This is a genomic window from Hymenobacter glacialis (assembly GCF_001816165.1).
GTDB lineage: Bacteria > Bacteroidota > Bacteroidia > Cytophagales > Hymenobacteraceae > Hymenobacter > Hymenobacter glacialis.
This window is the reverse complement of sequence record NZ_MDZC01000054.1, coordinates 1-48,237: the sequence shown is the minus strand read 5'-3', so window position 1 is coordinate 48,237 and position 48,237 is coordinate 1. Positions and strand designations below refer to the sequence as shown.

The following is a 48,237-nucleotide window of genomic DNA, read 5'->3' as shown; positions in this document are numbered from 1 at the left end:
TAAAAGGGCCCAAACAAGGCCCGACCGCAGCCGTGCGCGCGCGTTGGGCCTTTTTATTTTGAAGAACCTAACGGCCCTGCCGGCGGCGAATTTCTTTTTGAATCAGCAGGAATTCGCGGCTGCTCTGGCCGGCGATGGCCGTATTCTCATCGGCCCGGCGCAACAGATAAGGCATCACGGCGGCCACGGGGCCGTAGGGCAGGTACTTGGCGGTGTTGTAGCCGGCGTTGGCCAAGTTGTAGGTCAGGTTGTCGCTCATGCCGTAGAGCTGGGCAAACCAAACGCGGGGGGCGCCGGGGGCCAGGCCGGCCTGCTGCATAAGCTGCGTGAGGAGCAGGGAGCTGGCTTCGTTGTGGGTACCGGCGCAAATGCTAATGCGGTCTACGTGCTCCATGCAGTAGCGCAGCGACTCGTCGTAGAGGTCGTCGGTGGCCTGCTTGGTGGGGTTGATGGGGTTTTCGTAACCGCGCTGCTTGGCCACGCGGGCTTCTTTTTCCATGTAGGCACCGCGCACCAGCTTCATGCCAATGTAGTAGCCGGCTTCGGCGGCGGTGTCATGAGCTGCTTTCAGGGCATCCAGCCGGTCGTGGCGGTAGAGCTGGTAAGTGTTCCAGACAATGGCCTTCTCGCGGTTGTACTTGGCCATCATGTCGTAGGCCAGCTGGTCGATGGTGTGCTGAAACCAGCTTTCCTCGGCATCCACGAACAGGCGCACGCCGTGTTGGTGGGCACGGGCGCACAGGGCCTCCACGCGGGCCACGGCGCGGGCGTGGGAGGCTTCCTCGGCGGGGGTGAGGAGCGTGCCGGCCTGAATTTTTTCGAGAATGGCCACGTTGGCCACGCCCGTTACCTTGAACACCGAAAACGGAATGTGCTTGGAGCGGTGGGCTTCGTCGATGGTGGCCAGGATTTCGTCGCGGGTGTGGTCGTAGCTGCGGTCGCTGCCCTCACCCTCCACCGAATAGTCGAGGATGGTGCCGATGTTGTACTTGCCCAGCTCGGCGGTGACGGGGCGGCACTCGGCAATGGTTTCACCGCCGCAAAACTGCTCGAAGATGGAGTGCTTGATGAGGAATTTCGTGCCGGGCAGGTTCCACTTCAGGGCGGCTTTCATCAGCCCGCTGCCGGTTTTCACGAGGGTGCCGTTGTTCATAGCCGCAAACAGCGCATACACTTTGCGCAACTCGGCGTCGGACTTGGAGGCGAAGGCGACGCGGGTATCCTCGAAGGAAATTGGCGGGGCCTGAGTAGATGAAACGGGCGACATACGGGGCAGCTGAGAGGTGGAAATCGGGCCTGAAGCAAACAGGGGGCGAAGGTAATCGGTAAACAACGTTTCGAGGAAACGAGTTACGTTTGCCCAACTTTTCGGCGCTGCCGGAAAGGCATTTACCTACTGTCCGCTATTGCCATGGCTCCTGTTACCGATACGTTTTTTACCCGGCTGCTGGCCAAAAAGAGCCAGCCCCTGCTCATTGCCGGCCCGTGTTCGGCCGAAACCGAGGAGCAGGTACTGGCCACGGCTCACGGCCTGAAGGCGCTGGGTAAAATTGACTTGTTCCGGGCGGGCATCTGGAAGCCCCGCACCCGGCCGGGCTCGTTTGAGGGCATGGGTGCCGTGGCGCTGCCCTGGCTGCAGCGCGTGAAAGCCGAAACCGGCCTGCCCACCGCCATTGAGGTGGCCACGCCGCGCCACGTAGAAGAAGCCCTGCGCCACGGCATCGACGTGCTGTGGGTGGGGGCCCGCACCACCGTAAACCCCTTTGCGGTGCAGGAGCTGGCCGATGCCCTGGCCGGCACCGGCGTGCCCGTGATGGTGAAAAACCCCGTGAACCCCGACGTGGCCCTGTGGGCCGGGGCGCTGGAGCGCATGGAGCGGGCCGGGATTACGGATTTGGCGGCCATTCACCGCGGGTTCAGCACGTTTGCGCCCAGCCGCTACCGCAACGCGCCCACCTGGATTTTGCCCATTGAGCTGAAAACCCGCTTCCCGCACATCCCGCTCATCTGCGACCCCAGCCACATTGGCGGCCGGCGCGACCTGCTGCTGCCCATTGCCCAGAAAGCCCTCGACCTGGACTACGACGGTCTTATCATTGAAACTCACCCCGACCCGGACCGCGCCCTGAGCGATGCCGAACAGCAGGTGACGCCCGCGCGCCTCGGCGAAATTCTTGACCAGCTGCAGTACCGGTACCGCTCCTCCAGCAACGCCGAGTACCTCAACAAAGCCGAAGAGCTGCGCCAGAAGATGGATGAGGCCGACCGCGAAATTGTGGAAGCCCTGGCCCGCCGCATGGCCTTGGTAGAAGAGCTGGCCGAATATAAAAAAGAGAACAACGTGAAAATCCTGCAAATTGACCGCTGGCAGGAGATTTTTAATACCCGCACCGAGTGGGCGGGCAAGCTCAACGTGGACCAGAAATTTGTGGCCGAGCTTTACAAGCTCATTCACCTGGAAAGCATCCGCAAGCAAACCGAAGTGCTGAACGGCCGGCCCCAAGTAGACGGCGTCACGCACATGGGCCCGGGGTTGTAAGGCCCTACTTGCTGCGCCAGCGGTACCGCTCGGCCGCGCCGGTGTCGGTGCACAGGCCCACCCCGTCCACGTACAGCGTAGTATCGGCGGCCGCGAGGGCAATGCCGTACCTGCGCAGGTCGCTGTTCGGGAATTGGGCTTCGGCTGTGTACCGGACCATGGGCACTGCCACGGGCTGCGGCTGTGGCGGCTGACAGGCGTCTACCTCCTGGCTTAGCCGGTACACGGCCTGCAACTCGGGCTGGCGGTTGTGGTAGATGTGCACCTTGCCGTCGCTTTTAAACACCAGCTGCCGGCTAAAACCCACGCTGGCGGGCGTGAGCCGGGCTCCCCTGGTGGTGCTGCTTTCCCATTCCCAGTAGCCGGTGGCCTTCATCAGCACATCGGCATCGGAGATGGTGGCTGGCTTGGGGTCGCGGGTAGCATTGCAGCCAGCCAGCGCACTGACAACTGTTGCTGCAACAAGTAGATAGAGGCGCACGAGGGGAGGTATAAGTGGTGATGCAGTGGCGTTGCGTGGGCCGAATATAACGGCGGTTGCGCCTCTGGTTCCCCGGTACGGGCAAGGGAAGGCGCCCTTACTGCAGCCGTTTGTAGGTATCGCGGGGCGCATCGAAGGCAATGCCAAAATCCAGCACCAGGCTGCTGCCAGTTAGGGTAGTGATTTCGGCTTTCTGTAGGGTTGAAGAACCAGTCGCGTAGGTGAGCTGCAGCACCGGCCCGCCGGGCGCCACGCCGGCAGGGGTGACGCTGTATGTACCGTAGGCGCTTGGCTGCCCATCGGTAAGGAAGATGAAGCCGGTGTCGGTGAATTTTACCAGTTCATTGGGCACGGTTCTGGGGCACAGGCACTCACGCTGCGTGAGTTGCCAGGTGCCCACTAGCCTGGCAGTTTCACCGTTTTCATTGAGAACGGCGCCCGTATCCTTTTTGCAGCTGCTGAAAACGCAGGCAAATACTACTAACAGAAAGATGCTGCGAAGAAAATTGCTCATGCCAAGGTGGGGAGGGAAAACGCTGAAGGAAAGCAGGCGCAGGAAAGCCAGCAACTGGCGTAGCGTTGCCGAAAGAACGGTTTTTGCGGCCAGGTATTTTGTTGACCGCCTCCACCTCCGGAAGGTTGCACCAGCGCGGAGCAGGTAGCCGAAAAATTTATCCTGACTTTTGCGCCATGGATAGTTCTGTTCTGATTGGGCCCGAAGCCCTGCCGGCCCTGGCCGAATTGCTGTACCGCCCGGCCGTGACGCGGGTGTTTGTGCTGGCCGACAGCAATACGTCGCGCCTGTGTTTGCCGCTGCTCGAAAAGCACCTGCCTGTCAATTATTGCCTCATCGAGATTCCGGCCGGAGAGGAATACAAAACCCTGGAAAGCTGCACCACCGTGTGGAACACTCTCACCGAGCAGCGGGCCGACCGCCACGCCGTGCTGGTGAACCTGGGCGGCGGCGTGGTCACGGACTTGGGCGGGTTTGCGGCGGCGCTCTACAAGCGGGGTATTCGCTTTATGCAAGTGCCCACCACGCTGCTGGCGCAGGTAGACGCCAGTGTGGGCGGCAAAACCGGCGTCGATTTTCAGGGCTATAAGAACCAGCTGGGTGTTTTTCAGGCGCCGGCCGCCGTGTTCATCGAGCCGCTATTCCTGCAAACCCTCGACCCGCGCCAGGTGAAATCCGGCTATGCCGAAGTGCTTAAGCACTGGCTCATTGCCGATGCCGCCGCCTTTGACGAACACCGCCGCCTGGGCTGGCTCACCGACGACTGGACGGGCATCATCCGCGAATCGGTGGCGCTCAAGCAGCGCATCGTGGCCCAGGACCCGCTGGAAAGCGGCCCGCGCAAGCTGCTCAACTTCGGCCATACCGTGGGCCACGCCCTGGAGAGCTTCCTGCTCATTCAGCCCGGCCGCGAGGCCCTGCACGGCGAGGCCATTGCGGCCGGGCTGGTGTGCGAGAGCTGGCTTTCCGTGCAGCGCGGCCTGCTGAGCGAGGACGAGCTGGATAAGATTGAGACGTTCGTGTTTTCGGTGTTTGACAAGCTGAATTTCCTGAGTCTGGAAGCCGCCGCCATCGCCGAGCTGGCCCTGCAGGACAAGAAAAACTCCGGCGCTACCATCAACTGCACGCTGCTGCAGGGCATTGGCAACGGGGTATTCGACCAGCCGGTGACGGTGGCCGAAATCGCCGAGTCGCTGACTTATTACCACCGGTTGTAGTTGTCGGTTGCTGGTTGTCCGTTGTTAGGTAATTCAACTAGCAACGGACAACGGGCAACGAACAACTACCAACTGACAACTACTCGTTAATGCACCTATCCTGGCCAGGCGGTCCGCTTCGTGGCACTGCCCAACTCCCGGCTTCCAAAAGCGAAGCAACCGCGCCCTCATCCTGCAAGCCCTGGCCGGTGGCGGCACCCTGCGCAACCTCTCCGACGCCCACGACACCCAACTCATGCGGCGCCTGCTGGCCGCCGCGCCCGGCACCAGCGTGCTCGACGCCGAGGACGCCGGCACCGTCATGCGCTTTCTCACGGCCTACCTCACCGTCACCGACTGGCGCGGGCAGCTCACGGGCACGCCCCGCATGCAGGAGCGCCCCATTGCCGTGCTCGTGGAGGCCTTGCGCCAGGCCGGGGCCCGCATCAGCTACCTGAACAACGACGGCTACCCGCCGCTGGAGCTGGCGGGTTTCACGGCCGCCCCCGCCACGGTGGAGCCCACGGCGCTGGCCGTGCGGGGCGACATCAGCAGCCAGTACATTTCGGCGCTGCTCATGGTGGGGCCGCGCCTGCCCGGCGGCCTGCGCCTACAGCTCACGGGCCACGTGGGTTCGCGGCCCTACATCAACATGACCGTGGCCCTCATGCAGCTATTCGGCGCCGCCTGCACCACCCAGGGCAACACGCTGCTGGTGCAGCCCGGCGCGTACCAGCCCACCGACTACACGGTGGAGTCGGATTGGTCGGCGGCCAGCTACTGGTACTCGTTGGTAGCGCTAGCGCCGGCCGGCTCGGAAATTACCCTGCCGGGCCTGCGCCAAACCTCGCTGCAGGGCGACCAGGCCATTGTGGCCATGATGGCGCATTTCGGAGTAGAAACCACTTTCCTGCCGGATGCCGTGCATCTGCGGCAGCACGCCGCGGCTTCCCAATCGCAGCCTCTCGCGTTTGATTTCACCGATTGCCCGGACCTGGCGCAGACCGTGGCCGTAGTGGCCGCCGCGCGCGGTATTCCGGTAGACATGACGGGCCTTGAAAGCCTGCGCATCAAGGAAACCGACCGCATTGCCGCGCTGCAAATGGAGTTGGCCAAATTCGGCGGCGGCTTACAGGAGGTTGCCGAAGGACGTTTCCGGGCCGAATCGAATGGGTTTGCCGTCAACGGCCAGTCGGTAGCAACTTACCACGACCACCGCATGGCCATGGCGTTTGCGCCGCTTGCCATGTGCGGGCCACTCAGCATAGAGTCGTCCACGGTGGTGAAAAAGTCCTACCCGCAGTTCTGGAAGGAGCTCGCAAGAAGCGGCTTCACCGCTACCGCAGCCGACTGAAGTAAGCCGCGGATTGACGCAGCCGGCTACCATACCAACTGAATAGCTCGCCATCGACAATCTCAACCGTGGCGCCGGGGCACATTTCCTGGAACTCGGCCACGTGCTTGTCGCCAAATGGGTAGGGCTCAGAAGATAGAAAGATGCGCTGGGGAGCGGCGGCGGCCAACTGCTCGGCCGTTACTTCCGGGTAGCGCTGCAAGGCGGAAAATGAGTTGCTGAGCCCAGCCCGGTGCAGCATGTCATCAATAAAAGTGCCGCTGGCAGCTACCATGTACGGCTTTTTCCAGATGAAATATGCCACCGGCACGACCTCGACAGCCGGGGCAGCCAGCGCGGCAAACGAAGCGTTAATCTCTGCTGCCAGTGCTTCGCCGCCCTCCTTGGCACCGGCAATGAAGCCCACGCGGCGTATCATGTCCAGCGCCTCGGGCAAGGTGCTGATGTCGCTCAGCCACACCGGATACGTGGCCGCCAGCTGCTCAATGCCGGCCTGGTAGTTTTCCTCTTTGTTGCCAATTATCAGGTCGGGCTTGAGCTCGGCAATTTTCTCGAAATCAAAGTTCTTGGTGCCGCCAATTACCACGGCGCTGGTGCGGGCCTCGGCCGGATGAATGCAGAATTTAGTTACGCCCACCACCCGCGCGCCCAGGCCCAAATCAAACAGCAATTCCGTTTGGGAAGGCACCAGCGACACGATGCGTTGCGGTGGGAACGGCACCGCTACCCGCCGGCCCATCTGGTCGGTCACGGTGAGCGGGAGAGCAGGGAGCGACGGTAATTCCATATACAAAAACTGTCATCCCGAGCTTGCGAAGGACTTTATCACGTTGAGGTACTTACTCTGGCGTGATAAGGTCCTTCGCAAGCTCAGGATGACAGTTGGTTGAAAGACGGCTTATTTAAAATACCGGAAATCGTGGCCGTCCTCAATGCGCAGCAGGGTTTCGTAAATCAGGCGGGTCACGTTGTCCACGTCATCTTTATGCACCGTTTCTACCGTGGTGTGCATGTACTTGAGGGGTAGCGAAATAAGGGCCGAGGCCACGCCCGAGCCGGAGTAGGCAAAGGCGTCGGTGTCGGTGCCGGTTGCGCGGGTGGCCGAGGCGCGCTGAAAGGCAATGTCCGATATCTTGGCCGTGTCGATGATGAGGTCGCGCAGGTTGTTCTGCACGGCCGGACCGTAGGTTATCACCGGGCCTTTGCCGCAGCTGATGTCGCCGGCCGTTTTTTTCTCGTACATCGGCGACTGGCTGTCGTGCGTCACGTCCGTCACGATGGCCACGTCGGGGTTGATGCGGTGGGCCACCATTTCGGCGCCGCGCAGGCCAATTTCCTCCTGCACCGCGTTCACGATGTAGAGGCCGAAGGGCAGCTTCTTGTTGTTCTCCTTCAGCATGCGGGCCACTTCCGCAATCATGAAGCCGCCCACGCGGTTGTCAAGGGCGCGGCCCACGTAATACTTCTCGTTCAGCACCGTAAACTCGTCCTCGAACGTCACCACGGAACCTACGTGCACGCCCATTTCGGCTACTTCATCGGCGCTGCTGGCGCCACAGTCCAGAAACACGGTTTCGATGGTGGGCGCCTTGTCCTGCTCCACCTTGCGCACGTGAATGGCCGGCCACCCAAACACGGCTTTCACAATGCCTTTCTCACCGAAAATATTCACCCGCTTGCTGGGCGCCACCAGCGGGTCGGAGCCGCCGTTGCGGCGCAGGTAGAGGTAGCCTTCTTTGGTGATGTAATTCACAAAATAAGAAATCTCATCGGCGTGCGCCTCAATGACCACCTTGTATTTCGCTTTGGGATTAATCACGCCCACCACCGTGCCGTAAGTATCCACGAAATACTCGTCGATATACGGCTTGATGTATTCCAGCCAAAGCTTCTGGCCTTCTTTTTCGAAGCCGGTAGGGGAGGGATTGTTGAGGTAGGTCTGGAGGAATTCGAAGGATTCGGGACGCATATTATCTGTCATTCTGAGCGCAGCGAAGAATCTTGTCACGTCTAAGCCGCCTGAAAACTGAATCTAACAAAGGCAGCCGTGATAAGATGCTTCCTTCGTCAGCATGACAGGTGATTACAGCGGAATATTTCCGTGCTTCTTACGAGGCATGGTTTCCACTTTGTTCTCCAGCATTTTGAAGGCGCGAATGAGCTTCTGGCGCGTCTGCGAGGGCAAAATTACCTCGTCCACAAAGCCGCGGTGGGCGGCGCGGTAGGGCGTGGCAAACTTCTCCTGGTACTCGTCTACTTTTTCCTGGAGCTTGGCGGCCGGGTCTTCGGCGGCCGCTATTTCGCGCTTGAAAATGATTTCGGCCGCGCCCTTGGCGCCCATCACGGCGATTTCGGCGGTGGGCCAGGCGTAGTTCATATCGGCGCCGATGTGCTTGGAGTTCATCACGTCATAGGCACCGCCGTAGGCCTTGCGGGTAATCACGGTGATGCGCGGCACGGTGGCTTCGCAGAAAGCGTAGAGCAGCTTAGCACCGTTGGTGATAATGCCGCGCCATTCCTGGTCGGTGCCCGGCAGAAAACCAGGCACGTCTTCCAGCACCAGCAGCGGAATATTGAAGGCGTCGCAGAAACGCACGAAACGCGCGGCTTTGGTGCTGGCGTTGATGTCGAGCACGCCGGCCAGCACGGCCGGCTGGTTGCCCACAATGCCAATGCTGCGGCCCGCCAGCCGGGCGAAACCGACCACGATGTTCTCCGCGAAATTCTGATGCACTTCGAGGAAAGAATCCGTGTCGATGATGCCCTCAATCACCTCGCGCATGTCGTAGGGCTGGTTGGCGTTTTCGGGAATGAGCTGGTCCAGCACGGCGCGGCTTTCGTCGCCGCTGGCCTCGTAGGGCTGCGCGGGGGCGGTTTCCTCGCAGTTCTGCGGCATGTAGCTCAGCAGCTGCTTCACGCGGGTGATGGCCATCACCTCATTGGCGCAACTGAAGTGCGTCACGCCGCTTTTGGCCGAGTGGGTGCTGGCGCCGCCCAGCTCTTCGCTGGTCACTTCCTCGTGGGTCACGGTCTTCACCACGTTGGGGCCGGTCACGAACATGTAGCTCGTGTTTTCCACCATCAGAATAAAGTCGGTGATGGCCGGCGAATACACCGCGCCGCCCGCGCACGGCCCCATAATGGCCGAAAGCTGCGGTACCACGCCCGAGGCCATGGTGTTTTTATAAAAAATGTCGGCGTAGCCGCCCAGGCTCACCACGCCTTCCTGAATGCGGGCGCCGCCCGAGTCGTTGAGGCCGATAACGGGCGCGCCGTTCTTCATGGCGAGGTCCATGATTTTCACAATCTTCTCGGCATGCGTTTCGCTGAGCGAGCCGCCGAAAACCGTGAAATCCTGCGAGAAAACGTACACCAGCCGGCCGTTCACGGTGCCGTAGCCCGTCACCACGCCATCACCGAGGTAGTGTTCTTTGTCGAGGCCAAAGTCCTTGGCCCGGTGCATCACAAACTTGCCAATTTCCTCGAACGAGCCTTCGTCCATCAGCAAATCGACCCGTTCGCGGGCGGTGAGCTTGCCTTTTTTGTGTTGGGAATCGATGCGGGCCTGGCCGCCGCCGAGAAGGGCTTCTTCGTTTTTGCGAGCGAGCAGTTCGGTTTTGGAAAGGTGGGCGTGAGCGTGCGGGTCGGGCATGGGTGGGCTTGGGAGATGGCGAAAGAAGCTGGGTAAAATCAGCAACCCAAAGGTAACGCGCCCGCTTAAAGAAGCCGCACCCAGATTTGGGGCGGCTGGCGGTTTCGGAGCCAGCGCATCGGGACAGGATAAAATTACCCGAATAAAGGACCGGGAGGGGATGAGTACTTTGCGAAAAAAATACGCTCAGTGAACAAGATGACCGCCCCCAAAACACTTTCCCTGTTGCTGGCCGCTGCTGCTGCGCTCGGGTGCACCAGCTGCGGGAGCGACACCCCGGCCCCGCCGGATGCGGAGGTGTTGCTAACCAAATCCTGGAAACGGGGAATGCAGGATAAAAATCCTTCCGCGAACCCTGCCAACGTTCTCTTCTACCCGGTGCAGACTTGTGAGCAGGACGACACGTTCACGTTTGCTGCCGATGGCACGGTGCTCATTGACCAGGGAGCCACCAAATGCAGCCAGAACGAGCCCCGGACCGTTAGCCAGTCCTACAGCATCGACCGCACAACCAAAGAGCTGCGGATAAACGGCCAGAAATTTAAGCTGCTGGAAGAAACCAGGGAGCAGATAAAATACTCCGCAGAGCTGCCGCCTGTTAACGGGGCCGGGTTCAGCAGTTTGATTTTCCTGCTGCAGTAACGGATACAGCAAGCCCAAGACGCTACCCTTACTCCCCTTGCCGTAAGCAAGAAGGTGCTAACATAGAAAAGGTCGAGTGGCAGGCAGAAAAACGGCCGGCTTCCACAATGGAAGCGGCCGTTCTCAATTTCAGCGCAAGCCAATTATGCGTCCGCTATGATGGCTGGAGGGATGATGGGCGTAGCAATTCTACAGGTTCTTGCCCAACAGCTGCAGCATAAACGCGTACTGCCGGGCCGTGTCGTCAATGGATTTGAAACGACCCGATGCGCCGCCGTGGCCGGCGCTCATGTCGGTGTGCATGATGAGCTGGTTTTTGTCGGTTTTCATGGCGCGCAGCTTGGCTACCCACTTGGCAGGCTCAAAGTACTGCACCTGCGAGTCGTGCAGGCCGGTGGTGACCAGGGTGTTGGGGTAGGCCTGCTTTTTCACGTTATCATAGGGCGAATACGAGAGCATGTACTTGAAGTAGTCCTCATCGGCGGGGTTGCCCCACTGGTCGTACTCGCTGGTGGTGAGCGGAATGCTGGGGTCAGACATGGTAGTGACCACGTCCACGAACGGCACGGCCGCAATCACGCCTTTGTAGAGGTCGGGGCGCATGTTCATCACGGCGCCCATGAGCAGGCCGCCGGCGCTGCCGCCCATGGCAAACAGCTTGTCGGTAGCAGTGTACTGCTGGTTGACTTTGGCCGTGCCTACCTGCGCCTCGTGTGGCTTGGTGAGGTAAAGGGAGCAGTCGATGAAGTCGTTGAAACTGTTGATTTTTTTCAGCATCCGGCCGTCTTCGAACCATTGCCGGCCCATTTCCTGGCCGCCGCGGATGTTGCACAGCGCGTACACAAAGCCCCGGTTCAGCAAGCTAAGGCGGGCTGCGCTGAAGGTGGGGTCCTGCGAGAAACCGTAGGAGCCGTACGCGTATTGCAGGAGCGGCGCGGTTCCGTCCAGCTTCGTGCCCTTCTTGTACACAATGGACATGGGGATGAACTGGTTGTCCCGCGATTTCACAAACACCCGCTCCGTCACGTAGTCCTTTTTGCTGAAGCCGCCCAGCACGTCCTGCTCCTTGAGCAGGGTGCTGGTGCGCGTGCTCATGTCGTACTCGTAAGTCGACATCGGCGTGGTGAGCGAGGTGTAGTTGTAGCGCAGCAGGGGCGTGTCCTGCTCGGCATTGATGCCGATGGTGGCGGTGTAGGCCGGCTCATCAAACTGCAGGTAATGCTCCTGCTTGTCTTTCCACCGCACCACGCGCAGCTGGCGCAGGCCGCCCTTGCGCTCGTTCAGTACCAGGTAGTCGCGAAACAGGTCGAAGTTGTCGAGGAAAATTTCGGGGTGCCGGGTGAGGGCATCGGTCCAGGCGGTTTTGGCCGTGTTGGTTACCGGCGTCATCATCAGGCGGTAGTTGGGCGCCTGCCAGTTGGTGCGCACGTAGAATTTATCGCCCAGGTGCTCCACGTTGTAGAGGTGGTCTTTCTCGCGGCGAATAAAGGTTTTGAACTGGGCGGTGGGCGTAGCCGCGTCCAAGTAGCGGTACTCCGATGACATGGAACTCACCAGCTCGATGCCAATGAACTTCCGGGACTTGGAGCGCGTGACGTGCAGGTTAAAGGTGTTGTCGTGCTCCTCGTATATCAAGGCGTCGCTCTTGGGGTTGGTGCCCAGCGTGTGCCGGTACACCTGGTAGGGCAGCAGGGTTGTTACGTTTTTCTTGGTGTAGAACACCGTCTTGTTATCGGCGGCCCACACTACTTCGCCGCCGGTGTTGGCAATGCGCTCCGGATAGAGCTTGCCCGTGGCCAGGTTCTTGAACCGCAGCGTGTAGAGGCGGCGGCTCACGGTGTCGGCTGTGTAGGCCAGCAGCTGGTTGTTGTCGCTCACAGACCAGTCACCGATTTGGAAATAGGTGCGCCCTGCCCCCATCTCATTCGCGTCGAGCAGCACTTCTTCGTTTTCGTCGATGGTGCCTTTTTTGCGGCAGTAGACCGGGTATTCGCCGCCCAGGTCAAACCGCGAGTAGTATAGGTACCCGTTGTCGCGGTACGGAACCGACATGTCTTCCTGCTTGATACGACCTTTTATTTCTGCCACCAGCTTCTTCTGCGAGTTCTGTGCTGCCGCCATCTGCTTCTCGTAGTAGGCGTTTTCAGCGTTGAGGTAGCTCAGTACTTCCGGGCTGGTGGGCTGGTTAAGCCAGTAGTAATTATCGGTGCGCGTGACGCCGAAATTGGTAAATACTTTGGGCTTGATGGGAGCTACCGGGGCCGACTGGGCCAGCGCGCTGCCGGTAATGGCCGCGCCAGCTCCGGCCAGCGCTGCTCTTTGCAGAAAATTCATGCGGAGTGAGATTTAATGTACTACTAATGCTTTCGAAGCAGTCAAAACCAGGGCTCAAGATAACAGATTGACAACAAGAAAGCCGGCCCCATTGCTGGAACCGGCTTTCTTAGTAATGCAATGTGCACGAGCTACAGCAGGTGCTGCACGCTACTTTTTGGCATCCGTGTCGGGGGCTTCCGGCGTTTCGGCCGGCCGCTCATCGCTGGCCAGGTTCTGGACCTCGCCGCTCTTGCTCACCGCAAAAGTCAGCTCCTCGGCACCTTCGGTGTAATCGGCCGTTATCGTGTCGCCGTGCACCACCTGCGCCTTAAGGATTTCCTCCGCAATCGGGTCTTCAATGTACTTCTGGATGGCACGGTTCAGGGGCCGGGCGCCGTACTTGGGGTCATAGCCCTTCTCCGACACAAAGTCCTTGGCTGCTTCCGTCAACTCAATGCGGTAGCCCAGAGCCTGCACCCGCGAGAGGAGCTTGGCCAGGCTGATGTCGATGATTTTGTGAATGTCCTTTTTGTCCAACGAGTTGAAGACGATAACGTCATCCAAACGGTTGAGGAATTCCGGCGAGAACGTCTTCTTCAGGGCGTTGGTAATGGTGCCCTTGGTCAGCTCGTCCATGTTGTCCTGCCGGGCCTTGGTGCCAAAGCCAATGCCGGCGCCGAAGTCCTGCAGGTCACGCGCCCCAATGTTGGAGGTCATGATGATGATGGTGTTCCGGAAGTCCACCTTGCGGCCCAGGCCGTCGGTCAGGATACCGTCGTCCAGCACCTGCAGGAGCAGGTTGTACACATCCGGGTGCGCCTTCTCAATTTCGTCGAGCAGGATAACCGAATACGGCTTGCGGCGGATTTTCTCCGTCAGCTGGCCGCCCTCTTCGTAGCCCACGTAGCCGGGAGGCGCGCCCACCAGGCGCGATACGCTGAATTTCTCCATGTACTCCGACATGTCCACGCGCACCAGCGCGTCTTCCTTGTCGAAGAGGTAAGAGGCCAGTACCTTGGCCAGCTCCGTCTTGCCCACGCCCGTCGGGCCCAGGAACACAAACGAGCCAATGGGCTTCTTGGGGTCTTTCAGGCCCACGCGGGTGCGCTGAATGGCCTTCACCAACTGCTTGATGGCTTTGTCCTGGCCAATTACCCGGCCCTGGAGCTCCTCGTTCATGTTGAGGAGTTTCTGGCTTTCGTTCTGGGCCACGCGCGAAACGGGGATGCCGGTCATCATGGCGATTACCTCGGCCACGTTCTCCTCTTTCACCGTGTAGCGCTTCTTCTTGGTTTCCTCTTCCCAGCTCTTTTTAGCCGTTTCGAGTTGGTCCAGCAGCTTCTTCTCGGTGTCGCGGAGCTTGGCGGCTTCCTCGTATTTCTGCGACTTCACCACGCGGTTCTTCTCGCCTTTGATGTTCTCAATTTGCTCTTCGAGCGTGAGAATATCTTCGGGCACCACAATGTTGTTGATGTGCACACGGGCACCGGCTTCGTCGAGAATGTCGATGGCCTTGTCCGGCAGGAACCGGTCGCTCATGTACCGGTCGCTCAGCATCACGCACTGCTCAATGGCTTTATCAGTGTACACCACGTGGTGGTGGTCCTGGTACTTGTCCTTGATGTTGTGCAGGATTTCAATGGTCTCCTCGGGCGTGGTGGGGTCCACCATCACCATCTGGAAACGACGGGCCAGGGCGCCGTCTTTCTCAATGTACTGGCGGTATTCGTCCAGCGTGGTGGCGCCGATGCATTGAATCTCGCCCCGCGCCAGGGCCGGCTTGAACATGTTGGAAGCGTCGAGCGAGCCCGAAGCCCCGCCGGCGCCCACAATGGTGTGCAGCTCGTCGATGAACAAAATCACATCGGGCGACTTCTCCAGCTCGTTCATCACGGCCTTCATGCGCTCCTCAAACTGGCCGCGGTACTTGGTACCCGCTACCAGCGACGCCAAATCAAGGGTCACTACACGCTTGTTGAAGAGCACGCGGCTTACCTTTTTCTGAATAATGCGCAGAGCGAGGCCTTCGGCGATGGCCGTTTTGCCCACGCCGGGCTCACCAATGAGGATGGGGTTGTTCTTTTTGCGGCGGCTTAGGATTTGGGCCACGCGCTCAATCTCCTTTTCGCGGCCCACAATGGGGTCAAGCTTGTCGTCCTCAGCCATTTTGGTGAGGTCGCGGCCGAAATTGTCGAGCACCGGAGTGCGCGACTTTTCGCCGGGCTTCTTGGTGGCACCGGCGCTGCCGGAACCGCCACGTCCGCCGGGGCCAGAGGAGCCAAACAGCTTGTCGTTGTCGTCGTCGTCGGTATCGGGGCCGGCTTTGGGGCTCGGCGAAGCGTTGCCGTGGTAGTCCAGTGAGTCGCGCACAGTTTCGTAGTTCACGTTAAACTTGGAGAGAATTTGAGAAGAGATGTTGTCCTCATCCCGCAGAATGGACAACAGCAGGTGTTCGGTGCCGATGATTTCGGACTTGAAGATTTTAGCCTCCAAATAAGTTATTTTCAACACCTTCTCGGTCTGCTTGGTGAGCGGAATCGAGCCGGTGATGCTGGTACCCTGGGTAGCGGTGTTGCGCGTGGCCTGCTCCAACGAGAACTTTAGCTCGTCGATGCTCACGCCCAGCTTGCGCAGCAGGCCGAGGGCGGTGCCCTCTGCCTCGCGAATCATGCCGAGCAATAGGTGCTCGGTACCGATGTAGTCGTGGCCGAGACGGATGGCCTCTTCCCGACTGAGGGAAATAACCTCTTTGACGCGGTTTGAGAATTTAGCTTCCATGCCAATAAACGTAGTGAAAAATCAAATGGGCCCCGCGTCGGGAAAATACACGATGTACGGGTTGGGCCGATGTAGCTTGAAAACAAGCAGTCTCGGGCGAAGGTTCGGGCAATGTCGCGCACGCCTCAGCTTGCGCATAAAATAAAGCGGTGTAGAAACAAGCTAACGCATGGTCTACAATAAATACTGCCCGGCCGCCGGGCCCTGCGAGAAAAGCAGGTCCAGCACACTCAGCCCCGGCTCAAAACCTGGGCCAAACACCTGGGGGTAGGGCCGCACCAGGGGAAGAACTGCCGGACTGTCAGTTTCTACCGTTTTGGCGTTGGCCTTGGGTGTCAACCAGTCGCGCCGGTCGGCGATGATGGATTGACTGCTGCTAAGACTAAGTTTCTCGGAATAAGGTTGCGCGGGGTAGGAGGGAAGGTATTCGTGGGTGAGGCGAAGGGGCAGACTGAGGCGAAAGCACCGCAGCATGAGCTGCAAAAACTGCAGATTCAGCTCGAAGAGCAGGGCTGGTTTACCTACGTAAATATCGTGCAAATAGTCGGCGTAATATTCGAAATACGGACTATTTCCGTAGGCCGTTTGCAAGGTGCGCCAGTGCCGGTGAATCCAGTTCTGGCGGTAGTCAATTTCGATGGCGGAAATGCTCACTTTTTCGGCCCGGTTGCCGTTGATAACCGGAACGGTGAGCGGCTGCACGCCCTGCGCCGTGCGAATAAGGCAGCGGTTGCGGTAGGTTTGCTTGCGGTAGTGCTCGTGGGCTTCCAGCAGGATGCCATCGGCCCGCAGCAGCTCGGCGAAGAGGGCGGCGGGCGGGTGGTACTGAATTTCGGTGAGTAGAATCACGGAAGGCGTCGGGGGTTAGCAGGTGGCACGGAATTTAGGTAAAGAACGGGCCCGGTTAAGGCCCGGCCTCCCATCGTTACTTTTGTGCCATGCGTTTTCTCCTGCTAGTTACTGCTTCTCTGCTCTCATTGGCCTGGTCCCCGGCTGCCCAGGCCGGCCCGCCCCAGATTATGCTGGACGTGGCTCGTTTCCGCAACCTCAACAAGGTGGAGAATGGCGCCGAGGTCGAAATCTACGTCACCGTCCCCACCCAGTCGCTCACCTACCGGCAGCGGGCGCCGCGGGCGTTTCAGTCGGCGGCCACCGTCACGCTGGAAGTGCTCAAAGCCGACGGCAAGCCCGCCTACCGCGAGGTGATTACCCTGAAGCCGCCGGTGCTCAACGATACCACCATTGCCATCAAAAACCCTCAGAGTTTCCTGAAGCGGATACTGTTGCCCGATGGCAAGTACACCCTGCGCGGCACCGTGAAAGACCAGTACCGCAGCGCCGGGGGCGTAACCACCGTGGAGGAACCGCTGGTCCTGGAGGCTCCCACGGGGCCGTTCTTCTCCGATATTGTGCTCCTGACCAAGCCCGCGGCCAAGAACGGGGGCACCGATAACTTCTCTCGGGGCGGCTACCGCCTCACCCGCGCACCCGGCTACGTCTACTCCCGGGGCGCCGAAAACATATTCTTCTACACCGAACTGCACAACGCGCCCACTACGCAGACCTTGCGGGTGCATTACCACCTCACCACCCCCGATGGCTCGGCCGCCGATGCCGACGGCGAGCTCACGCCCCAAAGTGGCCGCCCCACCACGGTGGTGGGCCAGCTGCCCATGGGGCCCTTGCCGGAGGGGCCGTTCACGCTGTTTATTGAAGTGTACGGCGGCCCCGGCAATAAAAAACTGCTGGCCGGGCACCGCGTGGTGGGCGAGCGCACTACCGCAGAGTACGCACCAGCCGGTGCCGCCGTCCCCCGATGAGAAGCCGCACGATTTCGCCCAACCCCGCCCAGCGCGCGGCGCCGCGGCTACCGTACCCGTGGTACTACCAGCCCCTGCGGTGGCTGCTGCTGGGCCTGGCGTGGCTGCCCTTTGGGGTACTCTACGTCATTGCGGAGGGATTATACTTCCTGCTGGCCTACGTGGTGCGCTACCGCTGGCGCGTGGTGCTGCAAAACCTGCGCAATTCTTTTCCCGAAAAATCGGAGGCCGAAATTGAGCGCATCGGCAAGGAATTTTATCGGCATTTTGCGCAAGTGATGGTCGAGACCATCAAGCTGGCGCACCTGTCGGACGCGGAGTTGAAGAAGCGGGTGCGCTTTCGCAACCCGGAGGTGCTGGAGCGCTATTTCCGGGCCGGGCGCATGGCGCTGGGCCTGTCGTCGCACGCGGGCAACTGGGAATGGGTGCTCACTTCGGGGGCGGTGTGGCTGTCGGCCGAGGCCGACGGGGTGTACAAGCCGCTGAGCAACCCGTTTTTCGAAAGCTTTATGCACGAGCTGCGCACCCGCACCGGTGCCGGCCTCATTCCCATGCGCGACACCCTGCGCGACATGGTGCAGCGGCGTGGCGAGCCGCGCGTGGTAAGCTTGCTGTCGGACCAGGCGGCCGGGCCCGAAGACCGGCCCTACTGGACCACCTTCATGAACCAGGACTCCGGCTTTTACACCAGTGCCGACCGCCTGGCCGCGCGGTTCAAGGCGCCGGTGGTGTACGTAAGCATCAAGCGGGTGCGCCGTGGCCATTACGAAATTGTGCTGACCGAGCTCTACGATGGTGACGCGCCACTCCCCGCTGATGAATTCCCCATTACCGACGCCTTTGTGCGGCACCTGGAGCGCGACATCCGAGCGGCGCCCGAGCAATACCTGTGGACGCACCGCCGCTGGAAACACAAGCGGGGTTAGTGGTAAATGATTAGTGGTTAGTGGTTAATGCCGTTCCTGTTCGTTGGAACGGCATTAACCACTAACCACTAATCATTTACCGCTACAAATACTGTTCGATGTCGCCCGCGCCCTGGCGTACCAGCTCGAAGTCGTCTTCGGTGCAGTCGATGATGGTACTGGGGACGTTGCCGCCAAAGCCGCCGTCGATGACGAGGTCTACCAGCATGCGGTATTTCTCGAAAATCAGGTCCGGGTCGGTCACGTACTCGTCGATGGTGTTCTCGTCTTCCCGCACCGAGGTACTCACGATGGGGTTGCCGAGCTCCTTCACCAGCTGCAGAATAATCTGGTTGTCGGGCACCCGAATGCCGACCGTTTTGCGCTTGGTGCCGCCGAAGCGGGGTGCGTTAGAGCTGGCTTCGAAAATGAAGGTGAAAGGACCGGGCAGCGCTTTCTTGATGACTTTGTAGGTGGAGGTGGTGATGCCGTGGGCGTAGTCGGAAATGTGCGACAGGTCGTGGCAGATAAAGCTCAGGTTGGCCTTTTCAGGGATGAGCTTTTTGATGCGGCACACCTTTTCCACTGCCTTGGCATTGGTCACGTCGCAGCCGATGCCATACACGGTATCGGTGGGATAAATAATGACTCCCCCTTTGCGCAACACCTCTACGGCTTGCTGAATACGGCTGTGAGGCGGATTTTCGGGGTGGATGCGGAGCAGGGTGGCGGGCATAGAACGAGGGGAGGAATAAAACATGAAGGCAGGCAAGTGCCGGCCAGTGAGCGGCTTTGGGCGGCACCAGAGTGCCCGCTAAGCCAAAGGCGCGGGCAAGGTACTACGGCTGGCTGAAACGAAACAACTCTGGTACGGCTTAGGCGCTTGGGTAGCCGGCTTTCGTACTTTTGGTGTCGCTCCCTTGATTCTCTAATTCCAGCCCATGTCCCAGCCTGCCAAAAAGTCGGCCATTGAACTCCGCGACCAATCCCTGAAGCGCCGCCGGCGCTGGGCCACCGTGAGCGTCATTTTCACGCTCACCCTGGTGTGTTTTTCCTACTATTTCTACCAGGTGTTCTTCACCGCCAACATCGAAACCAAGGGCAAGCCCACCTACGTGGTGGTGCACCGCGACGACGACTGGCAGGCTGCCCTGCGCGCCATTGATGCCAGCGGCGTGGTGGTCGACAAGCTCTCGTTGCACTTTGTGGCCAAGCTGATGAGGTACCCCGACCACGTGAAGCCCGGCCGCTACGAGCTCAAGGAAGGGTACACCAACCGCCAGCTCATCAACGTGCTCAAGGCCGGTCTGCAGTCGCCGCTCAAGCTCACGTTTACCAACGTGCGGCTGCGGCGCGAACTGGCCGATAAGCTGGCCAGCCAGATTGATGCCCAGCCCCGACAGATTGACTCGCTCCTGAGCAGCCCCGCCTACACCCGAAGCCTGGGTTTTGATACTACCACCGTGCTCAGCATGTTCATTCCGAACACCTACGAGCTTTACTGGAACACTTCGGCCGAAAACCTCATGAAGCGCATGAAGAAGGAGTACGAGAAGTTCTGGACTCCCGCCCGCGACGCCCAGCGCGAAAAGCTTAACCTGACCCGGGCCGAAGTGAGCACCCTGGCCAGCATTGTGGAAGCTGAGCAGCAGCAGCACGCCAGCGAGCGGCCCCGCATTGCGGGCGTGTACCTCAACCGCCTCCGCCGCGGCATGAAGCTGCAGGCCGACCCCACCGTGGTGTACGCCAACCGCGACTTCACCATTAAGCGCGTGCTCAATGTGCACCTGGCCAAGGACTCGCCCTACAACACTTACAAGTACGCCGGCCTGCCGCCCGGCCCCATCAACCTGCCCAGCATTGCCAGCATCGACGCTGTACTGCAGCCGGAGAGCAACAACTATTTGTACTTCTGCGCCAAAGAAGACTTCAGCGGCTACCACGCCTTTGCCACCAACGAAACCGGCCACCTGCTCAACGCCCGCCGCTACCAGGCCGCACTCAACCGGGCGGGAATACGATGACCCTTATTTAGAACGTCATGCTGAGCGCAGCCGAAGCATCTCTACCGTGTAAGTAATCCTAATGATTGGATTTACTATTGCAGTAGAGATGCTTCGGCTGCGCTCAGCATGACGGTTACTTAAATCACCCAAAGCCACTATATGTACCAGTCAGATATCCAAATCCGCGTGCGCTACGCCGAAACCGACCAGATGGGCTACGTCTATCATGGCAACTACGCGGCGTACTTTGAGGTGGCGCGCACCGAATCGTTCCGGCAGCTCGGTATTCGCTACAAAGACCTGGAAACCGAGGGCGTGGGCATGCCGGTAGGGGAGCTGCGCACCCGCTTCCGCCGCCCCGCCCGCTACGACGACCTGCTCACGGTTCGGCTCCTGCTGAAGCAGCCCGCCGAGGGTTCGCGGGTGCTGTTTGAGTACGAAATTTACAACGAGGCCCAGGAGCTGCTCACCGAAGGCCACACTCTCATGGTGTTTGTGAACACCAGCACCGGCCGCCCGTGCCCGTGCCCAATAGCATTCAGGAGCGCCTGGCACCCTACTTCACCGAAGACGAGGTGGACAGCCCGGTGCTGCCCACGCCCGGCGCCATTTCGCCCAATGCGCCGGCACCGGCCGCGTTCCGCAAGTAGCGCCCGGCGGCCGGGTGGGGGCGGGCAATGCACTTTTACCGCCACTCCCGCTGTTTGCTGGTAACTTCCCTCACCGCTCACTGCCCATAACCTCCACCTTGAAAGCCCCCGCCGCCATCAGCCGAGTCCGCTTCCCCGACGTGCGCAAGCAACGGTCGTACCGGCGGCTGATTGTGGGCCTCAAGCGGCTGCGGCTGCCCGGCGGCCAGGCCTCCCTCTACGATGTGCTCGACCGCATCCTGCACGAGCTGCGCCTCGACAGCCTGGAAAAGCGGGCGGCCTACATGGCTTTCAACCTCACGGTAGCCCTCTTTCCCACCATTATCTTCCTGTTTACGCTCATTCCGTACATTCCCGTGCCGAACCTGAATGTAGACATTCTGCTGTTCCTCAGCGACTTTATGCCCCGCGAGCTGTACGCGGCCACCGCGTCCACCATCGAAGACATCGTGAACATCCCGCACGGTGGCCTGCTCTCGTTTGGTTTTGGTGCGGCCCTGGTGCTCAGCTCCAACGGAATCATGGCCCTGCTCGATGCCTTTGAGAAGAAGTACCCGTGGTTTAAGCACCGCAGCTACCTGCGCAAGCGCATGATTGCCACGGGCCTCACCTTCATGCTCTCGCTGATTCTGGTGCTGGCCATCGCCGGTATCTTCTTCGGCACTTACCTCATCGATTGGTTGGTGTTCTATGAAATCGTGCCCGAGCGGTTCACCGAACTGGTGCTGACGCTTGTGCGCTACGGCTCCCTGGTGGGCTTGTTTTTGAGCACTACCTGCGTTATTTATTATTTCGTGCCGCCCGTGCAAGACAAGTGGCCGCTGGTGTCGGTGGGGGCCATAGTGGCCACGCTGCTCATCTTCGTGGTGTCGTTTCTGTTCACGCTCTACGTCCGTATTTTCGACTCCTACAACACGTTTTACGGCTCCATTGGAGCGCTGGTGGGCTTCATGGTGTGGCTCGAATTCGTTTGCATGACGTTGATTATCGGTTTCGAGGTCAATGTGAGCATGGATGCTGTGACGGGGCGCCGGCGGGAGATGCTACGAGAACAGCTGCGCCTGAAGGAACTAAAGGAAGAATAATGACGGGCTGATAGTGAAGCGACTACGGATTTTTTTAAAGAAAATTGAACATTCTTCCTTTGCCATTCCTGATTCCTTTCTACTTTTGCACTCCCCAATCACTCGGGGAGCCTGTTAGAGAGGTGGCAGAGTGGTCGAATGCGACGGTTTCGAAAACCGTTATACCGGCAACGGTATCGGGGGTTCGAATCCCCCCTTCTCTACAAAAGGCTTTTTCTATGTTGGAAAGAGCCTTTTTTGTTGCCAAAATTACCTCAGCGCAAGTGGCGTTGACTCAGAGAGCTGGCAGAGTGGTCGATTGCGGCGGTCTTGAAAACCGCTGACTGTAACAGGTCCGGGGGTTCGAATCCCTCGCTCTCTACGCAAAAAGCCCCGTTTCCATAAAGGAAACGGGGCTTTTCTCATTTTAGACAGTTAAGCTTTCGCCTGTGGCAAGCAACTGCCGGCCTTATTGGGCCGCTGGGTACCAGTTGCGCAGCCGAACGTCAATTTTCTTGTTGCCCGTATTCACGGTTTTCTTGAAGCTGCCTACGTCGCTCATGCCGTTCTGGCCGCGGTAGTGGTAGGGGTACACAATGCGCGGCTTGAAGGCCAATACGCCCTGCGCGGCCTGGTTCACGTCCATGGTGTAGGGCAGGTTCATGCACACGAAAGCCACGTCGATGCTTTTGAGGGCGCGCATTTCGGGAATGTCTTCGGTATCGCCGGACAGGTACACGTTTTTGCCGCCCAGGTTGAGCACGTAGCCATTGCCCCGGCCTTTGGTGTGCGGCGCGTCGGCTGCTTCGGGCAGGTTGTACATAGGAATGGCCGAAACCGTCATGCCCAGGGTGTCGAGCCGCTGGCCGTTGCGCAGGATGCGGACCTGCGCCTTGTACTCGGCGGGCAGCTTATCGGCCACCGCTTGGGGCACTAGCATCAGGGCCTTGCTCACGGGGAGCTCTGCCAGCGTCTTGGTGTCCATGTGGTCGCCGTGGATGTCGGTGATGAGAATTACATCGGGTGCAGCCAGCCCGGCATAGGCCGCTGCGCCGCCGTAGGGGTCTACGTAAATGGTCTTACCGTTCCAGGTAAACACCACGCTGCCGTGTGTGATGGGCTGCACCGTGAGAGGCCCTTTTTTGGTGGCAATCTGGTCGGCGGCGGTGCGCGGCACGGCGGCGGTTTGGGCCTGGGCTGTAACTGCAAAAGCAGCCAGTGCGGCCGTGAGGAGGAGGGATTTCATCGGTTTGGGGTCTGTTGAATAAGAAATAGTATCGGACGGTTGTCGTAGTAAGTTCCTGTTACGAGAAGTCGCTGCTGAAAACCGGGACCATAACATAACCGCCCCGCACAAGTTCAGGCCCGCGCCATGCCTGACCCGGATGGGCACCGCTTCGCGCTGCTTCCCGGCGGGGCTTCCTCTCATTGCCCGATTTATCCCAATAGGTTTTTGCTTCCGAAATGGGTACACCCGCTGCCACTGGGTTGGCCACGGTGTCGGCCGCGCCAGTACCTTTGGCCCATTCCATATTGTAGCTTCCCCATGAGCGAGACCGACGCGCCCGTCCCCAGCACCTTCGACAAAGCCCGCGCGGGGCTATGGGCCAGTCTGCAAAAACACCTGGCCACGGTGTATGCCACGGAGGCGGCCTTCGCACAAGCCGTGGCCTTTGCGGATATTTTCCCTTTTGCCGCTTCCTCCGCCACCGCCGACCAGCTTTATGGCTACGAGGAGCGGCGGTGGGAATTGCGCGACTTGTTTACCGACGAAACGGCGCAGCTCGAAACCCTCACCAAAGCCATTCGGGTGAAGGGATACGCCGAAACCGAGAAGAAGCAGCTGTACCTGTTGCTGCTCGGCTACATGGACATTGCCGCGTCGGTTTTTGCGCGCCTGCACACCCAGGTGCCGGCCTCGCTGCCCAAAGACGAGGAGCTGGACGAAACCACGGCCCGTTTCGGCCGGGTGCAGAAATTTGCCCGGCTAAACATAAAAGGCATTGCCGGAATATTATAAGCAGCTATCCGAGTAGGCTGCGGTTGGCTGCAAAGTACTTTTTTGGGGGCCGCTGGGCTGGCCATTGGCTGCGTTGTTGGCGTAAAGGCTGGGTACTGGCCGGATGACAGGCCAAAAGGGCGCCGCCGTATTCCTGCTCAGCGGGGCGTTTCACTTTGCTGCACAGCGTTGCTTGCCCATGCTCACTCCCTCCAACGCTGCGCCACCGGCCCGCACCTACACCAACCCCGTGTACGCCGCCCAGTTTCCCGACCCGTTTGTGCTGCGCCACCAGGGCACGTACTACGCTTTCGGCACCACGGGACAGGGCCGAGCGGCCGATGGCCGCATCTTTACCCTGCTCACCTCCAACAACCTCGTAGACTGGACGCCCGCCGGTGGGGCCCTTATGCCGCCTGAGGATGCTGATGAGGCCGACTTCTGGGCGCCCGAAGTGGTGTACCACGAGGGCACGTTCTACATGTACTACTCCATGGGTGGCGGGGCCCTTGCCGATACCGTGGGCCACCGCCTGCACGTGGCCACCAGCCGGACGCCCGAAGGCCCCTATACCCAAGTAGCGCTGCTCGACGTGCCTGGCAGCAAGTTTTGCATTGATGCCCATCCGTACCAGGACACCGATGGCCGGTGGTACCTGCTCTACGCCCGCGACTTTACGGACACCGACAACGGCTACCGCCCCGGCACCGGTCTGGCAATTGACCGCCTGCTGGGCATGACCCGCCTGGCTGGTGAAAGCCGCACCGTGATGCGTGCCCGCCACGACTGGACGGTATTCGAGAAAAACCGCACCATGCCGCTCTACGGCAACCAGACCTTTGCCGAGTGGCACACCCTGGAGGGGCCGTTTGTGCGGCAGCACGCCGGCAGGTACTACTGCTTCTATAGCGGCGCCAACTTTCTCACGCCCCGCTATGGCGTGGACTATTGCGTGGCCGATGCCGTCACGGGCCCTTACTCGGACGCGGGCGCTGAGAAGGGCCCGCGGGTGCTGGCCGCAGTGGCCGGGCACGTGCGCGGTCCCGGCCACCACTCGCACGTGCTGAGCCCCAATGGCCAGACCGAATACCTGGTGTACCACGCCTGGAACCCAGCCATGACGGAGCGGCAGCTTTGCATCGACCAACTGGCCTGGACGGCGCAGGGACCGCGCTGCGTGGGCCCCACCTACACCGCCCAGCCCCTGCCCACGTAGGAGAAAGCGGCGGCGGCGGCCAGCTGAGTAGTCAGTGAAGATTACTGATTGAGCCACTGCGAGACATGGGCGACAACGGTGGAGCCCGGTTTGCCGTTGCAAAGCCTGCACATAGTATTAGTTTTGTTCATGTTCCGTTTCTTTCCCGTACTGCTCGCCGCGCTTCTGGCCTTTGCCGCCCGCCCGGCAGCGGCGTATTCTGTGCTCACCCACCAGGCCAACATCGACTCGACGTGGGAGCGGAGCCTAGTGCCCGCCTTGCAGCGTCGCTATCCCGGCGGCACCGACGAGGAAATAGCCGCCGCCAAAGCCTACGCCTACGGGGGCGCCATAATCCAGGACATGGGGTATTATCCCTTCGGCAACGTGCTGTTTACCAATCTGACGCATTATGTACGCTCCGGCGATTTCGTGCGCAACCTGATTAGCCAGTCCCGCAACCGCAACGACTACGCTTTTGCCCTGGGGGCGCTGGGGCATTACGCTGCCGACGTGAGCGGGCACGCCGAAGGCACCAACCGCGCCATGGCCAGCGTGTACCCCGAGCTGGCCGAAGAATTCGGTTCGGCCATTACCTACAACCAGGCCCCCAAGCAGCACACCCAGCTAGAATTTGCCTTTGATGTGGTGCAGCTTGCCAGCGGCAAGTACCACTCCCAGGAATACCACAAAAACTTTGGCTTCAAAGTAAGTAAATCAACACTCGAGCGGGCCTTTTTGCAAACCTACGGGCTGGAGTTGGGGCAGGTAATTGTCAACGTGGACCTGACCATTGCCAGCTTTCGCTTTGCGGTGAGCCAGCTGATTCCCACCGCCGCCCGGGCCGCCTGGCACTACAAGCGCAAGGATATTCTGGAGCTGAGCCCCGGCGCCCGGCGCCGCGACTACCTCAAGCGCACGAGTCAGCGCCAGTTCAAAAAAGAATACGGCGATGAGTACGAGCGGCCCGGCTTTGGTGCCCGTATTATTTCTTATTTTATTCGGGTGCTGCCCAAAATCGGACCCCTGAAGCCCTTTGCTTTTAAGCTGCCCACCCCCGAAGCCCAGAAATTATTCCGGTCCAGTTTCCAGAAGGTATTGACGAACTACCGGGCTCACGTAGCCCGGATGCCGGCCGATAGTGCCGCCGCCACGCCCGCGCTATCCAATACCGACTTCGACACCGGCCACCCCACGCATGCCGGCGAGTACCCCCTGGCCGATGAAACTTATGGCGAATGGGTGCGCAAGCTGGCAGACAAGAAGTTTGAAAACCTGAACCCGGTAGCCCGTCAAAACATCTTGGAGTTCTATGGCGACTCCCCCAAATCGCCCAAGTCGAAGGAGGAGCAGGAAGACAGCAAACAGCGCAAAACGAAAGAAGCCCTGGCCGAGCTCAAAGCCATGAAGTAAGCCTGTGGCCCCGCCGTGGGGGCCGTAGGAGCGCTGCTACTGGCCCTGCACCATGCCGCCGCTCAGGCGCCGGAGTACCGTTTCGGCCTGCTTGGCCTGGAAGCGGATGTCGAGTAGCCGGACTTCGGCATTAAGCTGCGTGCGCTGGGCTTCGCGCAGGGCAATGGGCGTGAGCAGGCCCAGGCGGTAGCGTTCCAGGGCAATGGCCACGTTCTCACGGGCCAGTAAAATATTGCTTTCTTCAAGTTCCAGCAGTTGCAGGCGGTTTTGGTAGCGCGCGAAAGACTGCTCGGCATCGGCCCCAATCTGCAGCTGGGTCTGGCCGAGCTGCAGCTGGCTTCGCTCTTCCACCACGCGGGCATTCTGCTCCATTCGAGTGCGGTTGAACCCATCAAAAATGGGCACTGAGGCCACCACGCCGTAGTTGAGGCCGTAGGTGCGGCCGGTGTTGGTCACGAGCTGGTTGCCGAAGAAGGCCGCGCCGTTCACGTTGCGATTCAGACCGTAGCCCGAGGTGAGGCCCACCTCCGGGAAGCGCGAAGCGCGCACCAGCTTGCGGTCGTAAGTGGCCACTTCGGTGTTGGTTCTGGCGGCCTGCAGGCGCGGGTTGTTCAGCTCAATGGCCTGCGTGATGGCAGCCTGGTCCAGGTCGCGGGCCACCACAATGGAGTCAACGGGGCTGAAATCGGTGCGCGGGGTGCGGCCCAGCAAGTTGTTGAGGTTGATTTTGGCGGTGGTGAGCAGCTCCTGCTGCTGAATGAGCAGGGATTGGTCGGCGTTGTAGTCCACACGGGCAGTCAGCACTTCCACTTTGGCACTCACGCCCACTTCCACCCGGGCCTGGGTAAGGTCGATGCGCGCCTGCCCGATTTTCAGGGCTTCCTCAATGGATTTGATTTTACCCGACTCGCGCACCACCGCGTAGTACCCGTCGGTGATGGCGGCCACGGTTTCTTCCAGCGTAGCGCGGGTCAGTTGACGCTGGGTTTGGTTGAGGGCCTTCAGCCGGTCGTAGGCGATGAACATGCCGAAGCCGTCGAAAATAGTCCAGGTTGCGGCCACGTTGGCGTTCAGCAGGTTCGACTGCGCGTTGCTGGCCACACTGGGTTCGGGCCGGCTCGACGACTCCTGCCGCACGTTGTTGCGGTTGAAGTTGCGGGTGAGGTTGCCCCGCACCACTGGCAGCTGGCCGGCATTGCCGCGCGTCACGTTGTTGGCCGAGATTTCCTCGTCGGTACGCGAAAGCCGAATGTTGAAATTATTCTCCAGCCCAAGCTGAATGGCCTGCGCCAGCGTGAGCGGTGGCGCGGCGGCCACCGTCACGGGTTTAGCCGTTTGGGGCTTGGTAGCAGGCTTTTCAATGGGCTGCTTCGGCATGAGCACCGGCTGTTGGGCCTGCGCCGCACCAGTAGCAGCAAATAGGAAAAGGAAAAGAGAACGGGACATGACAAGAAGAAAGAACATCCAACTCCCCTCCTTTTTTAAGGAGGGGACGCTGGCGCAAAGCGCCAGCTGGGGTGGTGAAGTCGTTGAATAATGGATGAACGACTAGCGGCTAGTTATTTAGACGACTTGCGACTGGCCTTGTTCTTTCATCGTTCAACGAGGGGCACCACCCCCGTTTCAGCTTTGCTGAAACATCCCCTCCTTAAAAAAGGAGGGGAGTGTGCGGCCTTACACCGCTACGGCTTCGGCTGGTTTGGGCTTGTGCTTTTTGGCCGTGGCGAAGTAGGAATACATTACCGGCACGATGTACAACGTGAGCACCGTGGCAAACAGGAGTCCGCCCACCACGCCAATGCCCATGGCCCGGCGGCTGAGCGCGCCCGCGCCGGTGGCTACGGCGATTGGCAGAATGCCCAGAATGGCGCACAGCGAGGTCATCAGAATGGGGCGGAAGCGCGCGGTGGCGCCTTCAATGAGGCCGGTCATGTAGTCCACGTTGAATTTCTCGACGCGTTGGTTGGCAAATTCCACGATGAGAATGCCGTTTTTGGTAACCAGGCCAATGAGCATGATGATGCCGATTTGCGAGAACAAATTCAGCGTCTGGTTGAAGTACCACAGGCTAAGCAAGGCGCCCGAGAGGGCCAGCGGCACCGTCACCATGATGATGACCGGGTCGCGGAAGCTTTCAAACTGCGCGGCCAGCACCAGGTAAATCAGCACCAGGGCCAGGCCGAAGGCGAAGAGCAGCGACGAGGAGCTTTCCTCGAAGTCGCGGGAAGTGCCCGCCAGCTCGGTGGTGAAGGTGTCGTCGAGGTTTTGTTCGGCAATGGCGCGCATGGCCGCGATGCCGTCGCCCAAGGTTTGGCCGGGGGCCAGCGAGGCCGAGAACGTCGCCGAGTTGTAGCGGTTGAAGCGGTAAAGCTGGGGCGGCGTGCTGCTTTCCTCCAGCCGAATAACGTTGTCGAGCTGCACCAACTCGCCCTGGTTGTTTTTCACCGACAGCAGGCGCACGTCCAGCGGCTGGTTGCGGTCTTCGCGGGCCACCTGCCCAATAATCTGGTACTGCTTGCTGCCCCGAATGAAGTAGCCGTAGCGCTGGCCGCTAAGACCAGCCTGCAGGGTCTGGGCAATGCTTTGCACCGAAACGCCCAGGCTTTGCGCCTTCTCGCGGTCGATGTTAACGCGCAGCTCAGGTTTGTTGAACTTCAGGTTCACGTCTACGAACTGGAAGGTGGGGTCCTGGCGGGCCAACTCCAGAAACTTGGGCACGGCTTCGCGCAGCTTCTCGAAGTTCTGGGTTTGCACCACAAACTGCACCGGCAGGCCGCCGCCGCCACCGCCAATGCTCTGGTCCTGCGACACCGACGTACGGGCAGCGGGCAAGTTTTTCACACCCGCCGTGAGGCTGGTGGCCACTTGGTCCTGGGTTTTGGGCCGTTGGCCGGCTTGCCGCAGAATCACGCGCGCAATGCCCGAGTTGGAGCCCCCACCGAAGCCCGGCGACGTGACCGTGAACACGCTGTTCAGGTTTTCGGCACCGGCCGAATCCGTCGCCACCTTGGTCAGCTGGGAAATGTAGTCGTCCATGTACTCAAACGATGCCCCTTCCGGCCCGGTGGCGCTGATGTTAATCCGGCTGCGGTCTTCCACCGGGGCCAGCTCCGAGGGGATGATTTTCATGAAGCCCCAAATGCCGCCGCCCGTCACTACTATCATCACCCAGGCCAGCCAGCGGTTGCGCAAAAAAGAGCGCAGGCTATCCTGGTAGGCGTTAATCATGCCCTCGAAGAACGGCTCGGTCTTGCGATAAAACCAGTTGTGCGTTTCCTGGCGCTTCAGCAGCTTGGCGCACATCATGGGCGTGAGCGTGAGCGACACGAAGGCCGAAATCAGCACCGAGCCCGCCACCACAATACCAAACTCGCGGAACAGCCGTCCCGTGATGCCCGTGAGGAACACCACCGGCAGAAACACCGCCGCCAGCACCACCGTGGTGCTCACCACGGCCACCAGAATTTCCTCGGTGCCTTTTATGGCCGCTTCCTTGGGCTCTTCGCCATCTTCAATGCGCGAGTAGATGTTTTCCAGCACCACAATGGCGTCGTCCACCACCAGGCCAATGGCCAGCACGATGGCCAGCAGCGTGAGTACGTTGATGGAGAAATCAAGCAGGTACATCACGAAGAAAATACCAATGAGCGACACCGGGATGGCCACCACCGGAATGAGCGTGGAACGCCAGTCGCGCAGAAACAAAAAGATGATAACCACCACCAGCACAAAGGCTTCGATGATGGTGTGCTCCACCTCGCTGATGGAGTTGCGGATAAACACCGAGTTGTCGATGCCCGGCCGCAGCTTCAGGTCCGAGGGCAAATCCTTGCCGTACTGCTGGAGGCGCTTGTTGAATTCGTCGGCAATGTCAATCTGGTTGGAGCCCGGCTGGGGCACCACGGCCAGGGCCACGCCCGGCACGCCGTTTACCCGGAAAATGGTCTGGTCGTTTTCCGGGTACAGCTCGGCGTAGCCAATGTCGGAGAGGCGCACCAGCGAGATGGCGTCCTTGCGGATAATCAGGTTGTTGAAGTCCGCTACTGACGTCAGGCGGCCCATGGTGCGCAGCGTGAGCTGCGTGGCCTGGCCCTGCACCGAGCCGCTGGGCAGCTCCACGTTTTCGCGGGTCAGGGCCTGCTGCACGTCCACCGGCGACACGCGCAGGGCCGACAGTTTCACCGGGTCCAGCCACAGGCGCATGGAGTATTTCCGCTCGCCATACACCCGCACTTCCGACACGCCCGGAATGGTCTGGAGCCGCTCCTTAAGGGAGTTGTTGGCGAAGTCCGTGAGTTCCAGCAGCGTGCGCTTGTCCGAGTTGAGGTAGGTGATGACGATGGGCTGCGAGTCGGCGTTGGCCTTGCTCACTACGGGCGGGTCGATGTCGCGCGGCAGGCGGCCTTGCGCGCCCGACACCTTGTCGCGCACGTCGTTGGCCGCCGTTTCCAGGTCCGAGTCGAGGTCAAACTCCACCGTAATCTGGGTGCGGCCGTCGCGCGAGTTCGACGTCATGTTCTTGATGCCGGCAATGCCGTTCAGAGCCTCTTCCAGCGGCTCCGTTACCTGGCCCTGCATCACATCGGCCGAGGCCCCCGTGTAGCTGGCCGACACCGTAATAATGGGCGGGTCCACGCTCGGGTACTCCCGAACGCTGAGGTACCGAAAGCCAATCACCCCAAAAATGATGATGACCAGGCTCATCACAATGGCGAGAACCGGCCGGTTGATGCTGGTAGTGGAAAGACTCATTTTTAGTTAATTGGATATAGGACGGTAAACTCCCCTCCTTACCAAGGAGGGGACGTTCAGCCGCAAGGCTGAACTGGGGTGGTTGTGGCGTTGAACGAGTTAGTGGAACGAAGTCACCTAAAAAACTCCAGACGCCCACAACCACCCCCGTTCGAGCCTTTGGCTCGAACATCCCCTCCTTGGTAAGGAGGGGAGCTTGACGTTCAAATTATTTAATTACCCGAACCCCGTCCCCCGGCTTCACCTGCAAAATACCGGTTCGAATCACCGTGTCGCCTACCGCAATGCCTTCGGTTATTTGAATGACCTTGTCGGAGCGAATGCCGATTTTGACTTTCTGCGGCACCATTTTGCCGCCCTTCACCGTGTACACGTTGTAGCCGCTGGCTTCCGGAATCACAGCTTCGGTGGGCACCTGCAGAGCAGTTGCGCTTTCGCCCAGCTTCAGGTTCACCCGCACGAAGGCGCCGGGGCGTAGCTCATTGTTGGTGTTGGCAAAGCGGGCGCGCACGGGCTGGGTGCGGCTCACGGGGTCAATCTGCGGGTCGATGGCGTACACCTTGGAATCAAAGGTCCGGTTGGTGGTTTCGTCTACCACACTCACCACATCGCCCACCCGCACGTTGGCAGCAAAGCGGCCGGGCACGGCAAAGTCAATCTTCACGGGCCGCACGCGCGACAGCGTGGTGATTTCGGCGCCGGGGCTCACGTAGGTGCCCACCGTGGCCGTGCTCAAGCCCAGCACACCGGAGAACGGGGCGCGCACGTAGGCTTTGGCCAGGGTGGCGCGTAGGGCCTGCAGGTCGGCCTGGGCCGTGAGCAGCGCGTTATTCGACTGCTCGTATTCCTGGGCGCTGATGTATTCCTTATCCAGCAGGGTGCGCTGGCGCTTTTCCTGGTCGCGAAACAGCTTGATGTTGTACTGCTGCTTCTGAATGGCGGCCTGGGCTTCATCAGCATTAATGCTGAACAGGAGCTGGCCCTTGCTCACCGACTGGCCTTCCTTGATATTGAGACTGGTGATTTTTCCCGACAGCTCGCTTTTGATGATGACCGATTCTTCAGCCAGCACGGAACCCGTGGCCGCTACCTGGTCGGTGAGGCTGGAGGCAGCTACCACATACACCTGCACCGGCACCAGCTGGCCTTTGCCACCCGCGCCGCCCGGCCCGCCTTTGCCTCCCTTGCCGCCCGCGGCACCGCCTTTTTTATCGCTTCCCGCAGCGCTGGGGAAATACTTTATTTTTACAAATACCAGGCCTGCGATGACCAGGGCCGCAATCAGCCAGCCCAGCCAGGCGCGGCTTTTGGAAGGCGGGGTTTCGGGCTCGTACTCAGGCAGGAGAGGGGCCGCACTCGGGCCGGGTGTGGAGGTGGTATCCCACTGCGGGGCAGGGGCAATGGTGGTGGTTTCAACTGGCATAGGTGGCAAGAACGCGCAAGTAGCGGCTGATGTTTAAGTCGGGCCCCGAAGCCCGCGCGAAGCAGCAGGCAAGGGAGCGGGGTAGCGTATATAGTGCAAATTTTGCCCGAAAGGTTGCGCCCCTCTATATAAAATAGACGGAGGTCGGCATCACCCGGACCGAAACCTATCTTCGTCCCGATGAAGCCAACTGCCCAAACCGCCCCCGAGCCCCGTAATTTTTTCCAGGACGTGCACGAAGTCGTGCGCCTTATTCCGGCCGGGCGGGTGAGCACCTACGGCACCATTGCCCATTACCTGGGGGCCCGGCACGGCGCCCGCACCGTGGGCTACGCCATGATGGCCGCCCACACGGCCGACCAGTACGTGCCCGCCCACCGCGTGATAAACCGGCTGGGCCACCTCACTGGCCGCCTGCACTTCGCCACTCCCTTCGCCATGCAGGAAGCCCTGGAAGCCGAAGGCGTGCGGGTGGAGGAAGACCGGGTGGTGGAGTTCGCCCGGCTGTTCTGGGATCCGGCCGTGGAGCTGGTGTAGCCCCGCCCGGCGGGGCCGTCAGCATGGCTTTAGATTGGCCTCTGCTAAGCTGTATATTTGTTGTCCCCGGAGTGTGCCGGGTGCTCTTTATACAGGTATGAAGCACTTTTTTACTGTTTTAGTTACGGTTCTATTTGCGCTGCCGGCGCTGGCGCAGAATACGTTTTCCATTCGGGGGCGCGTTCTCGACAAGGTGACCGGCGAAACCCTGCCCGGGGCCACGGTGCAGGTAACGGGCAGCGGCCAGAACACCGGCAGCGGCGCCGATGCCGACGGCTCCTTTAAAGTCCCCAACCTGCCCGCCGGCACCTACACGCTGCAGGCCAGCTTCATTGGCTACAAGCCGCTGACCCAAACCGTTAAAATAACCACCCAGAACGTGGTGGCCTCCTTTGCCTTGAGCCCCGACAACGCCAGCCTGGAAGAAGTGACCGTGGTGGCCGCCCAGGCCCAGGAGCGGAGCACGCCCGTAGCCTTTTCGGCCGTGAGCGAGGTGAAGCTGCGCGAAACCCTCTCCAACCGCGACCTGCCGATGATTCTCAACGAAACGCCCGGCGTATACGCTACGCAGCGCGGCGGTGGCACCGGCGACTCGCGCATCAACGTGCGCGGCTTCGACCAGCGCAACGTGGCCGTGCTCATCAACGGCGTGCCGGTGAACGACATGGAAAACGGCAACGTGTTCTGGTCGAACTGGGACCTGGGCGACGTGACTAAGTCGCTGCAGGTGCAGCGCGGTCTGTCGGCGTCCAAGATTGCCGTGCCCTCGGTGGGCGGCACCATCAACGTGCTCACCAAAGGCTTCGACGACAAGAAATCGGTGCTGGCCCGCGTGGAAACCGGCTCCAACAACTACCAGAAATATTCGCTCATGCTCAGTTCCGGCCAGCTTAAGGGCGACTGGGCGTTCACGGTCTACGGCTCGCGCCGTACCTCCGACGGCTGGGTGGACAAGGCGTTTGACGACGCCTACACCTACTTCGGTACTGTCAGCAAGCGGGCGGGCAAACACAGCCTGTCGCTCACCGGCATGGGTTCGCCCCAGAAGCACGGGCAGCGTTCTTTCCCCGCGCAGGTAGGGGTGTATTCGGATGAGAAAGCCCGCGAAATCGGGGCCAAGCCCGTTATTAATGGCAACCGCGGCTTCCAGTACAACCCGTATTGGGGCACGCTGGACCGCTACAGCCTGGGGCCGAATGGCCAGAAAACCAGCCGCGGCCAAGAGGTCCTGAACGAGCGCACCAACTTCTACCACAAGCCCCAAGTGAACTTCAACGACCTCTGGCAGGCCACCGACCGTCTGTTTGTGTCCACGGTGCTGTATGCTTCCTACGGCACGGGCGGCGGCTCCAGCGGCCTCACCGCTTCCAACTCCACCACCATTGCCCAAAACAGCGCCACCGGTCAAACGGATTTCCAGAAGATTTACGACGACAACATCGGCTTGCCTACGGCCAACAACCCCAACCCGAACCCCACCCGCCGCGCCACCCAGTTCCTGATAAACAGCGTGAACAGCCACCGCTGGTACGGCTTTGTGGTGGGCGGCGATTACCTGGTGAATGACAAAGTAACCTTCTCGGCGGGCGTGGACGGCCGCAACTACACGGGCCTGCATTACCGCGAAATCCGCGACCTGGTGGGGGCAGATTTCGCGCTGGCACCCGCCTCGGGCCGCGACCGCAACGCTGACCCGGCGGCCCGCCTGCAGGTAGGCGACAAGCTCGGCTACAACTACGACGGCAAAACCCGTTGGCTGGGCGGCTACTCGCAGCTCGAATACAAGACGCCGCTGCTCTCGGCGGTGGTGAGCGCCACGCTTTCGCAGGTGGCCTACAAGCGCATCGACTACTTCCAGCTCAAGCAGGCCGATGGTAGCTTCGTGGAAACCGACTGGACCCGTTTCACGGGCTACAGCGTGAAGGCCGGTGCCAACTACAACATCACCGAGCACGACAACGTGTTTGCCAACGTGGGCTACAACAGCAAGGTGCCGTTCTTCAACCTGCTGTATACCAACGCCGGCCGCAAGTACGACAACGTGCGCCCCGAAGGCATTTCGAGCGCCGAAATAGGCTACGGCATTTCGTACCCCAGCCTGAAAGTGACCCTGAATGCCTACTACACCCTGTGGTCCAACAAAACCACTACCTCCTTTTCCAATGCTTCCGGCGAAGCCGTGTACAGCAACGTGCGCAACGTGAACGCCCGGCACGCCGGCGTGGAGCTGAGCGTGGCGCAGGAAATCAGCCGCCGCCTGCAGCTGAACGCCGCCATTTCCATGGGCGACTGGCGCTGGACCGGCAAAGGCCTGCTCAACCAGACCAAGGAAGACGGCTCCTTTGTGAACCCCGACCTGGTAGACCAGCCGGTGTTCCTCGACGGTACCCACGTGGGCGACGCCGCCCAGAACCAGTTCCAGATTGGCCTGCGCTACGAGCCGTTTCGCGGCGCCTACATCCGCCCTTCGTTCCTGCTCTTCACCAAATACTACGCCGACTTCAACCCCGAAACCATCCTCGACCCCGCCAGCAGCACCGATTCGTACCGCCTGCCCACCACCCGCAACTTTGACTTGCACATGGGCTACGAATTCAAACCCGTGCTCAATAACAAGGTGCGCCTCGGGCTAAAAGGCTCCGTGCTGAACGTGTTCAATGAGTTTTACTTCACCGATGTTTCGAACCGGGCCGCTGCTAACAACGGCAGCCTCGACTTGCTGCAGGCCTTCTTCAACCGCGGCCGCACCTTCACGGTGGGCCTGTCGGCCACGCTCTAAGCAACGGCTGTCGCTGGCTTAAGCATCAAAAAAAGCCCCCGCTTCCTATTCAGTATAGGAAGCGGGGGCTTTTTGATATAGTACAACAGGCGCAGCAGCCACGCATTAGAAACCGCACGGGTGCTGCCGCCGTGGCCGCTACTGGCCGGTACTGGCGGCGGCGGCCAGCACGGCGCTGCGCATCTCCTCGGGCGAGGTGTTTTTTACGAGGTAGCTGTGGGCACCTTCGGCCAGCACGGTGCTCACCAGCGAAGGGTCGTCGTGCATGGAGATGATGACCACGCGCACCGCCGGAAACTGGGTGCGCAGCAGGCGGGTGGTTTGCAGGCCGTCGAGAATGGGCATCTGCATGTCCATCAGCACCACGTTGGGGCGGCTGCCCTGGTCCAGCAGCTCGAGGAGCTCCTGGCCGTTGCCGGCTTCGCACACCACCTCAATGCCCACGTAGCCGCTGAGCAGCGCCCGCAGCCCTTTGCGAAACAAGATATGGTCGTCGACGATGGCTAGGCGAACTGGCACGGCCCCGGCCGCAGGAGTAGAAGTAGGTCTCATGAATTGAGCGTAAAAGAAGGGGCGGGCGTGCCGGCTGGCAGCAGCGTAACAGGCAAAATAGCCTCTACGCGGGTTCCCACCCCTGGTTCGGAATGATAATGCAATTGGCCCCCCAGCACTGCCACACGGCTGCGCAGGTTGATGAGGCCCATGCCCACGGGCTGGCCGTGAGGGCCGGGCGGGGGCAGTTCTTCCAGCGCCGCCAGGTCGAAGCCCTGGCCGTCGTCGGAATAAGTAAGGGTGAGCAGGCCGGGCACGGCGCCCACGCGCAGCACAATGTGCGGGGCGTCGGCGTGCAACAGGCCATTGGTGAGCAGCTCCTGCGCAATGCGGTACACCATCAGTTCGTGTGGCGGAATGAGGCGACCCAGGGGTCCTTCCTGCTCCAGGCGTACTTCGGGGCCGCTTTCGGTGGGCACGGCTTGCACCAGCGCGCGCATGGCCTGGGCCAGGCCCAGCTGCTGCAGCGTAGCCGGCTGCAGGTTGCGCGATATGCGGCGTACTTCGGCCACGGCTTGGTCAATCAGGGCGCTGGCTTCGGGCGCGGGCGGGCTGCCCGGCGCAAACAGGTGGAGCTTGGCAAGCGCCAGAATGGTGCCCACGCCGTCGTGTAATTCGGCGGCAATTCGCTGCCGCTCGTCTTCCTGCGCTACCAGAGCTGCGGCCAGTGCCTGCTGCTGCGCCGCTTCCTGCAGCTGGGCCAGCTCCTGCTGCTGCCGCAGTTGTATCCGCTGGTAGCGTACCACAAACCACACCAGCCCAAGCACCAGCAAGAGCAAAGTAGGCGTTAGAAGCAACAGGGGTAGAAAGTCGGTCACATGCAGGCACCTGCCGGACAGGTAGCACAAAAGAAGAGAAAAAGAATCAGTCGGTCAATAGAATACGGGGGCAACTCAAGGCGTGTAGCGTACACGCAACGGTTCAGGTTGCGTTTTTTTTTGCAATGAATTGGCACAGGAAGTAGGGACGCAAGTTGGTGCGTGTCTACTCCATAAAAACTGACATTAACACACTTTGGAACAATTATATAAAAAGAAGTTTGTATTGGATGAAGAAGCAAATGTAAGCACCTAATCGAGACTGTTTGTTGGGGTTTTTACCAACTGCGACCGGGCCCGCCGCGCAGGTCATCGTGCTCGTCGTTTTCGTCCTCATCAGCGGTTTCTTCGGCTTCCTGGTCGTCGTCGTCTTCGGCCAACTCGTCGGCCTCGTCTTCGTCGTCCAGGGTGTCGAAAACGCGGTCCAAGGATGCTTCGGCGTGGCGCAGCTTGTGGCGGCACAGCCGGATTAATTCAGCCGAGCGCTCGACGCGGGTGGTGAGGTCGTCCACGTCCACGGCATCGGTTTCGAGGGCGCGCAGGATGGTTTCCAGTTCCTCGATAGCTTCGCGGTAAGTCATTTTATCAGTTAACAGTGAGCAGGTATCAGTGAGCAATTATGAAGAGTTGACTACGGGTTTGGCGGGCGTCTGCTATTGGTTAACTGCTCACTGTTAACTGATAACTGACAAAGACGCAGCTCGGCCCGGTGCAGGTGGCGCTCCAGCACCAGCTGCAGCTGGAAGCGGCGGCGCAACAGGTTTTCGCGGCGCCGCCGGTGGTGGCGCGCGAAGCGGCTCAGCAGCCGGCGGCCGCGTTGGCGCAGGCCGCGCTGCTCCCGGGCAGCGCGCGGCGCGCGCGGGGCAGCTGGTGCCGGTAGCGGCCCAGGCGCTGGGTTAGTTGGCGCAGCTGTTCGCGGGGGCCCTGGGCGGCTTGGCGGGCGCGGGCGTGCAAGGCATCGCGGGCCGCATCGAGCTGCCGGTGGGCGGCGTAGCGACTGCGGCCGCTGAGTTGGTCGAGGCGGGTATGGGATTGACTGAGCTGGCCGCGGGCCAGGGCCACCACCCGCTCGCCATAGCCCATAAACGCAGCTTCGAGCCGGGCCAGCCGCTCCACCAAAAATACGGCCAGGGCGGTGGGGGTTTTCAGGGCGCGGTGGGCCGTGAGGTCCACCAGGGCCTCGTCGCGCTCGTGGCCAATGCCGGTGAGCACCGGCAGGGGAAACGCGCCCACGGCCGCCGCCAGCCCGTATTCATCAAAAGCCAGCAAGTCGGTGCGGCTGCCGCCGCCCCGAATAATCACCACGGCGTCGAACTGGCTGCGGCGCGCCCGCACGCCGTCCAGCGCAGCGCGGATGCTGGCCGGAGCGTCGTCGCCCTGCATGGCCGCCGGAAACAGCGTGAGGGCAAAGTCATAAGGCGCTTCGTCGAGCTGCTGCACAAAATCCTGGAAGCCCGCCGCCGTGGGCGAGGAAATAACCGCCAGCCGCTGCGGCGCCAGGGGTAGCACCAGCAGCTTCTGGCGTTCCAGCAGGCCTTTTTCCTCCAGCTGCCGCAACGTTTTCAGGCGTAGCAGGGCCAGCTCGCCCACGGTGTAGCTCGGGTCAATTGCCGCCACGTCGAGGCTCAGCCCGTACTGCTCGTGGAAGCGCACCTGCACCCGCAGCAGCAGTTTCAGGCCGGCACGCAGCGGCTGGCCGGTGTGGTGCTCAAAGGCTGGCGCCAGCTGCTGGTAGCGCTGGCTCCAGAGCGTAGCGCGGGCCTGCGCCTTAATGGGGGTGCCGCGGCTATCGATGGTTTGCTCGGTGAGGGTGAGGTAGCAGTGGGCCCCGGCAAAGCGCGGCACGGTGAGCTCAGAGACTTCCGCCACCACCCAATAGGAATTGGCCAGCTGCTGCTGCAGGGCCTGGCGCACGCGGCCCAGCAGGTCGGCCAGGCCCAGCGGCGGAGGCGGCAGGGTAGGGGGAAGCTCCGGGCGGCGGTTGTAGAGCGGCATGGGCGCAAGTTACGGGCGAGGGGCGTAGCGGTGCTGGAAAAACGCGCACTCCCCACCTTTTTTGAGGAGGGGACGCTGGCGCGAAGCGCCAGCTGGGGTGGTGAAATCGTTGAACGATAACCGAATAACCTGCGACCAGCGCCGTCCCAACAGGTGGAATATGGCGTCATGCTCATGTTTTCTGTTTGGTTAGGTTCTTTAACCCTGCTCTGCAACCGCTGCGAAAGCCGGGTGTCTGTAACTTCACGGCATCATTTCCCATCCCAACACTCTTATATGATTGTAACTGTAATTGCGCGTCGGCTTAGCCTGGCCGTGCTCGGACTAGGCAGCCTGGTTTCCAGCACCGCAATGGGCCAAACCGCCCAGAAAGGCGTTGGCATCACCATCGCCAACATCGACCAGTCGGTAAAGCCCTGTGAAGACTTTTTTCATTACGCTTCGGGCAACTGGCTGAAAAACAATCCCATTCCGGCTGCTGAGTCGCGCTGGGGTTCTTTCAACGAGCTGGCCGATGCCAACAACGCCACCCTGCGCGCCATTCTCAACGATGCCGCCGCCAACGCCGCCAAGGCTCCCAAGGGCTCCAATGCCCAGAAGGTAGGCGACTTCTTCGCCTCGGCCATGGACTCGGTGGCCATTGAACAGGCCGGCCTGAAGTACCTGCAGCCGCATCTGAACCGCATTGCGGCCATTAAAGACCTAGGCGAGATGCAGCGCTTTCTGGCCGACCCCAAGGCGCACGCCGGCAGCGTGTGGTACGGTTCCTACGTGGGCCAGGACGAGAAAATCAGCACGCAGTACGCCGTGCAGATGGGCCAGGGCGGCCTCACGCTGCCCGACCGCGACTACTACCTGAAGGACGACGCCCGCTCGAAAGCAATCCGCAGCGCCTACGACACCTACCTGGTGAACACCTTCAAGATGCTGGGCGACAGCGAGGCCACGGCCAAAAGCAATGCCGCCGCCGTGCAGCGCATCGAAACCCGCCTGGCCAAGGCCAGCAAGAGCCGCGTGGACCTGCGCGACCCCTACGCCAACTACACCAAAATGACGCTGGCGCAGGCCAACGCCGCCTACCCCAACCTCAACCTGCCGCTGGTGCTGAAGGAAAGTGGCCTGGGCGCGGCCAAAGAGGTGATTGTGGGCCAGCCCGACTTCATGAAGGAAGTGAGCGCCATGCTCAAGGAAGAGCCCATTGCCGACCAGAAGCAGTACCTGCGCTTTCATCTGGTGAGCAGCGTAACGGCCGCGTTGCCCAAGAATTTCGGCGACGAGAGCTTCCGGTTTTCGCAAACCCTGACCGGGGCCAAAAAGCAGCAGCCGCGCTGGAAGCGCACGTTGCGCGCCACCGACGGCGCCCTGGGCGAGGCCTTCGGCCAGCTGTACGTGGACAAAGCCTTCTCGCCGGCGGCCAAAGCCAAAGCCAAGGAGATGATTGAAAACCTGCGCGTGGCCTACGCCGAGCGCATCAAGGCCACGGACTGGATGAGCGCCGCCACCAAAAAGGAGGCCCTGACGAAGCTCAACGCCTTTGTGGTAAAGATTGGCTACCCCGATAAGTGGAAGGATTACTCCAAGCTCAGCATCGGCCGCGAGTCCTACCTCAACAACTTGCTGGCGGCTCGCGTGTGGGCCAACCAGGACCAAATCAGCCACTTCGGCAAGCCCATCGACCGCAACGAGTGGGGCATGACCCCGCCCACGGTGAATGCCTATTACAACCCGCCGATGAACGAAATCGTGTTTCCTGCCGGCATCCTGCAGCCGCCCTTCTACGACCCCAAGGCCGATGATGCCGTGAACTACGGCGGCATCGGCGCCGTGATTGGCCACGAAATGACGCACGGCTTCGACGACCAGGGCCGCCAGTACGACTCCAAAGGCAACCTGCGCGACTGGTGGACCAAAGAAGACGCGGACAAATTCAACGCCAAGGCCGACATTGTGGGCAAGCAGTACGACGCCTTCATGCCGCTCGATTCGGTGCACGTAAACGGCAAGCTGACCATGGGCGAAAACCTGGCTGACCTCGGCGGCCTCACCATTGCCTACGCTGCGTTTAAGAAAACGCCCCAGGCGAAGGCTGGCAAAACCATCGACGGCTTCACGCCCGAGCAGCGCTTTTTCTTGGGCTATGCCCAAATCTGGCGCAACAACTCCCGGCCCGAAGCCCTGCGCCAGCAGGTGCAGACCGACCCGCACTCGCCCGCTGAGTTCCGGACCAACGGCCCGCTGATGAACATGCCCGAGTTCTTCGAAGCCTTTGGCTGCAAAGACGGTAGCAAGATGATGCGCCCCACGGCCGACCGCTCTAAAATTTGGTAGTCAGCTGGAGTAAACAATAGAAAAAGGAAGGATGAAGGACACCGGCGCAATTGCTACTCCTGCATTCTTCCTTTTCTTTTTTTGAATTTTTCAACGCTAAATGGCCGTTGTAACTTGTAGTTCGTAATAATTCGCTCTTTTAAAACTCTTATGTATCAATTCTCTTTTGTGCGGCGCGCGGCTTTTTCCGCGGCGCTGCTGGGGTTGGTGGCCTCCGCGGCTCAAGCCCAAACCAAGGTGAAAACAAAGTCCAGCGCGGGCAAGCAGAAGACCGTGGTACCGGCCATCACCGCCAAGCCCGGCATTGGCATTAATACCGCCAACATCGACAAGTCGGTGATGCCCTGCGACGACTTCTTTCAGTACGCCTCCGGCACGTGGCTGAAGAACAACCCCATTCCGGCTGCCGAGACCCGCTGGGGCTCGTTTAACGAGCTGGGCAACAGCAACCAAGCCATTCAGCGCCGTATTCTTGAAAAATCGGCCGCCGACCGCACGGCCAAGCCCGGCACCAACGCCCAGAAAGTGGGCGACTTCTACGCCGCTTCGATGGACAGCATGGCCATCGAAAAAGCCGGCCTGAAATACCTGCAGCCGCGCCTGGCCCAAATCAATGCCATTCAGGACCTGGCCGGCATTCAGCGCTACCTCGCCGACCCCAAGGTGTTTGCCAAGGGCTGGTACGGTTTCGGCGTGGCCCAGGACAGCAAAAACAGCAGCGAGTACGCCGTGCGCATGGGCCAGGGTGGTCTTTCGCTGGCCGACCGCGACTACTACCTGAAGGACGATGCCCGCTCCAAGGCCATCCGCAATGCCTACCAGACGTACCAGGTAAACGTGTTCAAGTTGCTGGGCGACGACCAGGCCACGGCTGAGAAAAACGCCGCTGCCGTGACCCGCCTCGAAACGCGCTTGGCCAAGATAACCCGCACCCGCGTGGCTCTGCGCGACCCCAACGCCAACTACAACAAGATGACCGTGGCGCAAGCCACGGCCGACTACCCCAACCTCAACCTGCCCCTGCGTCTCAAGGAAAGCGGCCTGGCCAGCGCCACCGACGTGATTGTGGGCCAGCCCGAGTTCCTCAAAGAAGTGAGCGCCATGCTGAAAGAGGAGCCCATTGCCGACCAGAAGCAGTATCTGCGCTGGAACCTGGTGAGCAGCGTGACCGCCGCGCTGCCCAAGGCTTTCGGCGACGAGAACTTCAAATTTGCGCAGGTAACCACCGGAGCCAAGCAGCAGCAGCCCCGTTGGAAGCGCGCCCTGCGCGCCACCGACGGCGCCTTGGGCGAGGCCTTCGGCCAGCTCTACGTAGACGAGGCCTTCAGCCCCGCTGCCAAGGCCCGCGCCCTGCAGATGGTGGAAAACATGCGCGTGGCCTACGCCGAGCGCATCATCGCCACCGAGTGGATGAGCGCCGCCACCAAGGCCGAAGCACTGAAGAAGCTCAACGCCTTTGTGGTGAAAATTGGCTATCCCGACAAATGGAAGGACTATTCAGCGCTGAACATTAGCCGCGAAAGCGCTCTGAATAACCTCTTCGCCACCGCCGAGTGGTCGGCTAAGGAGCGTTTGGGTAAGTTTGGTAAGCCCATTGACCGCGGCGAGTGGGGCATGACCCCGCCCACGGTGAATGCCTATTACAGCCCGCCGATGAACGAAATCGTGTTTCCGGCCGGCATCCTGCAGCCGCCCTTCTACGACCCCAAGGCCGATGATGCCGTGAATTACGGCGGCATCGGCGCCGTGATTGGCCACGAAATGACCCACGGCTTCGACGACTCGGGCCGCAACTACGATTCGAACGGCAACCTGCGCGATTGGTGGACCAAAGAGGATGCCGACAAATTCAACGCCAAGGCAGCCGTGGTAGGCAAGCAGTTTGATGCTTTCTCGCCGCTGGATTCGGTGCACGTGAACGGCAAGCTGACCATGGGCGAGAACCTGGCCGACTTGGGTGGCCTCACCATTGCCTACGCGGCGTTCATGAAAACCCCGCAGGCCAAAGCCGGCAAAACCGTTGACGGCTTCACGCCCGAGCAGCGCTTCTTCCTGGCGTATGCCCAAATCTGGCGTTCCAACTCCCGCCCCGAGGCCCTGCGTCAGCTCATCCAGACTGACCCGCACTCGCCCGGCCAGTACCGCACCATCGGTCCGTTGCAGAACATGCCGGAGTTCCACAAGGCCTTTAGCTGCAAGGATGGCGACAAAATGGTGCGCTCCGGTGCCGACCGCGCCAAAATTTGGTAAGCTTATTGCTTAGTGCTCATTGAATCAAGATTGAGAAATTGTTCTCCCTCTTGATAGAAGAAGGCCCGTTCCCCTTGGGGACGGGCCTTTTTATGTGCCCGGCCCCGCCGTTCTGGTTGCAGAATCCGGCAGGTATTGCCCGGGTTTAGCAGTTGGGTTGCCTTCCTGTCGCCTATTAAGGCGTTGTCGAAACTAGTGCCGCCTACGCGTTCCACCATGCCAGCGGCCTCGTCACGTGGTGGGCGGCCTCCATGGCACCGGGCTGCCGACCTGAGCGGCCGGCCATCGGGCCAAGACTTATTTCAATACCTCCACCTTAAGCGAAATGTCCTTAACTGGCCATTTGTCGGGCTCTACGGGCTCATTGGCAATTTTATCCACCACGTCCTGGCCTTCCAGTATTTCCCCGAACACGGTGTATTGGCCATCGAGCGAGGGCACACCGCCCACGGTGGCGTAGGCTTTTACCTGGGCCGGGGTGAGCTTGCGACCAGCCATAGCCTGCGACTGGTTGGGGTCGAGCTTTTCGCCCACCACAAAGTAGAAATCAGTGTTGGAAGACAGGCGGCCGGGGTTCTGCTCGTCGTCGTAGCGGGCCATGCCCAGGGCACCTTTTTTATGAAAGTGGTCGGGCCGAAATTCGGGTGGCAGGCGGTAGCGCTTCAGTCGAATGGTGCGGGCGCCGTAGGTCTGGCCGCCCTGCACGGCAAAGTCCTTCACCACGCGGTTGAACATGGTCTCGTCGAACACGCCCTTGCGGGCCAGCAGCAGGAAGTTGGCCTTGTGCACGGGCGTGTCGTCGTAGAGCTTCACCCGAATGTTGCCCAGGCGCGTCTTAATAAGCACTTCCGAGCCGGGGTGCTGGCGCCCGTAAGCCAGTAGCGCGGCGGGCGCGGCGCTATCGGTGAGGGTGGCCAGGTCGGGGCCGGGGATTTCCCGGGCCGCCGCGGTGGGCGCGGTGGCGGGCGGCGCCTGGTTGCAGCCAGCAGCCAGCAATAGCAGAAGAAAGAGGCGTTTCATGGCGCAAAGTACATCCTGGGCATTGTAGCCCGCAGCGGGTGCGGAAGAAGGCGCAGAACGTTCTGCGCCTCCTTCCGCACCCGCTGCGGGCTAAGAAAAACAGAGCGCCTACTTCGGGACGCCGCCCTTCTGCTTTATTTTCTCGGTGCCGTCCTTGCCCTTGGTTTTCACCTTGAGCTTATCAACGGCCGGAACCGGCTCTGTGGGAGTGGAAACCGGAGTTGGTGCTGCGGCTTCGTCGGGCGTGTCGGCCATGTCCTTCGCCGACTTGATTTCGTCGACCACTTCTACCTTCTTGGGTTTTTGCTGGGCCAGCAGCAGCTGGTTCTGGCTCAGGGTCTTGTTTTTCCAGGCCGCCAGTTCGTTGCTGAGCTTCTCCTTCTCCTCCTTGGAGATTTTGCTGGGGGTCATCAGCTCGTTGAGGTTTGGCTTGCCTCCGTCTTGCCAGGCCGTGAGCCAGAGCGACGAAATCATGGTGGGCGCGCCCTTCAGGCGGTAGTTCACCATGCCCCCCACCGATTTGTCGTAGGCATCGGCGAAGGCATCGGAGTAGCGCCGCGACGTTTTGCCGTTGCGGTGCGTGAAGGTGAAGCGCACGTCAGGCTTCATGGTCTTTTCAATCTTGGTGGCGCGGTCAAACGTCTCGCCCACAAAACCGAAGCTTTCCTGCAGCACGCCCCAAATGGCCGCCAGCGGGTCTTTCACGTACTTGGCCGGCTCACCCACCAGGTTGTAGCCGTTGATGAACCGCTCAGGCAGCTGGCTTTCCCAAAGGCTGTGCAGGCCTTTCTGGTCGGTGAGCTGGCCGTCGTAGTTGACGGTGGTGTGCAGCGGCACAAAGGCATCGCCCACGTAGTGGCTCAGCTCGGCCGAGTACCGGATGATGCTCACCGTGTCGCGCATCCGAAAGGCTTCGGTGAGGTTGTTCTGCGTTTCCAGCACCGTCCACGGCACGGTGCCGTACTTCTTTATCGTGTCGGCCGAGAATTTCTCCACGGCCTTGTCGTAGTTACGGGGCATGCGCCCAAACGGGTCGGACTCCGAGTAGTGGTCGATGTCGATGAAGTGCTTGGGCGCTTCGGTGGGGTCGGTGTTGCGGCGCTCGTCGGGCGAGGTGCTCAGGCGCACAATTTCGGCCATGTGCCGGTAGTAAAAAGCCTGCATCGACGTGGGCAGCTCGTATACCGCTATCTGCGTGATGGTGCGATGACCAAAGAAACCCCAGGCGCCGGCAGTACCGTGGGCGAGCATTAGCGCCGCAAGCAATAGCGGCAAGAGGGTTTTTTCATGAAAAATAGAATGATTTTTGGGCGGAAATAAGTTGCCCTCGCCAAAGTTCGGCACTGGTTTTCATATTCACCCCGAATGCCTCGCGCGACATTTGCATCGAGCTATAAACGACTGTTATGTAGTGCAGTGTATGCAGGCTACTGCCTGCGATAACACGTTTCAAACTCGCCCACAACCAAAAGCGGGAGAAGGAACGGGCCTGTGCAAGCCCGTTCCTTCTCCCGCCGTACCGCCGCAGCGCCGCGCTACTCCTGCCGGTACGTCTTGCCGGCCTTCATCACGAAACGCGGCCGCATCATGGCCGAAATATCCTGCAGTGGGTCGCCATCCACCGCCACTATATCGGCCAGCTTGCCCACTTCCAGCGTGCCCAGGTCGCTGCTGCGGCCCAGCAGCTCGGCGGCGCTCAGCGTGGCGCTTCGGATGGCCTCTACGGCCGGCATGCCCGCCTCGGTCATGTAGCCAAACTCCAGCGCGTTGGCGCCGTGGCGGAACACGGCGGCGTCGGTGCCGAACGCAATTTTAACCCCAGCCTTATAGGCCCGCCCGAAGGTGCCCTGCAGTTTGGGGCCAATGGCCAGCGCCTTGGGAGTCACCAGCGGCGGGTAGTAGTTCGGGTTTTTAGCCGCGGAGTCGGCCACCGACTTGCCCGCCGTGATGGTGGGCACGTACCAGGTGCCGTATTTCTTCATCAGCTTCATGGTTTCGTCGTCCATCAGTGTGCCGTGCTCGATGCTGGTGACACCGGCCCGGATGGCCCGCTTCATGCCCTCGGCGCCGTGGGCGTGGCAGGCCACGGCCAGGCCCAGGTCGCGGGCGGTTTCCACCACCGCCCGGATTTCGGCCTCGGTCATCTGCGGGGCCGAGCCGTCTTTGGCCACCGAGAGCACGCCGCCGGTGGAAGCTATTTTGATGAGGTCGGCGCCGCGCTTGTACTGTTCGCGCACCGCCTGCCGGCCCTGGTCGGGTCCGTTGATGATGCCCTCGGCCGGGCCGGGCACGCCCATCAGGCTGGCGCGGTAGCCGTTGGTGGGGTCCATGTGGCCGCCCGTGCCCGAAATGGCCTTGCCCGCCGTGACGATGCGCGGCCCCACCACCAGCCCGCGGCTGATGGCGTTGCGCAAGCTCACGTTCACGCCCGAACCGCCCATGTCGCGCACCGTGGTAAAGCCTGCCATCAGCGTCTTGTTGACGTATTCAATGGCTTCGTAGGCCACATCGGCGGGGTTTTGGGTGATTCCTTTAACGAAGTTTTCCTTGCTGGTTTCGCTTTCCACGTGCACGTGGCAGTCAATCAGGCCGGGCAGCACGGTGCGGTTGGTCAGGTCCACCACCTTGTCCTGGGTGCCGGCGGCGGCGGTGTAGCCGCTCTGCAAGGCCACAATCCGGTCTTTTTCTACTACAATGGTTTGCTGGCTCAGCAGCTTGCCGCTGCGCACATCCAGCAGGCGCCCGCAGTGCAGGTAGGTCTTTTGGCCAAAAGCAGCGGGGGCCGTGAGCAGGAGCACGGCTGTGGCCCAGGTGTGAATAGATTGGCGCGTCATACGTTTGCTTAAGTGAGCTGCCAAGGTACAACGGGGCTCACTACTTAAAACAACAGCATTTCCCCTTTCTCATGACCACCCAGGAAGATTTCGACGCCGCCAGCCAGCGCGCCCAGCAGCTGCCCACCAAACCCTCCAACATGGTGCTGCTGCAGCTCTATGGCCTCTACAAACAAGCCACCGAAGGCGACGTGACCGGCGACCGGCCCGGCGGCTTCGACTTCAAAGCCATTGCCAAATACGACGCCTGGACCGGCCTGCGCGGCACCAGCAAAGACGCTGCCCGCCAGCAGTACGTAGACCTGGTAACCCAGCTGGCGGGGTAGGCTGGCCTGGTCAGCTTGTAAAACCCGACGGTCATGCTGAGCGTAGCCGAAGCATCTCGCGTGCCACCACTAACTCAATCATTGGAATTAGTGGTGCAC

General features: G+C 60.8%; 38 protein-coding genes and 2 tRNA genes. 19 read left to right on the top strand and 21 right to left on the bottom strand.

Going from position 1 to position 48,237, the window contains the following annotated elements; genetic code table 11:
* Window positions 1–67: 67 nt before the first annotated feature.
* A complete protein-coding gene (locus BEN48_RS07535) occupies window positions 68–1,267 on the bottom strand; it encodes a proline dehydrogenase family protein (protein ID WP_070733977.1) in 1,200 nt (399 codons plus the stop codon).
* A gap of 144 nt (window positions 1,268–1,411) precedes the next feature.
* Between BEN48_RS07535 and BEN48_RS07530 the strand changes: the two genes are divergently transcribed.
* The gene (locus tag BEN48_RS07530; RefSeq protein WP_070733976.1) at window positions 1,412–2,539 is read left to right on the top strand and encodes a chorismate mutase; all 1,128 of its coding nucleotides are present in this window, start codon (window positions 1,412–1,414) and stop codon (window positions 2,537–2,539) included.
* Window positions 2,540–2,543: 4 nt separating this feature from the next.
* On the opposite strand, the gene BEN48_RS07525 is transcribed toward BEN48_RS07530, so the two are convergent.
* Window positions 2,544–3,020, bottom strand: a complete 477-nt coding sequence (locus BEN48_RS07525) for a hypothetical protein (RefSeq protein WP_125932528.1) — start codon at window positions 3,018–3,020, stop codon at window positions 2,544–2,546.
* A gap of 97 nt (window positions 3,021–3,117) precedes the next feature.
* A complete protein-coding gene (locus BEN48_RS07520) occupies window positions 3,118–3,534 on the bottom strand; it encodes a hypothetical protein (RefSeq protein ID WP_125932527.1) in 417 nt (138 codons plus the stop codon).
* A gap of 176 nt (window positions 3,535–3,710) precedes the next feature.
* Here BEN48_RS07520 and aroB point away from each other — a divergent pair, with 176 nt between their 5' ends.
* Window positions 3,711–4,751 (top strand): 3-dehydroquinate synthase, encoded by a 1,041-nt coding sequence (gene aroB / locus BEN48_RS07515; RefSeq protein ID WP_070733973.1) that lies wholly within the window; start codon window positions 3,711–3,713, stop codon window positions 4,749–4,751.
* A gap of 235 nt (window positions 4,752–4,986) precedes the next feature.
* Window positions 4,987–6,084, top strand: coding sequence for a 3-phosphoshikimate 1-carboxyvinyltransferase (locus tag BEN48_RS07510; protein WP_125932526.1), 1,098 nt, complete (start codon window positions 4,987–4,989; stop codon window positions 6,082–6,084).
* Here the strand turns inward: BEN48_RS07510 and BEN48_RS07505 are convergent.
* The 3 genes from BEN48_RS07505 to BEN48_RS07495 form a co-directional block, all read right to left on the bottom strand.
* Window positions 6,068–6,871, bottom strand: coding sequence for a helical backbone metal receptor (locus BEN48_RS07505; protein ID WP_070733972.1), 804 nt, complete (start codon window positions 6,869–6,871; stop codon window positions 6,068–6,070). The two genes, BEN48_RS07510 and BEN48_RS07505, sit on opposite strands and share 17 nt — an antisense overlap.
* A 111-nt stretch (window positions 6,872–6,982) precedes the next feature.
* On the bottom strand, window positions 6,983–8,053 hold the full coding sequence (locus tag BEN48_RS07500; protein ID WP_070733971.1) for a M42 family metallopeptidase: 1,071 nt from the start codon (window positions 8,051–8,053) through the stop codon (window positions 6,983–6,985).
* A 114-nt stretch (window positions 8,054–8,167) separates the two neighbouring features.
* Window positions 8,168–9,736, bottom strand: a complete 1,569-nt coding sequence (locus tag BEN48_RS07495; RefSeq protein ID WP_070733970.1) for an acyl-CoA carboxylase subunit beta — start codon at window positions 9,734–9,736, stop codon at window positions 8,168–8,170.
* 189 nt (window positions 9,737–9,925) lie between these two features.
* Here BEN48_RS07495 and BEN48_RS19080 point away from each other — a divergent pair, with 189 nt between their 5' ends.
* The gene (locus BEN48_RS19080; RefSeq protein ID WP_158010121.1) at window positions 9,926–10,378 is read left to right on the top strand and encodes a hypothetical protein; all 453 of its coding nucleotides are present in this window, start codon (window positions 9,926–9,928) and stop codon (window positions 10,376–10,378) included.
* A gap of 189 nt (window positions 10,379–10,567) precedes the next feature.
* On the opposite strand, the gene BEN48_RS07485 is transcribed toward BEN48_RS19080, so the two are convergent.
* The 3 genes from BEN48_RS07485 to BEN48_RS07475 all read right to left on the bottom strand — a co-directional run bounded on the left by BEN48_RS07485 (window position 10,568) and on the right by BEN48_RS07475 (window position 16,321).
* Window positions 10,568–12,712, bottom strand: coding sequence for a S9 family peptidase (locus tag BEN48_RS07485; RefSeq protein WP_083320861.1), 2,145 nt, complete (start codon window positions 12,710–12,712; stop codon window positions 10,568–10,570).
* 150 nt (window positions 12,713–12,862) lie between these two features.
* Window positions 12,863–15,472 carry an ATP-dependent Clp protease ATP-binding subunit gene (locus BEN48_RS07480; protein ID WP_070733968.1) on the bottom strand — a complete coding sequence of 870 codons (2,610 nt, stop codon included), beginning with the start codon at window positions 15,470–15,472 and terminating at the stop codon, window positions 12,863–12,865.
* Between the two features lie 174 nt (window positions 15,473–15,646).
* Window positions 15,647–16,321, bottom strand: coding sequence for a WbqC family protein (locus BEN48_RS07475; protein ID WP_241502210.1), 675 nt, complete (start codon window positions 16,319–16,321; stop codon window positions 15,647–15,649).
* 89 nt (window positions 16,322–16,410) lie between these two features.
* Here BEN48_RS07475 and BEN48_RS07470 point away from each other — a divergent pair, with 89 nt between their 5' ends.
* Window positions 16,411–17,292 carry a hypothetical protein gene (locus BEN48_RS07470; RefSeq protein WP_070733967.1) on the top strand — a complete coding sequence of 294 codons (882 nt, stop codon included), beginning with the start codon at window positions 16,411–16,413 and terminating at the stop codon, window positions 17,290–17,292.
* A complete protein-coding gene (locus tag BEN48_RS07465; protein ID WP_241502209.1) occupies window positions 17,289–18,218 on the top strand; it encodes a lysophospholipid acyltransferase family protein in 930 nt (309 codons plus the stop codon). Before BEN48_RS07470 ends, BEN48_RS07465 begins: the two co-directional genes overlap by 4 nt.
* Window positions 18,219–18,300: 82 nt before the next feature.
* Here the strand turns inward: BEN48_RS07465 and BEN48_RS07460 are convergent, their stop codons facing one another.
* Window positions 18,301–18,933 (bottom strand): L-threonylcarbamoyladenylate synthase, encoded by a 633-nt coding sequence (locus BEN48_RS07460; protein ID WP_070733966.1) that lies wholly within the window; start codon window positions 18,931–18,933, stop codon window positions 18,301–18,303.
* A gap of 205 nt (window positions 18,934–19,138) precedes the next feature.
* Here BEN48_RS07460 and mltG point away from each other — a divergent pair, with 205 nt between their 5' ends.
* The 5 genes from mltG to BEN48_RS07435 all read left to right on the top strand — a co-directional run bounded on the left by mltG (window position 19,139) and on the right by BEN48_RS07435 (window position 22,299).
* Window positions 19,139–20,221 carry an endolytic transglycosylase MltG gene (gene mltG, locus BEN48_RS07455; RefSeq protein ID WP_070733965.1) on the top strand — a complete coding sequence of 361 codons (1,083 nt, stop codon included), beginning with the start codon at window positions 19,139–19,141 and terminating at the stop codon, window positions 20,219–20,221.
* Between the two features lie 141 nt (window positions 20,222–20,362).
* On the top strand, window positions 20,363–20,917 hold the full coding sequence (locus BEN48_RS07450; protein ID WP_070733964.1) for an acyl-CoA thioesterase: 555 nt from the start codon (window positions 20,363–20,365) through the stop codon (window positions 20,915–20,917).
* A 34-nt stretch (window positions 20,918–20,951) separates the two neighbouring features.
* Complete coding sequence (locus BEN48_RS07445) at window positions 20,952–21,938, top strand: YihY/virulence factor BrkB family protein (RefSeq protein ID WP_083320860.1); 987 nt, start codon at window positions 20,952–20,954, stop codon at window positions 21,936–21,938.
* 116 nt (window positions 21,939–22,054) lie between these two features.
* Window positions 22,055–22,141, top strand: a tRNA-Ser gene (locus BEN48_RS07440).
* A gap of 73 nt (window positions 22,142–22,214) precedes the next feature.
* Window positions 22,215–22,299: transfer RNA gene (locus BEN48_RS07435), tRNA-Ser, on the top strand.
* A gap of 87 nt (window positions 22,300–22,386) precedes the next feature.
* On the opposite strand, the gene BEN48_RS07430 is transcribed toward BEN48_RS07435, so the two are convergent.
* Window positions 22,387–23,163, bottom strand: coding sequence for an MBL fold metallo-hydrolase (locus tag BEN48_RS07430; RefSeq protein ID WP_070733963.1), 777 nt, complete (start codon window positions 23,161–23,163; stop codon window positions 22,387–22,389).
* Between the two features lie 300 nt (window positions 23,164–23,463).
* On the opposite strand from BEN48_RS07430, the gene BEN48_RS07425 reads away from it, so the two are divergent.
* The 3 genes from BEN48_RS07425 to BEN48_RS07415 all read left to right on the top strand — a co-directional run bounded on the left by BEN48_RS07425 (window position 23,464) and on the right by BEN48_RS07415 (window position 26,524).
* The gene (locus tag BEN48_RS07425) at window positions 23,464–23,937 is read left to right on the top strand and encodes a hypothetical protein (RefSeq protein ID WP_070733962.1); all 474 of its coding nucleotides are present in this window, start codon (window positions 23,464–23,466) and stop codon (window positions 23,935–23,937) included.
* A gap of 178 nt (window positions 23,938–24,115) precedes the next feature.
* Window positions 24,116–25,132, top strand: coding sequence for a glycoside hydrolase family 43 protein (locus BEN48_RS07420; RefSeq protein ID WP_070733961.1), 1,017 nt, complete (start codon window positions 24,116–24,118; stop codon window positions 25,130–25,132).
* A 129-nt stretch (window positions 25,133–25,261) separates the two neighbouring features.
* Window positions 25,262–26,524: a zinc dependent phospholipase C family protein gene (locus tag BEN48_RS07415; protein ID WP_070733960.1), complete on the top strand. Its 1,263-nt coding sequence runs from the start codon at window positions 25,262–25,264 to the stop codon at window positions 26,522–26,524.
* Between the two features lie 36 nt (window positions 26,525–26,560).
* Here BEN48_RS07415 and BEN48_RS07410 read toward each other — a convergent pair whose 3' ends face one another.
* From BEN48_RS07410 to BEN48_RS07400, 3 genes are all read right to left on the bottom strand, one after another.
* Entirely contained in the window at window positions 26,561–27,970 is a 1,410-nt protein-coding gene (locus BEN48_RS07410; RefSeq protein WP_070733959.1) for a TolC family protein, read from the bottom strand.
* 228 nt (window positions 27,971–28,198) lie between these two features.
* Window positions 28,199–31,276, bottom strand: a complete 3,078-nt coding sequence (locus BEN48_RS07405) for an efflux RND transporter permease subunit (RefSeq protein ID WP_083320858.1) — start codon at window positions 31,274–31,276, stop codon at window positions 28,199–28,201.
* A gap of 208 nt (window positions 31,277–31,484) precedes the next feature.
* Window positions 31,485–32,699, bottom strand: coding sequence for an efflux RND transporter periplasmic adaptor subunit (locus BEN48_RS07400; RefSeq protein ID WP_083320857.1), 1,215 nt, complete (start codon window positions 32,697–32,699; stop codon window positions 31,485–31,487).
* A gap of 180 nt (window positions 32,700–32,879) precedes the next feature.
* Between BEN48_RS07400 and BEN48_RS07395 the strand changes: the two genes are divergently transcribed.
* Together BEN48_RS07395 and BEN48_RS07390 are read left to right on the top strand one after the other, a co-directional pair.
* Entirely contained in the window at window positions 32,880–33,236 is a 357-nt protein-coding gene (locus tag BEN48_RS07395; protein WP_070733958.1) for an MGMT family protein, read from the top strand.
* 97 nt (window positions 33,237–33,333) lie between these two features.
* The gene (locus BEN48_RS07390; RefSeq protein ID WP_070733957.1) at window positions 33,334–36,015 is read left to right on the top strand and encodes a TonB-dependent receptor; all 2,682 of its coding nucleotides are present in this window, start codon (window positions 33,334–33,336) and stop codon (window positions 36,013–36,015) included.
* A 138-nt stretch (window positions 36,016–36,153) separates the two neighbouring features.
* Here the strand turns inward: BEN48_RS07390 and BEN48_RS07385 are convergent, their stop codons facing one another.
* The 4 genes from BEN48_RS07385 to xseA form a co-directional block, all read right to left on the bottom strand.
* Window positions 36,154–36,567, bottom strand: a complete 414-nt coding sequence (locus BEN48_RS07385; RefSeq protein ID WP_083320856.1) for a response regulator — start codon at window positions 36,565–36,567, stop codon at window positions 36,154–36,156.
* Window positions 36,564–37,385 carry a sensor histidine kinase gene (locus BEN48_RS07380; RefSeq protein WP_070733955.1) on the bottom strand — a complete coding sequence of 274 codons (822 nt, stop codon included), beginning with the start codon at window positions 37,383–37,385 and terminating at the stop codon, window positions 36,564–36,566. Before BEN48_RS07380 ends, BEN48_RS07385 begins: the two co-directional genes overlap by 4 nt.
* Window positions 37,386–37,663: 278 nt before the next feature.
* Entirely contained in the window at window positions 37,664–37,966 is a 303-nt protein-coding gene (gene xseB / locus BEN48_RS07375) for an exodeoxyribonuclease VII small subunit (RefSeq protein ID WP_083320854.1), read from the bottom strand.
* 217 nt (window positions 37,967–38,183) lie between these two features.
* Window positions 38,184–39,380, bottom strand: coding sequence for an exodeoxyribonuclease VII large subunit (gene xseA, locus BEN48_RS07370; protein WP_070733954.1), 1,197 nt, complete (start codon window positions 39,378–39,380; stop codon window positions 38,184–38,186).
* A gap of 276 nt (window positions 39,381–39,656) precedes the next feature.
* On the opposite strand from xseA, the gene BEN48_RS07365 reads away from it, so the two are divergent.
* Both BEN48_RS07365 and BEN48_RS07360 read left to right on the top strand, forming a co-directional pair.
* Window positions 39,657–41,708 (top strand): M13 family metallopeptidase, encoded by a 2,052-nt coding sequence (locus BEN48_RS07365; protein WP_070733953.1) that lies wholly within the window; start codon window positions 39,657–39,659, stop codon window positions 41,706–41,708.
* A 150-nt stretch (window positions 41,709–41,858) separates the two neighbouring features.
* On the top strand, window positions 41,859–43,958 hold the full coding sequence (locus BEN48_RS07360; protein WP_070733952.1) for a M13 family metallopeptidase: 2,100 nt from the start codon (window positions 41,859–41,861) through the stop codon (window positions 43,956–43,958).
* A 297-nt stretch (window positions 43,959–44,255) separates the two neighbouring features.
* Here the strand turns inward: BEN48_RS07360 and BEN48_RS07355 are convergent, their stop codons facing one another.
* The 3 genes from BEN48_RS07355 to BEN48_RS07345 all read right to left on the bottom strand — a co-directional run bounded on the left by BEN48_RS07355 (window position 44,256) and on the right by BEN48_RS07345 (window position 47,812).
* Window positions 44,256–44,978: a peptidylprolyl isomerase gene (locus BEN48_RS07355; protein WP_070733951.1), complete on the bottom strand. Its 723-nt coding sequence runs from the start codon at window positions 44,976–44,978 to the stop codon at window positions 44,256–44,258.
* Between the two features lie 108 nt (window positions 44,979–45,086).
* Window positions 45,087–46,253 (bottom strand): zinc dependent phospholipase C family protein, encoded by a 1,167-nt coding sequence (locus tag BEN48_RS07350; protein ID WP_125932523.1) that lies wholly within the window; start codon window positions 46,251–46,253, stop codon window positions 45,087–45,089.
* Between the two features lie 260 nt (window positions 46,254–46,513).
* The gene (locus BEN48_RS07345) at window positions 46,514–47,812 is read right to left on the bottom strand and encodes a metal-dependent hydrolase family protein (RefSeq protein ID WP_083320853.1); all 1,299 of its coding nucleotides are present in this window, start codon (window positions 47,810–47,812) and stop codon (window positions 46,514–46,516) included.
* Between the two features lie 71 nt (window positions 47,813–47,883).
* On the opposite strand from BEN48_RS07345, the gene BEN48_RS07340 reads away from it, so the two are divergent.
* Window positions 47,884–48,138: an acyl-CoA-binding protein gene (locus tag BEN48_RS07340; RefSeq protein WP_070733949.1), complete on the top strand. Its 255-nt coding sequence runs from the start codon at window positions 47,884–47,886 to the stop codon at window positions 48,136–48,138.
* The last annotated feature ends 99 nt before the right edge of the window (window positions 48,139–48,237 follow it).

Bases quoted from the DNA above. Each gene is read 5' to 3' on its own strand.
- BEN48_RS07535 (WP_070733977.1), bottom strand. From the start codon at position 1,267: ATGTCGCCCGTTTCATCTACTCAGGCCCCGCCAATTTCCTTCGAGGAT.
- BEN48_RS07390 (WP_070733957.1), top strand. From the start codon at position 33,334: ATGAAGCACTTTTTTACTGTTTTAGTTACGGTTCTATTTGCGCTGCCG.
- BEN48_RS07465 (WP_241502209.1), top strand. From the start codon at position 17,289: ATGAGAAGCCGCACGATTTCGCCCAACCCCGCCCAGCGCGCGGCGCCG.
- BEN48_RS07480 (WP_070733968.1), bottom strand. From the start codon at position 15,472: ATGGAAGCTAAATTCTCAAACCGCGTCAAAGAGGTTATTTCCCTCAGT.
- aroB (WP_070733973.1), top strand. From the start codon at position 3,711: ATGGATAGTTCTGTTCTGATTGGGCCCGAAGCCCTGCCGGCCCTGGCC.
- BEN48_RS07520 (WP_125932527.1), bottom strand. From the start codon at position 3,534: ATGAGCAATTTTCTTCGCAGCATCTTTCTGTTAGTAGTATTTGCCTGC.
- BEN48_RS07500 (WP_070733971.1), bottom strand. From the start codon at position 8,053: ATGCGTCCCGAATCCTTCGAATTCCTCCAGACCTACCTCAACAATCCC.
- mltG (WP_070733965.1), top strand. From the start codon at position 19,139: ATGTCCCAGCCTGCCAAAAAGTCGGCCATTGAACTCCGCGACCAATCC.
- BEN48_RS07470 (WP_070733967.1), top strand. From the start codon at position 16,411: ATGCGTTTTCTCCTGCTAGTTACTGCTTCTCTGCTCTCATTGGCCTGG.
- BEN48_RS07505 (WP_070733972.1), bottom strand. From the start codon at position 6,871: ATGGAATTACCGTCGCTCCCTGCTCTCCCGCTCACCGTGACCGACCAG.
- BEN48_RS07460 (WP_070733966.1), bottom strand. From the start codon at position 18,933: ATGCCCGCCACCCTGCTCCGCATCCACCCCGAAAATCCGCCTCACAGC.
- BEN48_RS07400 (WP_083320857.1), bottom strand. From the start codon at position 32,699: ATGCCAGTTGAAACCACCACCATTGCCCCTGCCCCGCAGTGGGATACC.
- BEN48_RS07360 (WP_070733952.1), top strand. From the start codon at position 41,859: ATGTATCAATTCTCTTTTGTGCGGCGCGCGGCTTTTTCCGCGGCGCTG.
- BEN48_RS07385 (WP_083320856.1), bottom strand. From the start codon at position 36,567: ATGAGACCTACTTCTACTCCTGCGGCCGGGGCCGTGCCAGTTCGCCTA.
- BEN48_RS07530 (WP_070733976.1), top strand. From the start codon at position 1,412: ATGGCTCCTGTTACCGATACGTTTTTTACCCGGCTGCTGGCCAAAAAG.
- BEN48_RS07395 (WP_070733958.1), top strand. From the start codon at position 32,880: ATGAAGCCAACTGCCCAAACCGCCCCCGAGCCCCGTAATTTTTTCCAG.
- BEN48_RS07485 (WP_083320861.1), bottom strand. From the start codon at position 12,712: ATGAATTTTCTGCAAAGAGCAGCGCTGGCCGGAGCTGGCGCGGCCATT.
- BEN48_RS07420 (WP_070733961.1), top strand. From the start codon at position 24,116: ATGCTCACTCCCTCCAACGCTGCGCCACCGGCCCGCACCTACACCAAC.
- BEN48_RS07510 (WP_125932526.1), top strand. From the start codon at position 4,987: ATGCGGCGCCTGCTGGCCGCCGCGCCCGGCACCAGCGTGCTCGACGCC.
- xseB (WP_083320854.1), bottom strand. From the start codon at position 37,966: ATGACTTACCGCGAAGCTATCGAGGAACTGGAAACCATCCTGCGCGCC.
- BEN48_RS07430 (WP_070733963.1), bottom strand. From the start codon at position 23,163: ATGAAATCCCTCCTCCTCACGGCCGCACTGGCTGCTTTTGCAGTTACA.
- BEN48_RS07355 (WP_070733951.1), bottom strand. From the start codon at position 44,978: ATGAAACGCCTCTTTCTTCTGCTATTGCTGGCTGCTGGCTGCAACCAG.
- BEN48_RS07365 (WP_070733953.1), top strand. From the start codon at position 39,657: ATGATTGTAACTGTAATTGCGCGTCGGCTTAGCCTGGCCGTGCTCGGA.
- BEN48_RS07495 (WP_070733970.1), bottom strand. From the start codon at position 9,736: ATGCCCGACCCGCACGCTCACGCCCACCTTTCCAAAACCGAACTGCTC.
- BEN48_RS07340 (WP_070733949.1), top strand. From the start codon at position 47,884: ATGACCACCCAGGAAGATTTCGACGCCGCCAGCCAGCGCGCCCAGCAG.
- BEN48_RS07415 (WP_070733960.1), top strand. From the start codon at position 25,262: ATGTTCCGTTTCTTTCCCGTACTGCTCGCCGCGCTTCTGGCCTTTGCC.
- BEN48_RS07405 (WP_083320858.1), bottom strand. From the start codon at position 31,276: ATGAGTCTTTCCACTACCAGCATCAACCGGCCGGTTCTCGCCATTGTG.
- xseA (WP_070733954.1), bottom strand. From the start codon at position 39,380: ATGCCGCTCTACAACCGCCGCCCGGAGCTTCCCCCTACCCTGCCGCCT.
- BEN48_RS07425 (WP_070733962.1), top strand. From the start codon at position 23,464: ATGAGCGAGACCGACGCGCCCGTCCCCAGCACCTTCGACAAAGCCCGC.
- BEN48_RS07410 (WP_070733959.1), bottom strand. From the start codon at position 27,970: ATGTCCCGTTCTCTTTTCCTTTTCCTATTTGCTGCTACTGGTGCGGCG.
- BEN48_RS07345 (WP_083320853.1), bottom strand. From the start codon at position 47,812: ATGACGCGCCAATCTATTCACACCTGGGCCACAGCCGTGCTCCTGCTC.
- BEN48_RS07450 (WP_070733964.1), top strand. From the start codon at position 20,363: ATGTACCAGTCAGATATCCAAATCCGCGTGCGCTACGCCGAAACCGAC.